Genomic DNA, 55,346 nt, shown 5'->3' on the forward strand with positions numbered 1-55,346 from the left:
TCTCCGGCTGCGAGGACTGCCTGCAGCTTGGCTCTGGCTTTGAACAGCTGTGACTTGACGGTGCCGACGGAGCATCCGAGGAGATCCGCGATCTCGCCCTCCGGAAGGTCTTCGTAGTAGTAGAGGACGACGCAAGCGCGTTGCCGCTCCGGGAGTCTTGCGACGGCGGCCCACAGATCCCGTCCGCGCTCCCGATGGTCGTCCTCCCATCCCCGCGTCTGCTCGTGCACACGGTGGCGGAGCACGGATCCGGCGCGGGTCTCGATCCCCTTGCGCCTGATCTTCGACCTGCAACCGTTGACGACGGCCGTTCGGAGGTAGGCCTCGCTCTTGTCCAGATCCTTGATTCGGCGCCACCCGCTGAAGGTCTTCAGGAGGGCCTCCATGACGACCTCTTCGGCCGTCGCGGAGTCTCCGAGGATCACGTACGCGAGCCGGCACATCGGCGCGTAGTGCCGGCGGAAGAGAGCGGACACCTCGTGGTCTCGCTCCGCGTCGGCTAGATGCGCCACACCGCCCCCACCCTCCATCACAGATGGTTCCGGTCTCATCCTCATCACACAGGAGACGCAACACCCCCCTGCCTGGTTGCCCGGGGCGGCGTCTATTCTGCGCGGTGAACGCCGGCCGAGACAGGAGATGTGATGGATTTCTCCATCCCCGAGGAGTACGCGGAGCTCCAGCGCAACATGACGGGCTTCATCGACAGGGAGCTCCGGCCACTGGAAGAGGCGGAGCTTGACCCGGAAGAAGACGACGTTCCCGTCGAGCTGCGAGATCGGATCCGGCGACGCTCTGCCGAGCTGGGCTTCTACGCCGCCGACTTCCCCGAGGACCTCGGAGGAAGCGGGCTTCCCCAGCTGGGCATGGTCCTGTTGCGTGAGGCCGCAGCGCGTTCCGGCTGCCGGCTCGCGGGGTTCACCACCTACGGGCCCGAGGGGCCGACGGGTCTTTTGCTGAACGCGACCGACGAACAGAAAAAGCAGTACCTGGTTCCTCTGATCAGCGCGGAAAGCTCGATGTGCTTCGCGCTGACGGAGCCGGACGCGGGCTCTGATGCTCAGAACCTGAAGACGACGGCGACCCAGGACGGCGACTCATGGGTGCTGAACGGGACGAAGCACTTCATCACGAACGGCAAGCAGGCAGATTTCGCGCTGGTGTTCGCCGCCAACGACCGAACGAAGAAGGCGCAGGGCGGCATCACCGCCTTCATCGTCGAACGCGGCACCCCAGGCTTCACGGTCGGGCGCGCCCAGCGCGGGATGGTGGAGGGCGAGGGTCAGTTCGAGCTGATCTTCGACAACTGCAGGGTCTCCGAGGAACAGATCCTGGGCGGGCCGCAGAACCTAGGGATGGGCTTCTATTCCGCGATGCAGTTCCTCGCGATGGGGCGACTGTCGATCGGCGCGATCTGCAATGGTGTGGCGGACTACGCGCTGTCGCTGGGCATCGAACACGCCAAGAACCGCATCGCCTTCGATCGTCCGATCGGGAAGAACCAGTACGTCCAGGGACACATCGTCGACTCCCTGGTCGAGATCAAGGCATCGAGGCTGATGACGTACGAGTGCGCGTGGAAGTACGACCACGGCGACCCGGTGATCCAGGAGTCTTCCATCGTCAAGCTGTACGCGTCGGAGATGGTGAACCGAGTAGCGGACCGGATGATCCAGGTCCACGGCGGCATGGGTTGGATGCGCGAGCTTCCGCTCGAACGGATCTACCGCTTGGTCAGGATCTTCACCCTCGTCGAGGGAACGTCGGAGATCCAGAAGTACATCATCGCTAAGACCGTCGGCCTCTAGGAGCGCGCCAGCGCCTTCACAACGCGCACGAGGCGGCCCATGTTGATCGTCCAGCCCACACCCCACGGGTGCGGCGTGATCAAGCGCTCGTCATCAGGGTTCCAGAGCGCGGTCTTAAGGCGGTCAAAGGTGGGCGGTCGGAAGTCATACGGCACGATGCCCGCGACCATGCCGTTCCAGGTCCGGTCTTCCTCGGGCTTGTTCATCTCCTCGCGAATCGCGCCGAGTAACAGCCCCAATGTGGCGAGCTTCATGAGCCTGCGCAGCTTCGTCACGGTTCCTCCTAGCTAGCTTTCGTCTTGCGCCGGACGAGTAGCATCCAGGGCCTCGGCGATGCGGGCGATCGTTTCCTCGGACCTGCTGCTCGCTACCCAGTTCGGGCCAATGGCGACCGAGCCCAGCAGCCTGCCGACCGCCACCCAGTCGTCGCGATCTTCCGCGTTCGCGAACATCGTGATGACGAGCGGTTCCCCATCTACCGTGCAGAGGCCGCGCTCGGTCACGAGCGACTCATGCTCGGCGTCCGAGAACTCTGTCGTCGTCTCGAGACCCTCGCAGACGATCTCCGCCTCGGCCATCGCATCGACCACGGCCGCGGCGTCGTCGTAGGTCGCCGCGTCGCTATCGCATCCTGCGAGCAACAAAACCGCACAGCACAGCGACGCGAGCATCTTCATGGGCACAGGGTACAGAGACGACGCCGCTAAGCGGATGTGAGCGCACGCGAAGGAGGGGCAGGCGGATCGCCTGCCCCTCCTCGAGAACCGTGTTGCTATCTAGAGCTTCCGGAGGACGAAATCCGATGTGGTCGTCGCGCCGGACGAGACGGACACGCTTTGCGACTTGCTGCGGTAGCCCGTAGCCGATGCCGTGCAGGTGTAGGTGGCGGGCGGAACGTTCGTGATCGAGTAGGTGCCGTCCGTTGCCGTGGTGGCGCTACCACCCGTGCCGCAGTCGACCTTCGCTCCCGAGATACCCGAGCCCTTGAACGCGGAGACCTTCCCGGCGATCGCGCCGGGGTCGGTCGAGGGGGCAGGCTCGGTGGTGCCTCCGCCGCCGCCGATCGCAGCCGCCAGGTTCAGAGCGGGGTAGGACGCACATTCCTTGCGACCGCCGGTGGACAAGCCACTGACGCCGGTGGTCTTCAGCTTGCTGCGGGTCTGCTGCGCGTCGAGGCCGAGCTCGGACATGACCAGGGCCGCGGCTCCCGCAACGTGCGGAGTCGCCATCGAGGTCCCGCTGATGACGCCGTAGCTGTTCTCGGGGAACGTGGACCAGACGTCCTCGCCCGGAGCGGCGATCTCCACATCGGAGTTGCAGGTCGAGAAGTCCGAGATCACGCCCCCCTGGTTGAAGGAAGCCACAGACATGACCTCGGGATAGATCGCGGGGTAGTTCGCCGTCGAGTCGTAGCCGTTACCGGCAGCCGCGATGACCAGCAGCCCGGCCGCGTCCGCTTGCTTGACCGCGCGCTCTAGCGCGCTGCTGCCTGATTCGCCACCCAGGCTCATGCTGATGATCTTGGCCCCGACCTTCACAGACCAGTCGATACAGGCGGCGACATCGGCAAAGAAGCCGAGGCCGGCGCCGTTAAGCGCCTTGCAGATGGCCAGCTGCGCGTCGGGAGCGGTTCCTGCCACGCCGACCGAATTGTTGCCGGTGTTGGCGGCCACGGTCCCTGCTACGTGCGTGCCGTGGAGGTTGTCGTCGGTGCAGGTGCCGTCTGTGATGACACCGATCGCGGCCAGAGCCGAGGCGCAGTCCTGAACCTTGTTGAACAACTCGAGGTGGGCCCGGTCGATCCCGGTGTCGACGATCGACACCTTCGTCCCGCCGGTGGAGGGGAACGATCCGGCGCCGAACGCCGCGTCCCACGCTTCCGGTCCGTCGATGTCCCAGTCCGCCACGCCTTTCACGAAACTGCCCGTGACGCTCTGCCCGGTGTTGTGGAAGCCCCACTGGTCCTCGAACAAGACGTCCGAAGGAACCGACGTCTGCTGGGCCTTGTAGTTCAGCTCCGCGAACGCGACCAGCGGGTGGGCCTGGTAGCGCGCCACCCAGTCCTTCGGGTCCTGGTTCTCCGGTACGCGCACCACGTCGACGTCGATGAACTCGAGGCGGTTCGCGACCTCGCCACCCTGCTGGCGGTGAACGTCCGCACGAGCCTGCTCGGGCAAGGTCCGGTCCCAACCCACGAGGATGTGGTCGTCGTCGTAGTTACTGGCAGCATCGGCACTCGTCGTCACGGCCGGCGCGGCCGCCAGCAACGACATCAACATGACCAGCAACAACAGCACACCGACAGGCACAGAACGCGTTCTCGTCACTAGAACCCCCCTCAGAGCGATACAAACCGGCACCAACTGGATAGGGAGGGCTTCGCCAGCGAGCACCCGGCCCCTCCCCCCGACGACCGATTTAGTTCAGGAAATGATCCGTCTAGTTCAGGAAATGATTGGCAGCCGACGTCGGAGCCTCTTTCTACTAGGGTCCGGCGCCGGGACAACTCGATGCGCGAGGAGGCTGCCGTGGCGAACCTGCCGGCCGGTGTGGAGATCACGTGGCTCGGTCATTCGACCTTCCTGGTCGTGACGCCTGCAGGCAAGAGGCTGCTGATCGACCCTTGGGTGATGAACAATCCCGCCTGCCCGGACGAGCTCAAGGATCCCGGGCCGCTCGACGCCATCCTCATCACCCATGGCCACTTCGATCACATCGACGACGCGGTCGAGCTCGGGCGGTCTTCTGCCGCTGAGATGGTGTCCATAGCCGAGACCTCGTGGTGGCTGAGCTCGAAGGGCCTCGAGAACCTCGTCGAGTTCAACAAAGGGGGCACGGTCGAGGTCGCAGGGTGCAGGATCCACATGACGCACGCGGTGCACTCGTGCGGCATCAAAGACGGCGACCGCATCGTGTACGGCGGTGAGGCGGCCGGATACGTGCTGGAGTTAGAGGACGGCTTCAAGCTGTATCACGCGGGCGACACCGCTGTCTTCTCCGACATGGCGCTGATCGGGCAACTTCTCGAGCCGGATATCGCGCTGCTCCCCATCGGTGACCACTACACGATGGGTCCCACTTCGGCCGCGCAAGCGATCCGCCTCCTGGGCGTGAAGACGGTCATCCCGATGCACTTCGGAACCTTCCCGATACTCACCGGCAGGCCGGACCAGCTGCGAGAGCATGCCTCGGACGTCAAAGGCCTCGAGGTGGTCGATCTGGAGCCCGGAGGGACGCTTTCCGGCTAGCCGAAGAGCGAGGGCAGCAACTGGGCCCTCCCGGCGACGTACAACAGCCCCATAACGAGGCTGGCGATGCCGGATATGAGAGCCAGAGTCAGGTAGATGGCAGGAGCCCGTCTGCCGCGCGCGAAGCCAACAGCGGTGGCGGCCGCGACCGCTGAGTTCGACACCAGTAGGCCTGAGATGAATACGAAGAGCAGGAGCAGCCCCGCAACCGGGCCACCGACGCCGGCTGCGGTGAAGAGCAGCAGGACCTGGGTCGGGGTTTCGGCTCCGATCCCGTGGATCATCCCGATCGCCGCGGCCGTCCCGAAGCCGTACTCGAGGAAGGGATCGTCGGGCAGCAGCGCCACGTGCCGGTGCCGGCGGGCGGTGTCGACCTTCGCGTTCCCCCGACCGCGCCCGTCTACATACGCAGGAGACACCGTGACGTGATCGTGATGAGGATCGTCGTGCTCGTGCGAATGCTCGATCTCGACCTGTTCCCGCGAGGCGGATCCCTTGAGCCACCGCAACGTGCGACGGACGCCCTCGAAGAGCAACATCCAGGAACTGCGTAGCCTGAAGTCACGTCCATAACGGATCAGCGAATAGAACACGTAGAACGACAGGAGCAACAGGCTCACGCCGACCACGTGCTCCATCGCGCGGTCGACAGAGGGCGGCAATCGCTCGCCGATCAGGATGGCGATGCTCCCCAGTACCACAACCACTCCCGCGTGGCCCATCGCGTACGTCGTGGCGAGGAAGAGAGCGCGTGAGGTTTTGGACTGCGATCCGGTGATGTCGCTGATCGCCGCTAGATGATCGAGATCGATCCCATGTCGAAGCCCATAGAGAAAGGTCGCTGCAACGATCCCGACCTCTAGTCCCTGTGGTTCCACCAGCCCCCCTCGGCTAGCCAGCGAGCCTAGTCGACCAAGGGGCGGACGGCTTTGGGGCCGCGCTAGAGAGAGCTCAGCACGTTCCTAGCTCGATGCGACTCGATGATGGACCAGGACGGGTCGAGATCGAGCGCGGTCTTCAGGTAGCCACGTGCCTCGGCTTCGTGGCCAAGCTCTCTCGCGATCATCCCCGCGTGGTAGTGGTAGCCGGCGTCGTTGACGCTTCTTCGGATCGCCTCTCTGGCGTAGGGAGTGGCGTCGGAATACCGGCCGTTTGCGTACAGCGCCCATGCCAGCGCGTCGGATGCTGCCGCACTCGTCCTTTGCGAATACAGCTTGCGCGCGACTTGAAGCGCACGGTCCAGATGGATGCCGCGGTCTGACCAGAAAGTGGCGAAGTCCACGTCGGGGCGGACGTCGTGTTCCTCGTAGAGACGCAAGCGACGGTCTGCCTCTTTGAACGCGCTGGCCGCCGCAGCTTCATCTCCCGCTAACAGATAGAGCTCACCGAGGAAGTTGGAGTTCCCGGGCAGCGGATAGTCCTCGACCAGCGGCTCCATGATCACGATCGCACCTTTGATGTCGCCACGTGCCGCCGTCAGGTGCACGGTCGACTCGACCGCAGGATTGAAGTCCGGCGCCAGAGTCAGAGCTTGATCCAGATGACCTTCGGCCGTCTCGAATTGTTGGTTTCCGATGAAGAGCTCGCCGAGCTGCCAGTGAGCCCACGCTGCGTTTTCCTTGGAAGTGCCCGCGAAGCCCAGCGCCCGCTCCATCGCGTCGATGGCGCCGCGGGTGTCACCCACTGTCTGGGCTGCCGCCGAAAGACGTCCGAAAGAAGAGAGATCCGGTCTGAGGTCGATCGAGCGTTGGTACGACTCGAACGCTTTGTCCTCTTGGCCCAACTCTAGGTATCCATCGCCCACGATGCCGTGAGCCTGCGAGTTGAAACGGTTGATCGCCACCGCTCGTTGGCCCCACCGGACCTGCCCGTGGAAGTCGTGGCGGGAGCCCGCCAAGATCGCCCGAGCGATCGTCGCCGAGAAGTTTCCGTCCGGCTGAGCCTCGAAGGAAGCCTGGATGGCGGCTTCGGCCTCGTCGTAGAACGATGGTTCGGCCTCGACCCGCGCCTTCTGCAGGTAGCCGATGGCGAGAGAGGCCTGTTGCTCGGCTAGCTTGGGACCGCCCTCTTCGATCTGGTTCTGCAACGTGGCCAGGGTCTGGTCCAGGTCGGCGCTCTGGCCGGGGGCCAACAGGGTCTCCGCATCCACAGACTTCGTGGCTGCGCTCGGCTGCGATCCGCGTCCCGGAAGGAGGGTCCCTCCCAAGAACAGTGCCGCGGCCAGCGCGATCGCTGCAGCGGCCCCCCCTGCTTTCGTCACTAGTTCTCCTGATGTCTTAGTAGAGAGGGAGGCCCGGCCGTAGCCGGACCTCCCCGACAGAACGTCTTGGCTACTGCTGTGTGTCGTCGTGCGGTGCGGGGTCGGACCCACGGTGCGGAAGACCCACGTACGGGAAGATGTTCTCGAACGCCTTCTCGTTGGCGTTGACTGCGTCACCGAGGTCGTTGGGGTTGCCGATCAGCTCGCCCTCGAACACCTGCAGGGCGATGTCGACGACGTCGTCTGACAGGCGTCGACCGTTCGGGAAGCCGGCGTTGTCGCCGCCGATGACTCCCAGACGGGAGAAGTCGGCGCAGCTGCCTTCCTCACACGGAGGGGTCGAGAGGTTCAGGCGAAGCATCTCGCTCGGCTCGACGTTCTGAGGCTGAGTGAGTCCCTCGATGCCGGTCAAGAAGACCGCGATCAGGTCGTCACGCTGGATGTCGGGCTTGTTCGGGTCCGAGTCCGGCTCTTCGATGCCGTAGACGGCCTCGACGACCTTCGGAAGGATGGGCTCGTTGACCGCGCCCAGGAACTGCTCGTCCTTGGTGGGCCTCGAAGCGTTGAAGAAGTCCTTCAGCCCGGTCGGTACGACGACCTCGTTGACGAGGGGGTTACCCAGGCGAGAGACCTGAGCGAATCTGCCGCGGTACGAAACGGCGCCGGTCTCGCGGTCCGAGATCTTGGCGCTACGGCGAGAAGCCGTGCTCCAGACACCGATCACGGAGTTGTTGGCGGTGACGTTGCCGCCCTTGACGACCTCGGTCTTGGGGACCTGAAGCGCAAGCGTGTTCGTGTTGAAACCACGCAACGTGTCGTCCCCGACCTCGCTGAAGTCGCCACCGTAGAGGAGGTCGAAGACGCGGAGGTCGAGGAAGAACGGGTCGTCGGCCTGTCCGGCGTAGGTCTTTCCACCGTCGGAGGTCGCCCGGATCGCCTGGTTGCGAAGGTCCTCATAGCTAGGCATGGAAGCCTGGCCGACGTCGCTCGGAGCTGCGATCGCGTTGCGGACCAAGCTCGTTACCTGACGGCGACGACCGCCAAGGTCGATCTTCTTCAGGTTGTACCTCTGACGGAAGAGCAGGTTCGGGTCGGTAAGCGAGGTGACCGGACCGTCGTTGTAGAGGAACTGCGAGGTCGGCTGGTCCAGCTCGTTCCTGAACACCCAACGGTAGATGATCTCCGCCCGGGCGTCACCGTCATTGGAGATCTTGATGTCATAACGCGTCTTCTCCGCGAACGGATAGAAGATCGGACCACCCGCGGGCTCTTCGAACGGGATCCAGTTGCTGATCAGGGTCACCGTCTGAGGAGCATCCGGGCTCGTGAACGCGTAAACGTCCGTGTTGTCGATCTGAGGCTCGGACGCGGTGAAAGGCGCTTCACGGTGGCTCGACGCCTCACCAGAGGTGGGAGCGAGCGTAGACGCGGCAAGCCCAAGGCTGAGGAGCGCGGCGAGGCCGCCGATCATCAGTCTCTTGGGCGTTCTTACGAGAGCGGTTATGGGCATGAAGCGCCTCCTATAGGCAGAGCCGGGTCCTTTTTTGCCCGGTCGAGAAGTGTTCGGCCCTGTGGGTGCCGGCGGATTGGCCCTCGCTCAGACCTCCGCGAGCACGTCGGTCGCCGCTACGGCAGCAGCCCAGCCATCAACGGGGTCCTCCACCGCCAGGCGCAACACCCAGCCCTCTTCCGCGGCGCCTTCGTCCCAGCGGTACCAGTTCAAGCGCGACCCCGCATCTCGAAGCTCCTTGGTAGCGACGGGCCACTCGTATCCGCACAGGACCGCGGAGGTGTACCAAGCCGAGAAGCGGCCGAAGGCGGCACCGCGCCGCCGCCCATGGGCGCCTCCCGACGCTGCCGCCCACGCGATCTGCTGGAGAGCCTCCGCGCGCTCGAGGGGAGCCATCCGCATGGACGAGAAGGCGAGGCGCGAGGCCGCTCCGAGGGCGTCACCCTCGACGACCACAGCGCGTGCCGCTCCATTTGATTCGTTCGTCCACGGCGTTACCAGGTCCAGCAGCACGTTTACGACCTCCTCGTCCGGCACCTCGGCCGCGGGCTGCGGCTTCACCTCGGCCAACGGAGTACGAGGCTCCCACGGCTCCGCGACCTCCACGTGGTCGGCGCGATAGGCGGCGAGCGCATAGGTGGGCTCCCACGCCATCAGCTCCAGGGGCAGGTCGAGGATCTCGGGATGAGTCGCGTCGTCACCGGTCAAGACCTCGCCGCGCAGGACGCGCTCCTGCGCGACGTAAGCCGCCGCCTGCGCGCTCGTCAGGTGTGGCGCGAGCTCGCTCCACGTGTGCGTCGAGGCCGCGACCTCGGTGAGGGGGCCGAGCAGGAAGCGGCTGAGCTCGGACTCCAACACGCCGGCCGCGTATTCCCCCGGCGCCTCCAGCGCGATGCGATAGTCGATGTGACCGATGATGGGCCACAGCTGCTTGCCGCGCTCGATCGCGTCATCACAGCGGTCGGCGAGCTCCAGCATCTCGTCCCATGCCCTGCGTCCCGCGAGCCCGTCCACGGACCGCAACAAGCCGTTGAGATCCCCGGCCTCGATGAGGTCGAGGAGCTGCTCGTTCATCCTTCGACTGTCCGAATCAGCACCGGGAAGATGGCGTCGGCCCATCTCTGGTATCCGAGGGCGCTCGGGTGGAACTCGTCTTCGGAGAAGTGAGCGGCGGGTTCTTCAGCAAAGAAGTGGCCAGTCTCCTCCGCGAGCTCGACGACCGGGACACGCTGCGCGCGCGCGACTTCCTCTATGGCCGCGGCGACCTGTTTACCCCGTAGATAAGTCAGATACCGCAACGGCTGGAGCCACGCGGCCACGCGCATGTCCGGCGCGCCCGCGACGACGACCTCGGTCCCTAGCCTCGTCACCCCCTCCAGGATCTGCTTCATGTCGGCTTGGATGTCGGCGAGGTCCGTGAAGTGCGTCACGTCGTTCGCGCCGATGCCGATGAAGACGATGTCGGGTTCGACCGCGCCGAGTTGCGGGAGCTGGTCGTTCAACACGTCTTTAACGCGTGCACCGGATACCCCCAAGACCGTCAGCCTCACGCGTCGTCCCGTCGCCTCGGCTAGCCGCTCGGCGAGCAACGTCGGATAGGCATGTTCCGCGTCGCCCGCGCCGATGCCGGCCGAGGTGGAATCCCCCATCACCACGAAGTTGAGAGGAGCCCCACCTGCCGGGCCGAAGACGCCACGTAGCTCCAGCGGAGGGTCGGTCGGCAGGTACTCCCGTCGGAGGGCGAGCCAGACCTCGACGCCGAGCACGAGGGCGAGCACGAGCACGACGAGCCCGAAGACTCGCAAGACGCGGACGATCAACCGAGACGTTGCGCGAGCTGCTTCGCGGCGCGGTGCGCGATCCCGTATATCGAGATCATCGGGTTCACCCCTGAGGGCGTTGGGAACGTAGAAGCGTCCATCACGTAGAGATCTTTCACCTCATGGGATTCGTTGTGCGCGCCGACCGCGGATGTGGTGGGGTCGGCGCCCATCCGACAGGAGCCCATCTGGTGCATCGAGAAGAACATCAGTTGACCGTTCCGGTACCCGCGCCGGCGCGTCTCGTCGGCCCATCGCTCGTGAGCCTGAGGACCATTCGGCCGGTACTCGATCGGCACCTTGTGGAGCGTGAAGATCCTTCGCGCGCCCGCGGCCTCGAGCACCTTGCCTGCGGCGACCACGGCCTGCGCAATCCTCTGCTCGTCATCCGCCGTGATCTTGTAGTCGACACGGGGGACGCCATTCTTGTCGATCCTCACGCGCCCACTCCCGCGCTCTCGCGATGGGAACCCGACCGCGGAGGTGTTCCGGTACTCGGTCATCATCTGGCGATGCGCGGCTGCGCCCGTCCACGGGATCACCGTCGCCCAAGCTCCGGCGTGAGCGGGACCGGTCTCCAGCGTCGCGCCGTATCCGCCGGTCCAGGGACCGTTGAGCTCGTTCGAGTAACGCGCCTGCATCACTCCGCCCCACATCCCGACCTCGTCGTCGAAGATCCCCGCGACGGCGGTCGCTGGGTGCAACCTGAGGTTGTGCCCAACCTGGCCACCGAGTCCAGATCGCAGCAACAATGCCGGTGTCTCTATCGACCCGCCGGCCGCGACCACGCAGCGGGCATTGACCGTCAGGGTGTGACCACCGACCGTCGCTTCCACGCCGACGGCGCGCGCGTCGCGGATCCGAACGCGGCGCGCATCGGCCCCGACGACCATCCTGGTGCCGCGATCCGCCGCGTCTTGCAGGTAGGTCAGCAAGGACGACTGCTTCGCGCCGACACGGCATCCATACGTACAGAAACCGCAAGCCTCGTCCTGGGTGCAGCCGGCTACGTTGCGCGGCATCGTGTCGACGTGCCACCCCAGGCGCTTCAGGCCTTCCTCCATGATCGTGTCCCTAGGCCCCGAGGCGCTGGAGTCGACGTTGACGCGCAGCCGCGCGCTGACCTCGTCAAGGGACGCCTCCAGCTCGCCCGATGCGAAGGCGTCGATGCCCGACACCTCCGCCCACTCGCGGAGGACCGGAGCCGGTGTCTTCCACGAGGTCGCCCAGTTCACGACGGTGCCACCACCCAATGTCGACCCCGCGAAGAGCCGGATCCCCAGATCGGCGGTCGTGAGGGTGCCTCCATAGAGATAGAGGTCGCGAAAGCCTTCTCCTTCTATCTGGGTGAAATCCGACTCGTTGCGGTAGTCGCCCTTCTCCAGCACCACGACGTCCAGCCCCGCCTCAGCCAGCACGCCGGCAGCGCAGCCGCCGCCGGCGCCCGAGCCGACGATGACGACGTCACAGTCCAGAACCTCATCGCGCTCGACCTCGAGCGGAATGATCGTCTTCGGCACGTCTGGCGGCGGCCCCGCCGGCCCCGGATAACGGATCCGGTCCCATTCGGGGCCGGCGTGGCCGTACAGCGCGGCCATCGAGAGGGAGATCAGAACCGACGCCAGCTCTCGGAGCTGCGGCACCCGGCTGCCTTTCCACCTCCGCACCAGCTGCTCGGCGGCCGTCGGAGACAGCCACGATCCGGGCACCGGACGCCCCGTCAGAGCCAGAGCGCCCCCGCGGGTATCGAGGAAGCGCAACGTGGCCAGCAGTTGGTTTCGATCCGCCTCGGACGACACGTTCGACAGCGTCTCGTTCATCCTCGGCAATACCTCCGGGACGTAGCCGGTGCCGAGGATCCCGCGCGCCAGAGCGGCGAGAACGGGGTCTGCGTCCCGAACGTGCCCCGAGGCCATCAGCGGTGGATCAGCGGCGGCGCGGCGGCCTGCGGGAGCGGCGGTGCTGACGCTGCTTCGGGTTCTTGCGCCGGCGCTGTGCGCTGGGATCCGATGCCGGCTTCGGGCGCGCCTCTTGGGCCGCCTGGACCGCCCTCACGACCTCCTGCGTCACATTCTCGTCTGTGACTCCGGCGCCGAGGAGCAACTGGAACAGGACCGCTCGCTCGAACTCCTCCAGCGAGTCCGCGATCTTGTGGCGCGGCCCCCGGGGCGAATCCCACTCCGCGATGATGCATTCGGAGTGAGGAACTCCCACCCTGAGGGGGGTCGTCCCGATCTTTCCTTCCCAGATGACGTCGCCCTGCTCCACGTTGTAGTTCCTCTTCTTCGAGTTCTCCGCGTCCCGGCCGCATCCTTAAATTACAGGAGCGGGCACCCTACCCCTGTGCGCCTCCGCCTCCTGTTAGTCCTGTCGCTGCTTGCGCTGACCGCGTGCTCGCCCTCGGGCGATGCCGGTACGGTGCCCGCGATGGGCTCCGAGGTGATAGCGATCGAGGGCGCGACCGCGCTCCTGGGTGCCGAGCTGACGCCGACGAAGAACGTCACGATCGTCGTCGAAGGCGGGACCATCACCCAGATCGGCAGCAACGGCCGGACAGACGTCCCGCCGGGCGCCCACCTTGTCGATGCGACCGGCGTCACGGTCCTCCCGGGATTCATCGACGCGCACGTGCACATCGGCTTCTACCCCCCCGAGCAGGTGCTGGGGAACGGCGTCACGACCGTCCGCGATCTGGCGTGGCCGCCGGAGCGGATCTTCCCGATGGTCGAAGCCTCGAGGCAGCCGGACTACAACGGCCCCAGCATCCACGCGGCGGGCCCGATGATCACCGTCCCCGGCGGCTATCCCCTCACCGCCGGGTGGGCGCCCGAGGGAACGGGTGTCGGAGTGACGACCGCGGACGAGGCGCGGCGGGCGGTCGACGACACGATCGAGCAGGGTGCGACAGTCGTGAAGGTCGCGCTGAACCCTCCGGCCGGACCGACGCTGCCGCGCGAACTGCTCGAAGCGGTTGTCGAGGCGGCTCACGCGCACGGGTCGAAGGTCACCGCGCACATATACGGGCTGGACGAGCTGCAGAAGGCGGTGGATGCCGGGGTCGACGAGCTTGCTCACATGCTGATGAGTCGCGAGAAGATCCCGGACCCCCTCCTATCGCGGATGGTGAACGAAGACGTGGCGATCGTCCCGACCTTGTCCGTCCGCTACGGCCGTGACAAGCGCATCGCCACGGACAACCTCCGGCGCTTCGTGGAGGCCGGCGGGCGCGTCGTCTACGGCACCGATCTGGGCAACGCCGGGCCGCGGCCTGGGATAGATCCAAGGGAGGTGAAGGCGATGGCGAAGGCGGGGATGACCCCCCTCGACATCATCCGCTCGGCAACGGTCGGCTCCGCGGCGTGGCTGGGCTTGGATGATGTCGGAGCGCTCGTCGTGGGGATGAACGCCGACATCGTGGGACTGCGCGGCGATCCGACCACAGACGTCGGTGCGCTGACGGATGTTGCCTTCGTCGTCCGCCGAACGACGGTGGTGGACTCCCGTTAAGGAGTTGTGACCTCGACGATCTCCAGTTGGAGGTCGCGGTCGTGGACGTTCGCCGTAACGGTCTGGCCGGCCCGGCCCCCCAGAAGCGCCTGTCCCAGAGGCGACTCCGGACTCAGCACATCGTGGTCACCGCCCTTCATCGCGCGCTGGGCCAACAGGTAGGTCTCGGGATCTTCTCCCTCGTGCCGGAAGGTAACGAGCTTGCCCGGCGCGACGATGCCGTCGTCGACGACCTCGACGATCCGGGCGTGCTCGAGCTGTTGCGTGAGCTTCTGGATGTTCGCCTCGTTCTTGCCCTGCTCCTCGCGCGCGGCGTGGTACTCCGCGTTCTCGCTGAGGTCTCCGTGCGCGCGGGCCGTGGCGATCTGCTCGATGATGCTCGGTCGGCGATCCTCGGACCGCTTCAGCTCCTCCGCGAGCTTGTCGTATTCGGCGCGCGTCATCTCGATCTTCTGCTCCTCTGGCATCCACCGATACTATTCGCCACCATGTCCGGACGACTGCGCGACCAGAGCTGCATCGTGACGGGCGCCGGCGCCGGCATCGGTCGTGCGGTGGCCCTTGCGTTCGCGGCAGAGGGCGCTCGGGTTGTCGTCAACGACCTCGATCACGACGCCGCGGACACGGTGGTGAAGGAGATAGACACCCAAGGCGGGGACGCGGTCGCGAGCTACGACGCGATCGGCAGCGTCGAAGCCGCCGAAGCTGTCGTAGACAAGGCTTTCAAATCGTTCGGGACGCTCGACGTTCTCGTCAACAACGCGGGCATCTTGCGCGACCGCATGCTCCACAACATGTCGGAACAGGAGTTCGACCAAGTGATCCACGTTCACCTGAAGGGGACGTGGGCCTGCGGGAGAGCGGCGGTCCAGAGATGGCGGCCGCTCGCGAAACAAGAGTCCGAGGCCGGCACGACCAAGCACAGGAAGATCATCAACGTGACGTCCGCATCGGGGCTGATCGGAGCGGCCGGACAGTCCAACTACGCGGCCGCCAAGATGGGCATCGTCGGCCTCACGAAGACGTGGGCTAAGGAGCTCGGGCGGCTGTCGATCAACGTCAACGCGATCGCGCCCGCCGCGCTCACGGCTATGACGGAGCCGCTGGTTCAGGATCCCGAGGCCGCGAAGCAGCGCTACGCCCGCTTCGCGCTGGGCCGCTACGGATCACCGGAAGAGATCGCACCCGGTTTCGTCTACCTCGCCTCGGCCGAGTCCAACTACGTCACCGGGCAGGTGCTGTGTATCGACGGCGGACTCGTCATCTAGCTCGGGAGGATTGAACATGGCGCGCGCATGGCCGTTCGAGGACGTGGAAGAGCACGGGCCGATCAGGACCCCGGGACAGTTCGTCGAGTACCGCGGCGCGGGCACGGAGGCGGTGATCATCCGCATCGGGCTTCACGACGCACAGCTCGTCCTGGTCGATGGGAAGGGCGCGTGGCAGCGGTGGGTCTACCACTCGGTGGAAGAAGCAACCGAGGTGGCCGAAAGGCTCCGTGTCCCCGTGCACGTCGGCGAATACCCCGAGGAGATGAGGGTGCGGATCAACGCGTACCGGAGGCCCGCCCGCGACTACGACAGAGCCGCCTATCCCGAGCAGGGAGCGGTCGGCCCGGTCATGTCCTATCCGGAGAACCGTCCTCGTCGGCTCGACGCTCTGCGGAGAGAGCGCTCGGAGCAGCATCAGGGCGACCAGTAGAAGAGGCCGCACGACTCCGTCTCGACCTCACCACCTTGCTCGCGTAGATCCCGCGCCCGACCGTGCCGGCGAGGCCGGCGCGACCGAGGAACCAGCTCCCCAGGAGAGCCCGGAAAGTTCCCTTCAGCACCGCCCGCGTCGGAGGAAGGATCATCGCCAAGCCGACGACGTCCGTGATGAAACCGGGCGTCAGCATGAGCGCGCCGCCAAAGAGGATCATCGCTCCGTCGGTCAATTCACGTGTGGGCATCTGTCCTGCGGCCATGGACGCGCGCAGCCGTCTCCAGGTCGCGGAACCCTCACGCTTTAGCAGCCACGCACCCACGATCGACATGAAGATCAGGAGCAGGATCGTGGGGGCGGTCCCGATCACCTCGCCGACCTGGATCAAGACATAGATCTCGACAAGCGGCACGAGCAGAAGAGCGAGGAAGAGCGGTGCCAGCATCTGGTATCCATACCCCGTGTTGTCTACGAGCACACTGAAGGAACTCTCCCTCAGCAGCGCGCTCGGCGCCGTTGACGAAGGCGCGGCCTTCGTCGATCTGCGGCCCGTCCGCAACTATCTAGACGTGCATATCCCCCGGTCGCTGTCGTTGCAGTACGAGAACGGGCCGGGCTTCCAATCGCGCGCGCGGGATTGCATCCCGCTCGACATCCCCCTCGTCCTCTTGCACGACGAGGCCGCCGACATGATCTGGGCGGCAGCGTGTTTGCGGGGCAGAGGCTTCGCAGTCCTGGGCACCGTGCAGGACGGCCTGAACGCGTGGGCGAACGTGCACGGCACCCCGGCGTCCACCGAGATCTATCGCGGGCCGCAGCCGCGCAGGGCGCGCGTGCTCGATGTGACAGATCCCGGAACGACCGGGGCCACCGACGCGACCACGATCCCGATCGAGCAGCTATGGGGCCGCGCGCCAGAGCTCAAAGACGAGCGCAGAGTGGTGGTGGCGTTCGGATACGGGGTGCGCGCTGCGCTCGCGGTGGGGATCCTCGAGCGCACGGGGATCGACGACGTGATCGCGTGGGACACCAGGGGGACCTTCTAGCCTTCGTCCATGCCTTTCGCTATCAGGAAGCCCCGGGCGCGCTCGGTCAGCGGGTAACGGTTCACCAGGTCCCAGAACCGATCCGAGTGGTCCGCGACGACGAGATGGGCAAGCTCGTGCACGATCACGTAGTCGCACACCCAACGTGGGTAGGAAGCGAGCTCGACCGACAGCCGGATGGTCCCGTCGTCCGGACAGCAAGACCCCCAGCGCGACCTCTGGTTCGAAACCCACTCGACGGAGCGCGGCCTAACGCCGCCGAGGTAGCGGTCGGCTAGGTGCGCGGCCCGCTCCTCGAGATCGTCCGCGGAGTTGAGGCGGTCACGCCGCTTGCGCTCCGACATCCGGGCCGTCATCCGCTCCACCCACCGCTGCTCTTCTGCGCGGGAGAGGCGGTCTGGGACCGAGACGATCAAGGCGTCGCCGACGATCTGCGCCGAGATCGTCTTGCGCCGCCGGGAGCTGCGGCGGACCTCCACCCGGTGGAACTCGCATTCAGCGCCGGGGGCGTCCAGCGGCAGTCGGTTCATGACCATGGGGTGAATCCTATGGGTGCCCCCCGCCGACCCACGGCTTTGTCCCTCAGAGACAACCCGAAGGACATAGTTCTGCATCCCTAGAGGCTGCCAAAGGGGCACCGAAGGCGGCATTATCTACATCAAGCACAAGAGAACACCACTGAGCCCCCTCCGCGATCCGCCCATCCCCCCCGCGGAGGGGGCTCTTCCACGTCATCGTTCGGATGCCTCCACAGCGCCGGTGTGGAGGAGCTCGCCGACGGCTCTTCCCGCGACGTGCCCCCACCCTCCCGCGCCCGGCCGCGGCGCGAGCTGGCCCACCTTCAACACCCGACCCAGAGTCAGCTGCTCGAGCGCAGCGAGACCCCGATAAGACTGTTGCTCCGCCATGCCGATGGCGCGGCCCAGGCGCGGCCCCCATAGATCCCAACCCCCCTCGCAGGACGCCGGTGCATCGCGCAAAAAGGCGAACGCCAGCGCCTGGGCGGTATCGGAGGAGACGATCGCGCTGTGTCCCTGCAAGCCCTCGGGAGCCACTACACGATTCTCCGCCTCCTCCCAGTGCGCCCGGTCGGCGGTCACGATCAAGTCGTTCGGTATGGCAAGGGCGAGCGCGCGGGTCCCGTAGACGACGCTTTCGCGCGCCAGCTCGTGAAGGAACGGAGATCCCGGCTCCAGCTGACGCACGGCCTCCGAGCGCGGATCGGGAAGCGGCGCGCCGGTACGTGCGATGGCTGATGCCGCGTCGAGAAGCAGGCCGCCCGTCAGCGTCTCCTCTTCCAGGCGGTCGGGCAACGATGCGATCGACGCGCCGCCGTGCGGCGACGCAAAAGTGACCAGGTGCTCGACCCGCGGCAAGTCCTGTCTTTGCTCCTTGGCTGCCGTCGTCAGGAAGCGGCGCGCGACGAGGCCGCCCATCGAGTGAGCGAGCAGGTCGACCTCGGCGCCGGGGTGCCGCTTGGCTACGCGCACGAGCAGCTCGCGCAGTCGCTCTGCGGCGACCGCGATGTCCCCGTAGGTATCTGTCCGCGCGTAGGGCGAATGAAGGTCATGCGCGTCGGATCCGGCGTAAGAGAAGCGGTAGACGCGCCGGTACCCAAGCTCTTCCGGCCCGTGCTGGTACATGTCGGCGTGGATCCCGTCGTCGGTGCTGCTGGAGATACCGGCGAGCGCGACCGCGACGTTGTCGTTCGGCGGGATGGCGGGCTCGCCCGCGAGCGGCGCGATCTCCCTGCACCCCACCGCGTGGGTGCCTGCATGCCTCCACGCCGCGGGAACGCCGTCCGACATCAACGCGTCGGGCTCCCACACCAGAGGCGCGAGGTGAAGCGCAGCCGTCACGTCCGCCTGGACCAATAGGAGCTCGGGATCGACGTAGCTCCCCTCGAGCTTCACGCCGAGATGGAGCCCGGGCTCACCGCCGGGGTGCGCGCTGCCGCTGCGGCCGATCCAGGTCCCCTCCGAGACCTCCTGTCCTGCGTACACCGATATCTCTGTCAGCGCGGAGTAGGTCGTCTCGTAGCCGCCGGGATGCGCGATCGTGACCGCGAGACGACCCGCGACCGCGCCGGCGAAAGTCACGGTTCCCCGGCCGGCGGCCCGCACGCGCGTCCCCGCCGGAACGTCGTAGTCGATCCCGCGGTGCCCGGGAGCCCACCGGTTCTCGGGCTCGTCGAAACGCACCGTCACCGCCGCGTCCACCGGCGGCGACAGGGGAACGGCAGCGGCTGCCGGACGGATCGGCACGAGCACCGCCAGGAGCACGAACGCGGCGAACGGACGCTCCCTGTTGTTCATCGGCCCGAGGATGCCGCCTCGACGCCCGTGCGGCTGTGGCCGAAGCCACAGATGCAGCCGAACTACGTCAGATAGAGCCTGAGATAGAAGATCGTGAAGTAGACGACGAACGCAGCCGCCGCCACGTACATCATCGGACGAACCTCAGCAGGTCTCCCGCGGGACAGCTTGATGAAGACGTATGCGATGAAGCCCGCACCGATCCCATTCGTGATCGAGTAGGTGAAAGGCATCAAGACGATCGTCAGGAAAGCGGGGATAGCGAGCTCCAGGTCATCCCACGGGATCTCGCGCACGTGCGTGATCATCAAGAAACCAACCAGGACGAGGGCCGGAGCCGCGGCCTCCAGCGGGATGATCGCCGCCAGGGGCGAGAACAGGATCGATAGCAAGAAGAGCAGGCCGACGACCACAGCGGTGAGCCCTGTGCGGCCGCCCTCGGCGATCCCCGAAGCGCTCTCGATGTAGGTGGTGTTCGAAGAGGCGGAGAACGCGCCACCGATGGCCGCGGCAGCGGAGTCCACCATCAGGACGCGGTCGATGTCCGGCAGCCGGCCCTCCTTGTCCAAGAGCTCGGCTTCCCGGCCGAGTCCGACCGCGGTGCCCATCGTGTCGAAGAAGTCGGACAGCATCAGGGTGAAGACGGCGAGGATCGCCGCGAGCGCCCCCATCTGCGCGAAGAAGCCGAAGGAGAAGTCGCCTAGAAGGGCAAAGTTCTCGCCGGTCGGCATGTCCACGGGCGACGCGAGGTTCGCCTTCCCGGCGAAGCCCTGCCCTTCCAGGAACACCTCGTTGACCAGCACCGCCAGCGCGGTCGAAGCGAGGATCCCGATCAACAACGAGCCGCGCACGCGCCTCGTGTACAGAAAGACGATCAAGAGAAGCCCGACAACGAAGATGAGGACGGGCCACCCGCGCAGCTCGCCGCCCGTCCCCAGCTGCAGCGGCGGGACCGGAAGCGTGGTCGCGGTCACGAAGCCGGCGTCGACCAGCCCGATGATCGTGATGAAGAGGCCGATCCCGACGGCGATCGCCTGCTTGAGCGGCATGGGCACCGCATCCATGACGGCCTGCCTGAACTTCGTGAGAACCAGGACCAAGATGATCAGCCCCTCGACGACGACCACCCCCATCGCCTCCGGCCAGGTGAGCTGGTTCCCGCCGACCAGTTGGAACGCGACCACTGCGTTCAACCCGAGTCCGGCGGCGATGGCGAACGGATAGTTCGCGAACACGCCCATGGCAAGGGTGGTGATACCGGCTGCCAGAGCCGTCACGGTGAGAACCGCCTCCGGCGGCAGCGTGTAGCCCGTCCGGTCGGGGATCGACAGGATCAGAGGGTTCAAGAACAGGATGTATGCCATCGTCATGAAGGTGGTGACGCCGCCGATCACCTCCCTGCGGACCGACGACCCGCGTTCGGTGATCCTGAAGTAGCCGTCGAGCCCGTTCCCCCGCGTGGAGACAGCCTTCGACACTTGTTCCCCCCTTATCTCTCGTCGACGCCGATCTGCAGCCGGTAGATATATCGCGTCACGCCATCGCGGCGGCGGTCAGCGCTCCCACGACCGTGAATTGCAGCAGCGCGGCCGCATCCAAGAACCTGAAGATGCGACGCCTCGGCGCGAGGAAGTCGATCGAGAGAACCCCCTGGGAGCCCCGTTGAGCCAGCACCACGAACAGCGCGCGGGCGCCGCCGAAAGAAGCCCCTACCGCCGCCCCCGCCAGCGCGTGGGCGCTCAGGACCGCGGCCGCCATCGCCACGGCGTACGAGCCGAAGTAGATGCGCGTGCTCCAGCCGAGACCCAGGTCGAAGCCGTTGAGGAAGGCGGCCATCGGACGCGGCAAGACATGACCCCACGAGCGCGGCGTCTGCCGCTCGAGGCCGAGCTTGCGCCCCTCGTGGATCCAGTCGACCACGATCAGCACCGCGGCGATCGAAGCGAGAGCCGCGAACGCCCATGCGAGCGCCCGCCGATCCAGCCCGATGACGGCCCCCACCGCGCCGAGGACGAACCCCGTCATCGCGCCGCCGAGCGTCCCGCCCGCGACATGCGCGAGCTCGACACGTCGCGCCTTTCTTTGGTCTGAACGCACCATCGGACCGATGGTGTCGACCATCGAGAACCCTCAGGGGGACCAGTTCGAGGCGATCCCGGCGGCGGCTGCGAGCAGCGCCGCGGAGACGATCCAGACGTCCACCTCAGGAGGCCCCCGCGCTCGTAGAGATCAAGCCGAGTGCCTGGTCGAGGAGCACGATCACGGCGCCGCCGCCCAGCCCGGTCAGCGCAGCAGGCAGCCAGGCGGAGGCCGAGCCGGCCGCGCCCGAGAACGGTGTCGCCAAAGCAAGCCCGACCAGAACGATGTTGCGCACCACCGACACCCACGACACCCTCTCGCGGGCCGCTCCTCCGAAGCAACCACAATCGGCCTCCACGCCGCGCAACACCGATCGGAGCAAGAGCAGCGTGAAGGCCGCGAACATCGCGGCCATCGCGATCCCGACGAACGGCTGCAGCGGAGCGATCCACTGGAGCGCCGCGAACATCAGCTCCAGCGTCGGCACCAGCGTTATCAGCAGTGACACGAGCGCGGGCGGGATGACGCGATAGCTCTCCAGCGCCGCCCGGAAACGCTGAGGCCGGCGAAGCTTCGCCCAGGCCGCGCTGACGAGCACCACGGTCAACAGCGTCGAAGCGAACACCGACAGGTTCGTCATCGCCTCATCATGCAAGACGAGGCCCGACTCCAGGGCCGGCCTTTTGTCCGGGCCTTTAGTCTCGGGACATGGCGAAAGTGACGTTGATCCCAGGAGACGGGATCGGTCCCGAGGTCTCCGATGCGACGCGGAAGGTCGTGGACGCGCTCGACGCTGGGATCGAGTGGGAGGTGCACGAGGCTGGCGCCCCCGCGATCGAGTCGCACGGGACGCCTCTTCCGGACCATGTGATCGAGTCGATCAAGCGGAACAAGGTCGCGATCAAAGGCCCGGTGACGACCCCGGTGGGCACCGGGTTCCGCTCGATTAACGTTGCACTCCGTCAAGAGCTCGATCTATACGCCTCGGTGAGACCGTGCCGGCTATACGCGGGTGTGCCGTCGCGTTTCGAAGCCGTCGACATCGTCGTGGTGCGGGAGAACACGGAAGACCTATACGAAGGTATCGAGTTCGAAAACGGCTCGAAAGAGCTGACGAAGCTGCGGGGATACCTCAGCTACGTGCACGGGTTCCCGATCGCGCGCGACGCAGGGGTGTCGGTAAAGCCGATCTCGATCACAGCCACGCGAAACATCGTGTGCTTCGCCTTTGATTACGCAAAGGAGCATCGCAGGCGGAAGGTGACGCTGGGGCACAAAGCGAACATCATGCAGTTCTCGGACGGACTGTGGCTGGAAACGGCGGAGCAGCTGGCGACGGAGAACCGCGACGTCGGGTTCGAGGCGATCCAGGTGGACGAGCTTGCGATGTGGCTCGCGTGGCACCCGCAAGAGCTGGACGTGATCGTGCTCTCGAACCTCTACGGCGACATCATCTCCGACCTCTGCGCCGGCCTCGTCGGCGGCCTGGGCGTGGCTCCGGGAATGAACCTGGGGCACGAGTACGCCGTCTTCGAGCCGACGCACGGCTCCGCGCCCGACATCGCGGGCCAGCAGATGGCGAACCCGGTAGCGATGACGCTGTCGGCGGTGCTGATGCTTCGTCATCTGGGTCAGGCGGACGACGCCGACCGTCTGGAGCGTGCGGTGGCGCGGGTGCTGGCGGAGGGCAAGCACCGGACCGCCGATCTGCGCCCCGTGGGTCCTCCCGCGAAGACCGACGAGGTGGCAGAGGCGATAGTCGCTCAGATCCACGCGGGGTGATCGTGCGGCGGGACCCGGCTCCAGGTCTCGCTCGCGCGCAGGCGTTCGAAGACGCGTTGCACGAGGGCCTGGCGTCGCGCAAAGAGGAGTTCCGTTGGGGCACGGCGCTGTTCTGCCCCGAGGTGTCCTCGATCTACGACGTCAACTTCCTTCGGGTGGATCGCCCGGACGACGACCTGACGGTGGAGGCGCTGGTCGATGAAGCCGACCGCGTCATGGCCCCGCATGCGTTCAAGCACCGCAAGCTCGTGGTGCCGGACGCCGAGGTCGGGACGAAGCTGGCAGACGACCTGCGCTCGCGCGGGTGGCGGGTCGACCGGCTCCTCTACATGACCCACGAGCGCGAACCGCAACGAGTGGCACGAGCCGACGTGGACGAGGTGGTGCAGGGCGTGTATGTCGCCGCCCGGGACGAGTTCAACCGCCGCGAGCCCTACTTCGGCAACGACGAGACCGTGTTGCGCGACATGAGAAAGGTCGCCCGGATGACATACGCCGCCACGGACAAGAGACCGTTCGCGGCCTACGTCGGCGACACGATCGCCTCGATGTGCGAGCTGTATTCAGACGGCCTCACCGCGCAGATCGAAGACGTGGCAACGCTGGAGGAACACCGCGGAAAGGGTCTAGCAACGGCGGTTGTTTTGCGGGCCCTGCACGAGGCGCAGGCGTGGGGCCACGAGACGATCTTCCTCGTCGCCGACGACGAAGACTGGCCGAAGCACCTCTACGAGAAGCTCGGCTTCCACGGCGTCGGGATCAGCTACCACTTCCTCCTTAAGCCGGAGCAGTAGCCGCTGCTGGACTCCCACCCCGTGTGCGGTGCGGCTACCGCGGGTCCCAACGGGTCTTGGGAGCGATCGGCCCCAGGAGGATCCGGTCTTTGTAGCGCTGGATCGTCTCGATCAAGTGCGCGACGACATCGTCGCTCAGGAGGTGAGGCCGTAGCCCCAGCTCCAACAGCTTGGTGTGAGCCGCGTTGTAGTAGTGCTCCTCGGCCTCGACACGAGGGTCGGGGACCTTCTCGACCGTCACGTTGATGCCGAGGTCGCAGCCGACCCTCTGTACGCGCTCCGCTAGATCGCGCACCGACCACTGCTCGGTGAACTGGTTGAAGACGCGGTATTCGGCCGCCTCCGCAGGGTTCTCGACCGCCAGGCGGACACATTGGATCGTGTCGATGATGTTCAAGAAGCCCCGCGTCTGACCGCCGCGCCCGTAAACGCTCAGCGGATAACCGACGACGGCCTGCACACAGAAGCGGTTGAGGGCGGTCCCGAGGACCTCGTCGTAGTCGAAGCGGGTGCAGAGTCGCTCGTCAAGATCCGTCTCCTCGGTGCGGATGCCGTAGACGACGCCTTGGTTGAGGTCGGTCGAGCGGAGGCCCCACACGCGACAGCCGAAGTGGATGTTGTGCGAGTCGTGCACCTTCGACAGGTGGTACATCGAGCCCGGCAGCTTCGGGAAGGGCAGCGTGTCGCTTCGGCCCTTGTGCTCGATCTCGATGAACCCTTCCTCGATGTCGATGTCGGGCGTGCCGTACTCCCCCATCGTGCCGAGCTTCACCAGGTGGGCGTCCGGCGCCAGGTCCCGCATCGCGAAGAGGACGTTCAAGGTCCCTTCCACGTTGTTGCGCTGGGTCGCCACGGCGTGCTTGCGGTCGATCATCGAATAGGGCGCGCTCGGCTGCTCGCCGTAGTGCACGATCGAGTCCGGCCGGACCTCGCGCATCACGAAATCGACGAAGGAGGGATCGGCGAGGTCACCGATGAAGGATGCGATCGACCTGCCGGATACCTCGCGCCAAGCGGTCAGCCGCTCCTGCAGCGACTGGATCGGAGTCAGGGAATCCGCGCCTAACTCCGTCGCCATTCCGCGGCGAAGGAAGTTATCGACGACCGCGACCTCGTGCCCGAGCGAGGAGAGGTGCATCGCGGTCGGCCACCCGAGGTAGCCGTCACCGCCGAGGATGAGGATCTTCACGGCCACGACGATAACGTCCGGCCCCGGCCGCGCTGGGGCATGTCACGATCGCGCGATGCCAGACGAGCCAACGGAGTGGAGCGACGAGGACGAGCTGGATACGCGCAAGCCACTGTTTCTGCGGCTCGTCGCCGCGGTCGTGATCGTCGGCCTGGTGATCTTCATCGCAGACCTCTTCTTCAGCTTGGTCCTCGACTGGATCTGACGGCCCCCCATTGGTTACCGCCCAGCGGGAGCGAGCCACGGTGAACCATTACTCTGTCGGCGTGGATCGAGAAGTCGAACGCACGCTGGAGGCTCTTCTCGACGAGCGCCGTACCTTCGTCCCTCCCCCGTCCTTCACCGAACAGGCGCTTCTGAAGGACGCCGCCGTCTACGCGGAGGCAGAACGCGACCCGGACAGCTGGTGGGCCACCCAGGCGGAAGCGCTGGACTGGTCCACGCCGTGGGACCAAGTGCTCGAGTGGAAGCCGCCGCATCACCGGTGGTTCCTGGGCGGCCGACTGAACGCTGCACACAACTGCCTCGACCGTCACCTCGCAACGAACGCCGACCGCGTCGCGTACCACTGGATCGGCGAGTCCGGAGAGAAACGCTCGATCACCTACCGCGAGCTGCACGAAGAGGTGTGTCGCCTCGCGAACGTGCTGAAAGACCTCGGCGTCCGAAAAGGAGACCGCGTCGCGATCTACCTGCCGATGATCCCCGAGCTTCCCGCCGCGATGCTCGCCTGCGCCCGCGTAGGCGCGGCGCACTCCGTGGTGTTCGGAGGCTTCTCGGCGGAATCCCTACGGGACCGGATCAACGACGCCGAGGCAAAGGTGCTGATCACGGCCGACGGCGGGTACCGCCGCGGCGAGATCGTCCCACTGAAGGTGAACGCCGACGAAGCTCTCGCCTCGACGCCATCGATCGAGAAGGTGATAGTCGTGCAGCGGACGCGCGAAGACGTTTCGATGCACGAGGGGCGTGACCTTGTCTACTCGGAACTGGTAGCTGAAACCTCGCCGGAGTGTCCGGCAGAGCCGCTCGACGCCGAGCACATGCTCTACATCCTCTACACGTCGGGGACGACCGGGAAACCCAAGGGCATCGTCCACACCACCGGCGGCTACCTCACCGGCGTCTCCTCGACCCACCGCTACATCTTCGACGTAAAGCCGGAAACGGACGTGTACTGGTGCGCGGCGGACATCGGATGGGTGACCGGACACTCGTACATCGTCTACGGCCCCCTCGCGAACGGAACCACGTCGATCCTCTACGAAGGTGCCCCCGACTTCCCCGACAAGGACAGGTGGTGGTCGATCGTCGAGGAGTACGGGGTGACGATCCTCTACACAGCACCGACCGCGATCCGGACTTTCATGAAGTGGGGGCCGGACTACCCCCGCAAACACGACCTGTCGTCGCTGCGGCTGCTGGGGTCGGTAGGCGAGCCGATCAACCCCGAGGCATGGATCTGGTACCAGGAGTTCATCGGGGGTGGCCTTACGCCCATCGTCGACACCTGGTGGCAGACCGAGACGGGCGCGATCGCGATCTCTCCGCTTCCCGGGGTCACCACGCTGAAGCCGGGCTCCGCGACGAGGCCGTACCCGGGCGTCCAGGCCGACGTGGTCGACGAGAGCGGAGAACCGGTCGGCCCCGGGGGCGGCGGTTATCTCGTGTTGAGGCGGCCGCTCCCCTCGATGTTCCGCACCATTTACGGCGACGATCAGCGCTACCGCGATACCTACTTCTCCAAGTTCGGAGAGGAGGTGTACTTCCCCGGAGACGGCGCGAAGCTCGACGAAGACGGCTACTTCTGGCTGCTCGGGCGCGTCGATGACGTCATGAACGTCGCGGGGCACCGGATCTCGACCTACGAGGTCGAGTCCGCGCTGGTCGATCATCCCGCCGTTGCCGAGGCGGCGGTCGTGGGACGGCGCCACCCGCAGGAGGGCGAGGCGATCGCCGCCTTCGTCACGCCGAAGGCGGGCCGCGAGGGCGACGAGGCGTTCGCGCGGGAGCTGCGTGAGCACGTCGCGAAGGTCATCGGCAAGATCGCACGCCCCCACTCGATCGTGTTCACCGACGATCTCCCGAAGACGCGGTCCGGAAAGATCATGCGCCGGCTACTGCGCGACGTAGCCGAGGGCCGCGAGCTCGGAGACGTGACGACGTTGCAGAACGCGCCGATCCTCGACGAGATCCGCAGCAAAGCGGACTCCCTCGGGTCCGGCGAGGGCTAACCCTTAGCCTCCTCGCGCCCGCTTTGTAGGGTGAGCCCCGGCGGGAACGACAGGACACTCGAGACGTAGGGCCGGAGGCCCGGAAGGAGGCTCGATGGCGGTCGCAGGCGACGCGCTGCACGATCATCGGCACCACGAACTGGACGAACATCACGAACAAGGACAGGCACCGCTGGGAAGGCGGCTACTGGCGGAGTTCGTCGGGACGCTTCTGTTCGTCGCGGTGGGAACCGGGGCCGCAACGGTCCTGGCGCTCGGTCCCCTGCGAGAGTTCCTCGCGGTGGAGGAATCAGCCGGTGGGGCCGGCTCTCTCGGCCCGCAATCGCAGCTGATCCAGTCGCTGACGGCGTCGACCTTCGGCGACCTGCTCGGGGTCGCCTTCGCCTTCGCCTTCGCGCTCACCTTCCTGGTCTACGCGTTGGGCGGCGTATCCGGAGCGCACTTCAACCCGGCCGTGACCTTCGCCCTCGCGGTCGCGCGCCGCTTCAGGTGGACCGAGCTGCCGCTCTACTGGATCGCGCAGGTGCTCGGCGGCATAGCCGGTGCCTTCGTGGTCGCCGGCATCTATGGGCAGGACGGCGCCGCTCTCGGCGCGACCGACATCCTGTTCGGCGCAACGACCGTGTCGAACGACGTAACGCAGTGGCAGGCGCTGCTGTCCGAGGCCTTCATCGCCTTCATCCTGATGACCGCGATCATGGCGGTCGCCGTGGACCACCGCGCGCCGAAGGGCTGGTCCGGGTTGGTGATCGGGCTCGGCCTGGCGAGCGGCATCATGGTGACGGGAGCCGCGACCGGGGGCTCGGCGAACTTCGCCCGCAGCCTCGGCCCGTTCGTCGCCTCGCTCGTGTACGAGGTCAACAGGATCCCGTGGAGCGACCTGATCGTGTACTCGGCGGGGCCCTTGATCGGGGCCGCGGCGGCCGCATTGGTGTACGAATCGGTAACCGGCCTCGAGCGGTCGGCACCTGCGCCCGAGCCGGGGGCCGCGACCCACGACGAGGACCTGCACGATCATGCCGACACCGGCGCGGCTTCTGGGGTCGGCAGCACCGGTGCAGGGACGGCGGCGGGCGGCGTGGGGGGCACCACGGCGACGCAAAGCTCTGTCACGCCCGGTCTTGCACCTACGGGCGACGACCCGGCCCCCCCGACGGGAGGCCCGAAGATCTAACCCTTAGGCGTCTTGCTCGGGGACTCCCTCGGATACCTCGTCGGAGTCCTCGAGCTCGGCGACGCCGCCTCCCAACGGGTCGCCCTCTCCTCCGTGCAGCGGCTCCGCCCCCTCGCCCGGAAGCAGGTCCTCCCTGCCCTCTTCCCTCTCCTGCTCGGTCATCGTGACTGCTGTTCCATCTGGACCAGGAGAGCCTTGCTGAACGCCTCCAGATCGTCGGGCTTGCGTGACGTGATGATGTTGCCGTCCTCCACAACCTCTTGATCCACCCACCGAGCGCCGGCGTTGATGAGGTCGGTCTTGATCGAGGGCCATGAGGTCACGGTGCGGCCTCTGACGACATCGGCTTCCGCCAGCATCCAGCCGCCGTGGCATACCGCGGCGACCGGCTTCTCGTCTCCCGCGATGCCCCGGGTGAGCTCCACCATCTTCTCGTTGATGCGGATCTTGTCGGGCGAGTAGCCGCCGGGGATCACCAGCGCGTCGAAGTCCTCGTGCGAGACCTCGTCGACCGCCTTCTCGATCGTCACCCTCTCGTCGCCCTTCTTGCCCGACACGACCTTCCCGGCTTCCAGGCCGACGACGACCGGCTCGTGCCCCGCCTCTTTCACCCGCTCGTACGGGACCCGGAACTCGGAATCTTCGAACATCTCGTCCATGACGAAAGCGACCTTCATCGAAGTGTTACCTCCCGCGCTAGACACACCTCGGCCTGTGATTACCTACCCGCATGCCCTCAGGGACAACCGTTCAGTTCCCGGTCGAGCTGCCGACGGTCAAGCGCGGGGATCACTGGATCGCCCGCGCCGGGGACAAGGAGCTGAAGCTCACGAACCTGAACAAGGTCTTCTGGCCCGAGAACGGCTACACGAAGGGCGACCTGCTCACCTACTACTTCAACATCTCCCCCACCATGCTTCCGCACATCAAGGCGCGGCCTCTGACCTTGAAGCGGATGCCGGACGGCGTCGTCGGCGCGTACTTCTACGAGAAGAACGCGCCGAGCTACCGGCCGAAGTGGATGACGACCATCCCCGTCTACTCGGAGGGCGAGAACAAGATCATCAACTTCCTGTCGGCATGCGACGTCGCCGAGATGCTGTGGGTGGTGAACCTGGGCTGCATCGAGTTCCACCCACTGCACTCGCGGGGGCCCGAGCAGAAGCGGCCGGACTACGCGTTCTTCGACCTCGACCCGTTCCAGCCCGCGGGATACGACGAGGTGAAACACGTGGCGGCGCTGGTGAAGCTTCTCCTCGACAAGCTGGGTCTGCGCTCATACCCGAAGACGTCGGGAGCGACCGGCATGCAGATCATGGTGCCCCTCGACGGCACCCACAACTACGACGAGGTGCGCGGCTTCGTGGGCACCATCAGCGACATGATCCACGCGGCCGATCCCGACACGACGACCCTGGAGTGGGAGGTTCGCAAGCGCACGGGCAAGGTCTTCCTCGACGTGAACATGAACCGCGAGGGCGCCAACATCGCCGCCGCCTACTCGGTTCGGCCGGAATGGGGCGCCACGTGCTCGGCCCCCTTCCGGTGGGACGAGTTAGCCGATATCCAGCCCTCGCTCTTCACGATCGAAACGATGTTCGACCGTGTCGCCGACGTCGGAGACCCTTTCCTAGAGGTGGCGGAGGGGCCGGGCCAGTCGCTGACGGATGCCATCGCCGAGATCGGGGCGACGCCCCGAAAGGCACGAGAGATAAAGACCCGCTAGGCCTCCGACGCGCACAGACGCGGCTAGCTTTGGCCTATGGGGTTGTTCGTCGGGACGTCTGGCTGGGCTTATCCCGAGTGGAAGCCGCAGTTCTATCCGCAGGACCTTCCCCAGAAGCGGTTCCTGGAGCACTACGCAACCAAGCTCACCGCGTGCGAGATCAACGCGACGTATCACCGGCGCCAGGAGGAGTCCACGCTCACGAAGTGGGCAGAGGCGGTGCCCGACGGATTCCGCTTCGCAGTGAAAGGGCACCGCGCCATCTCGCCGCGGATGCAGGACGGAACGCTCCTAGACGAATTCACCGCATCGATGCGGACGCTCGGCCCCCATCTCTCCGCCCTCTTCTTCCAGTTCCCGTTGAAGCGCGACGGCAACGAAGAGAGCTTCGAGAGGTTCCTGGAGAAGCTCGGCGGTGCGCCGCCCGCGGCCTTCGACCTCAAGCACCCGTCCTGGCATACGCCCGATATCGAAAACAAGGTGGCGGATGCCGGCGGAACCCTGTGTCTCTCGGACCGCGAGGGCAAGGCGCCCGACGCGCTGCCTGCCGGCCCCATCGCCTACGCCCGTCTGCGAGGAGGCACCTACGCGGCCACCGAGCGCGCGAAGTGGAAGTCGTTGCTGGACGAGGAAGCGGCGCGCCGCGACGTGTACGTGTTCGTGAAGCACGACGAGGGTCCCGGGGACGAGTACACCGGCGTCGGCCTCGCCCAGTGGCTGCTGCATTAACCTCCGGGTAGATGGCCGAGGTGCGGGATTACGCGAAGAAGCGGTCGTTCGACCAGACGCCCGAGCCCGAGCCCGAGGTGGCCGGAGACGTCGATCCCACTACGGCGCGGCCTGGCGAGACCTTCGTGATCCACCAGCATCACGCGACGCGCCTCCACTTCGACCTGCGCCTGGAGATGATGAACGGGAAGACACCGGTACTCGTCTCCTGGGCCGTCCCGAAGAACCTCCCGATCAAGCCCGGGCGCCCCAACCTGGCGGTGCACGTGGAGGACCATCCCTTCGACTACGGCTCCTTCTCCGGGACCATCCCGGCCGGCAACTACGGCGCTGGAGAAGTCCGCATCTTCGACAACGGCACCTACGAGATGCTGGAGCAGGCCCCCGGCAAGGTGACGTTCCGGCTGAGAGGGCGCCGGATGCAGGGCGTGTGGCACCTCTTCCGCCCGAAGGCGTCGAACGACAAGGACTGGCTGGTGCGCCTGCGCGAGTGGGAAGCCCCGCCCCCGGACCCGATCCCGAGCTTGAAGCCGATGATGGCGACGCTGGTGCCGGAGCCTTTCGACGACGACGGGTGGATCTTCGAGCCGAAGTGGGACGGCGTGAGGACGCTCGCCATATGTCAGCGGGACTCGACCGCGTTGCTGTCTCGGAACCAGAACGACGTGACCGCCACCTATCCCGAGTTCGCGAAGCTGCACGACCGGCTCGTGTGCAACGACGCGATAGTCGACGGCGAGATCGTGGCGATGGACGCAGGCAGGCCATCGTTCGAACGGCTGCAGAGCCGGATCAACCTGCAGAACGAGAGAGACATCAGCCGCATGGCCGCGCAGATCCCCGCGACCTTCATCGCGTTCGACCTCCTTTACATGGACGGGCGCTCTCTGATCCAGGAGCCGCTCGAGGTGCGCAAGGAGCTGCTGGCCGAGCTCGTGGTCGTATCCGATCTGATCCAGGTCTCCCCCTACACCGACGGCGTCGGCGTCGCGCTGTTCGAGACGGCGCGGCGGATGAACCTCGAGGGGATCGTCGGCAAGAAGCTCGGCTGCCCCTACAAGCCCGGCAAGCGGGTGCGCGAGTGGGTGAAGGTGAAGACGATCCATCACGCCGACGTGGTGGTCGGAGGCTGGACCCCAGGCGAGGGGTCCCGCTCCTCGAGCTTCGGCGCTCTGCTCGTTGGCGCCTACGAAGACGGCGAGCTCCGGTTCGTCGGCTCGGTCGGCACGGGGTTCGACGAGAGGCTCTTGGCCCAGCTGCTTCCGGAGCTGGAGGAGCGCCGGATCGACGACTGCCCCTTCGTCGACGACCCGCGCAAGGCAAAGGGCAGCCGCTTCGGAAAGGTCGTGCGGAACCCACGCTGGATCGAGCCGACGCTCGTCGCGCGGGTGGAGTTCCGCGAGCTCACCTCCGCCGGAAGGCTGCGGGCGCCGTCGTTCAAGGGGTTGAGAGAGGACAAGCCCCCCGCCGACTGCCTGTTCGAGGATCTGGCGCCGGCCCGCGGCTAGATGGCGAAGGGCGACCTTCCGAAGAAGCTGATCGGGAGCATCTACTCGTGGGCGGCCGACACCGTCTACGAGCCGCTGGTGGTGAACGGCGCGTTCCGCATCTTCGGCGGTCGTCTGAACGACCTCGTGCGAGCGCAGGGGTCGGCCGCCGCGGGATCCGCGGCGGGTCGCCCGATCCTCGACCTGCCTGTCGGAACCGCGGCGTTCACGCTGCCCGTAGCGGCCGCCAGCGCCGGGATCGTCGTCGGCGCAGATATCGCGGAAGGGATGGTGCGCCACGCGAAGGTGGCGGCTGCCGAGCACGGCGCGACGAACCTCGTGGTGGTGCAGGCGGACGCACACCGGCTGCCCTTCCGCACCGGCGCGTTCGGCTCGGTCCTGTGCACGAACGGGCTCCAGGTGATGCCGGGGCGGGCGGCGACGCTTGCGGAGCTGCGCCGCGTGCTGTCCGATGACGGAACGCTCTACGTGTCGCTCCTGAACATGCCGCTGCTGTCCGCGCCCACCGCTCCGACCTTGTTCATGTCGCGGCCAGAGCTGAAGAGGTCGCTCGAGGCGGCCGGATTCCGCGTTACGAGGCTCGAGCGCGAGCGCCTCGCCACGCTGCTGGAGGCCGAACCGGCGTCACGGCAATGACTGGTCGGGCTCGAGCATCCCGGCAAAGAGGTCGCCCGCCGACTCCAGCCTCGTGAGCGTCGCGTCCGCGCCGAGAGGCAGAGCTTCCACCGACCGCTCCGCGGCGACGACGCCGACCTCCTCCCACGACAGCGGGGTGGACGCGGCCGGCCACGGCAGCGCGCGCAGCGAGTAGGCCGCGACCGTCGACTTGTTGCGGTCGTTCTGCGACCAGTCGACGAAGACCTTCCCGCCGCGCTGCGCGCGCTGCGGCAACGCGGTCACCGTCTCCGGCCGCCGGTCCGCCAGAGCGCGGGCCGTGTAGCGCGCGAACGATTTGGTCTGCGCGTAGTCGTGCCCCCGCGCCAGCGGCACCAGGACGTGCAGACCGAGTCCTCCGGAGGTCTTGGCGAACGACGGCAGACCGACCTCCGCCAGAGCGTCGCGTAGCTCCAGCGCGACGTCGCAGCACTCCACCACGGTGGCGGGTGCGCCGGGGTCGAGATCGAACACGAGCGCGTTCGGCTCCCCCGGCGACTGCGCTCGAGATAACAGCGGATGCAGCTCGACCGAGCCCAGGTTCACCGCCCACAGCAGCCCCGCGAGATCGTCGACGACGCAGTAGTTGCGGGTCACCGCTCCGACTGCGTCGTTCGAGACGCGGTGCGTCTGCAGCCACGGAGGCGGGTGAGGGCAGTTGGTCTGGAACCAGTTCGGCCCCTCGACGCCTTCGGGATAGCGCCCGAGCGTCAAGGGCCGGTAGCGGATGTGGCCGAGGAGAACCGGTGCGACACGAAGGTAGTAACGGATGAGGTCCCTCTTGGTGTGGCCCGTGCGCGGCCAGTAGACCTTGTCGAGGCTGGACAGCCGCAGCTCCCGGCCCCCTAACTCGAGCTCAAGCGACGATCCCGCGTCGTCCAGAGCCGCCACAAGCTCCTTCACCCAGAGGCCAAGAAACGCTCGAGCTCGAAGCGGCTGCCCACCTCCAGCTGGTCGAACGTGCACGAGGAGGCGCCGCGGTCGTCTCGGAAGTGACGGAAGCGCGTGGGATGGCGGAACCTCTGGCCGTCCCAGTGGTCGAAGCCGACCTCGGCAACGAGCTCTGGCGCCACCGCAAGCCAGTCTTGGGGCAGCTCCGGCGTCCATTGAGCGGCGGCGCCACCGAGCCGCCCGATCGGGCTGTGCCCGAGCCCGAACCCCTCCTCCCACGGATGGCCGCTCAAGGACACGACCCGCGGCATGAGCTCGGCGTACAGCTCCCGTCTGCGCGCCTCGGTGAAGGAGGCGGTGACGCCGACGTGCCGGAGCCGCCCATCGGGGCCGTAGAGGCCGAGCAACAGAGACGCCACCAGTCGATCCTCGGCGAAGACCCTGAACCCGCCGACGACGCAGTCCGCCGTGCGATCCGGCTTCACCTTCACCATCGTCCGGCGCCCCGGCTGGTACGGAAGCTCTCGATGTTTCGCCATCACCCCGTCCACCCCCGTGCCGGTCGACGCATCCAGCCATCGTTGTGCCACCTCCGGATCGTCTGTCGCAGCGGTCACCACGAGATGATCCGGCGCGTCGGTCAAGTTCTCCTCGAGCTGCCGGCGTCGTCGCTCGAACGGGACCTCGCGCACGTCTTGTTCCGTCGCGATCAGGTCGAAAGCGATGAAGCACGCAGGCGTCTCTCGTCTCAGACGCTCCACGCGAGACGCCGCGGGATGCAGCCGCGACATCAGCGCGGCGAAATCGAACCCGTTCTCGCCGAAGATCACGATCTCGCCGTCGAGGACGATGCGCCGGGCCGGGAGCTTGATGAGAGCCTCCACCAACTCGGGGAAGTAGCGAGCCAGGGGCCGCTGGTTGCGGCTCCGCAGATCGACCGAGTCGCCGTCGCGGAACGCGATGCAGCGGAAGCCATCCCACTTCGGCTCGTAGATGAAGCCGTCTTCGACCGGCAGCTCGCGCGTCAGGCGCGCCAGCATCGGCGGCAACGGTGGAACGACCGGCAGGCCCATCCCACCAGTGTGCCGCCCCGTGTCCAGTGCTCCTGCTAGGGCATGCGCACCCTTACGCCCGAGTCGAGCAGGAAGTTGCGCACCCGGTCCCACCCGTCGTAGGTCTCGCCGGTCGCCACCACCTCGGTGAGGCCGGAGTTGGCGATCAGCTTGGCGCAGGTGAAGCAGGGCACGCCGGTGATGTAGATCGTCGCCCCCTCCCGCTCCTCCGGAGACGAGTACAGGATCGCGTTCGCCTCGGCGTGGATGGCGATGCAGGAGTCATAGCCCCACCCGCTGACGTTCTCCGTCGACGCCCTCGGACACGCGCCGTCGCTGCAGTGTGGGTGACCTGACGGCGGGCCGTTGTAGCCGGTAGAACGGATCCGGCGGTTCTTGACGATCACGGAACCGTGCTGCCTCCGCACACAGTTCGACCTCGTTGCGGTCTCGCGTGCGAGGTTCAAGAAGTACTGGTCCCAGTCGCTGATGCGCTGGACCTCCTTGATGCGGTGAGCGATGCTCACGAAGCGTCTCCCCCTTGTCTTCGGACGCGCTGCGTCGACGACGGTGCAGGGGAAGTGGATGCGATTCTCCCCCGGCGCCGGGCGAGACGCAACCTCATTGCAACAATGATGGTGTATCAACGGCGCGCCATGGACCTAGCGCGCGAGACGCTGACCGACCTCATCCGTTCGTCGTGGCTCATCGAGGCCGGGCGCAGCGATCTCTTCCGGCGCTGGGCCGAGCACTCGCCGGAGTGGAGCGACCGCGCAGAACTGGCCGCGTCACGAGCGGAGTTGCTCGAGGACGCGCTCGGCGAGATCGAGCGTGAGCCGGACCGGGCGGTGCTCGAGGGGCACGCGTCGTGGCTGCGGGCGATCGTCGGAGAGGCACCGGACGAGGTCCCGCTGGGCGACCTGTTCGCCGCCCGCCTCGGGGACTGGGTCGAGGCTCATACGGAAGGCTTCATCGGGGACAGGGCGGAGCGCATGAAGGAGCTCGGCAACCGAGAGCGGTCCGTGCTGAGGTTCCCGGACAACCTTCCGCCTCCCCCGCCGTTCGAGCCGGTAGAGACGATCGAGGTCGAGGCGCCGGGGCCGGTCAGGTTCCGGTTCGCGATCCTGGGCGACCTCCACTGCGGGTCATCCGCGGGCGACCGCATGGCCGCCGCCGCCGTGTCCGATATCAACGCTTCGGGAGCCGAGCTGGTGATCCAGCTTGGGGACCTCACCGACCACGGCAACAGGGCCGAGTTCGAGGTCGCCACGGAGACCCTCGCGAAGCTGGAGGCGCCCTGCATGACGATGATGGGCAACCACGACGTCTTGGGGATCGAGGACCAGGCGCTGTCCGGCCGCGACCTGTACGGAAACGCGTTTGGTCGCGAAGCCGACGGTGCGATGCTCGAGCACGAGGGCTTCCGATTCGCGGTGATGGACTCTGCGACGCACGCGCAATCGCCGTTCGCTCCCTTCAACTTCGTGACCGGCACCTTCGTGGAGGGACCCGGCGGCGCCTTGGTCCACGGCTCGTTCACGGTCCCCCAGCACGAGATCCTGGCCGACGTCGCCGCGCCCGGCACTCCGCCAGCGTTCGTGTTCCTTCACCATCCGCCACAGCCCTTCGTAGGGTTCCCGCCGATCCTGTTCGGCCTGCGAGAGGCCGATTCGGGACGGCTTCACGCGACCGTTGACTCGGGCAATGTGTGGGGGGTGTTCGCAGGCCACACCCATCGCAACGCGCGGACGCGTAACTACGACACGGTCCCGGCCCAGGAGGTGGCGATCGCTCGCGACTACCCCTTCGGGTTCGCGCTCGTCGACGTGTCGGACGACGGCTACGCCTTCCGCTTCGTCCAGCTGTCGGACGAGGCGCTGCTGAAAGAGGCATACCGGTCGGCCAGCCACATCCACCGTCGCTACGGGGTGGGCCGACCCGAGGAGAGAAGCTTCGTCTGGACGAAGCCGGGCCCGCGCGACTAGCGGAAGTCCGCCGCCTTCCTGCCGACGGAGCTGTCCATCACCTTCGCGAGCACGCGCCGGTAGAGGCCCGGCGTGAGAACGCGCGGCAGCTGGAAGAGGTAGTAGAAGCGCGGGACGACCCGTTGCGGCTTCCTGTTCTCGATCGCGTCCAGGATCGCTTCCGAGACCTGCGCGTCGGTGCCCAGGAGGTACTTCATGAACCGGTCCTCGACCATGTTCTTCTGTGGGAAGCCCTCGGTGGGAACGAAACCTGGCTCCACCGAGCTCAGGTACACGCCGCGGCGGGCGAGATCTGGTTGAAGAGCTTCGGTCCAGCCGACCAGGGCGAACTTGGACGCGGCGTAGGTGGCGTTGCCGGGAACGGCGATCCGCCCGGCCATCGACGCGACGTTGACGACGTGCGACGGTGCCGAGGCCTCGAGCAGAGGCAACAGCTCGGCGGTGCAGTAGACCGCGCCGAAGAAGTTGGTGGCGAACACCCGCTCGACCTCGTCGACGGACTCCGGCCCGTCGACGCGCTCGTTGCCGGAGAAGCCGGCGTTGTTGATCAAGACGTCGAGCCGGCCGTAGGTATCGCCGACGTGCCGGGCGAGGTTCTTCACGTGGTCCCGCTGCGAGACGTCCGTGACCACGTAGGAATGACCCGCCGGCTCCCCACCGATCTCGGCCACGAGCGTCTGGAGCCGGTCCTCCCGCCGGGCGGCGACGCACACCCGGGCGCCCGCGGCGGCCAGGTCCAGCGCCACGCGCCGGCCGATCCCGCTGGATGCGCCCGTCACCACGCAGACGCGCTGCGTCACGACGAAGTGCGACTTGCTGCGATCAACATCGGACGAAACAGACAAAGCCCCTCCTTTGGTGACTACGCTGAGTGTTCGCAAGAATCCGGAGTGTTTAGGCGATCCCGACCCAGGGTAATCACCTGGAGCACCTCTCGAACTTCCAGAACCGCCACAACTGTCAAGGAGGCACAGTGGGAGAGATCGTCGGTTTCATCATCGTCGGTTTGGTGGTGGGGATCCTGGCTCGCCTGCTCATGCCCGGGCGCGACCCGATCGGCATCCTCGGCACGATCGTCGTCGGCATCGTCGGCGCCGTCATCGGTGGCTACCTGTTCTCCGTCGTCTTCGAGCTCAACGACAGCGGCGGCGTCGCCTGGATCGGCTCGATCATCGTGGCCATGGCGCTTCTGTACCTCTACCGGAAGATGACCTACGGGAGAACGCACCACACGACCCTCTAAGCGTCACCCAACGGGAGAACGGCCGGACCCGCGACCGCCCGCTCTCCTAGCTAAGCGACTCGGCCCCCCTCCACCCGGGGGCCGTTTCGCGTCCGGGGTCTGATCAACCGCTGCAGCCGCGAGGCCTGCTGTGACCTCATCTGCGCCGCGGCGCGTACCGGTGGATCGCCGGGCGGAGCGAAGAAATCGTTGAACCTGCGGCCTAGCACCGGATCTCCCTTTATGCGCAGCCTTCCAAGCAAGACGGCCTCATCGCCCGTCACGAGCCCCGCGCTCATCTCGACCCAGTCGGAGGCCGCCAGCTCGTAGACGACGTCGGGGCTACGGTCGCCGTGGCCGACAAGGATGCGGCAGGTCTGGTCGCGCACGACAACCGTGAAGGTGCCTCCCCCGGGCCCGGTCAGGTCGAACCGATAGACCGCATCCACACCCTCCGCCGCACCGGGGAGGAACGCGAAGTGCAGCATCATCAGGGATAGCCCGGGCGCCATCCGGCGCGAGGTCCTGCCGAGCGCCTTCACGAACCCCATGCTGAGACGCTGGCGCATGTCCGACGCGATCAGGCCCCCGCCCGGCGGCGGCCACTGCGCCTCGATCGGGGGTGCGAAGACCTCGACCTCCGGTACGGGGATGCCGATCGCGCGCATCTTCTTCTCCAGCTGGATGCCGCCGAAGGCGAACAGGTCCCCGAGCGAGTAGCCGAAGGCGCTCGTATAGGTGACGTCGCCGCCGGGCGGTTGGTAGAGGGCCGTGCCGAGCTGCAGCGACTCGCGGATGCCTTCGTGGATCGGCTCCAGAAGCGCCGGATCCTCATCCAGGAGGTCTCGGATGACGCGCGCGCCGAAGGCGACGTGACGGGACTCGTCGCGGGCAACAGCCGTGAAGCCCGCCCTGAAGCCAGGCAGGATCTGATTGTCGCGGGCCCAGGCGAGGATGAACTTCTGCCCCGTCAGCGCCAGCACCCCCTCGATGACGATGTGATACACCGCCACCGACTTGGCGAAGTGGGCCAGGTCGCCGGGGCGTTCTCTGAGCGTCCGGGTCACGTCTTCCAGATAGATGTCGAACAACGGCGCAAAGCCAGGTCCCACCCACTGACGCGACGAGCGCAGCCGCCGCGACAGGTCTCCGTCGCCGGCGGCCACCACCTCTTGGAACCAGCGGTCGAAGAAGACGGCGTGACGGGTCTCGTCGACGCACTGCGTGGTCAGGAAGATCTTCTGCTCGAGCTTGGGCGCGGCCGCCACATACGGCGTCAGAGTCGCTGCCACCCTTTGCTCCGCGACGTAGAACGCCGCGAGCGTCCACAGCAGACGTTCCTTCGTGGCGTCGGGTAGGGCCAGCCAGTGGGCGCGGTCTTCCGAGAAGTCGAGGTCGGAGACGGCCCAGTTCAGACGCTCCCATCTCAGGTAGAGGTCGCGGTAACTCGGCATCTTCCGCGTGATGCTGCGGTTCAGCCGGTCAAGGATCGAATCGGGATCGAGGTCCGCGAGCTTGCGCAGGTCCTTGGTGTCCTCTCTCTGCGCCACAGCACCCTCCCTCCGTCCTGGAGCGAGCCTACGACGGCGGGCGACGCGACTCTCGAGCGCGCTAGCTGGACGCCCGCGGCGCCCGCCCGGATCGGCTTCGACCGGAGGCGAGAGCCGCCGCGACGATGGTGGACGGGCCCTGCGCGAGCGCCGATCAGCCTAGGGCCGGTCCGTCTCCCTCCGCGCTGCGAGCCTGCAGCTCGAACGCGTTGCCGAGGTAGTGATGGCGGCCCCGCATCCGGGCGATCGCGGAAGCTGCCAGATACGCCGGTACGAACGCGGGACCCCACCTCTCGTACTGACGCACGTGAACCAACTCGTGTTGCATCGTCTCTTCGTCGAGCTCGTCTACCGACAGCACGACATGGCCGAACGTGATCGCCCGGTAACGCCACCCCAGCCGCCGGGGCCAGCCAGCCCCCTCGGCCAGGATCACGCCGTTCCGGACGTAACGACGTCGGAACAACGCAGACAACGTGAGCCCGACCAGCGACCACGGCGCCGCCCACAGGTAACGCAGGAGCCGCCCCATCCCGTCGCCGGTTCTAGAGCGGGACGTTGGACAACACGAGGATCCGTTCCTCGGTCATCTCCTCCATCGCGTACCGAAGTCCCTCCCGTCCGACGCCGGAGTCCTTGCTGCCCCCATAAGGCATCTGATCGGCCCGGAAGGCGGAGATGTCGTTCGCTATCACGCCGCCGACGACGATGTCGCGGTGGGCGATCATCAGCCGCCCCAGGTCGCGCGTGAAGACGCCGGCCTGCAGCCCATAGCGCGTCTCGTTGACGCGTGCGATCGCGTCCTCGTAGTCGGAGTAGGTCTCGATGGTGACTACGGGGCCGAAGATCTCCTCCTGGCGGACCTTCATGTTTTCCGTGGTGCGGGCCAGGACCGTGGGCAGGTAGAACGGGTCCTCCCGCTTGCCTCCGGTGAGCACCTCCGCGCCCCCTTGAACGGCCTCGTCCACCCACGCCGAGACGCGCTCGAGCGAGTCGTGGTCGATCAACGGTCCGACGTCGACCTCGGGATCCATCGGGTCCCCCGTCTTCAATCGGGCGACCTCTTCGACCAACCTCGTGGTGAAGGCGTCCGAGACGTCCTCGTGAACGAGCACCCGTTGCACCGAGATGCACGACTGCCCCGCCTGGTAGTAGCCGCCGAAGGCGATCCGCTGCGCCGCCTCATCGGTATCCGCATCGGAGTGCACGATCACGCCGGCGTTGCCGCCGAGCTCGAGCGTGACCGCCTTCTTCGGATCCGCCCGGCGCAGCTCCCAGCCCACCTGCGACGACCCGGTGAACGAGATCTTCGCGAAGCGCTCGTCCTTCGCGAGCTCGCCCGCCTCGCTTCCTCCGATCGGGAGCACCGACAACATCTGGGGTGGGAGGTCCGTCTCCAGGAACAGCTCCGCGAGGAGAAAGGTCCCGAGCGGAGTTTTCGTCGCCGGCTTCACCACCACCGGAGCTCCGACCGCGAGCGCCGGCGCCATCTTGTGGGCCACGAGGTTGACGGGGAAGTTGAAGGGTGTGATCGCGAGAACCGGCCCCAGCGGGAAGCGTCGGATGATGCCGAGCCTGGAGCCAAGTGCCTCCTCGGTGTCCAGCCGCATCAGGTCGCCGCTCCACCGGCGGCATTCCTCCGACGCCCAGCGGAACGTGGATACCGCCCGAGCGGCTTCGACCCTTGCCCACTTCAACGGTTTCCCACCCTCGCGCGCGATCAGCTCAGCGACCTCCTCCGATCGCTCCTTCAACCGCGCGGAGATGTGATCCAACGCGGCCGCGCGCGCGTGGATGGGGAGCTTGCGCGTCTCGTCGAAAACAGCCGTCGCCGCCGCGACCGCGTCCTCTACATCCGCGTCGCTCGGTTGCGCCAGCGTTGCGACCAGCTCTCCGTCGTAGGGGCTCTTCACCTCGAACGAGACCTGAGCGGTCCTCCACTCGCCGCCGACGAGGAACCTCTTCGTGTCGGTCACGTCCCGCTCCTCATGCTCGCTCGACCCCGAAAGATGCTTCTCCCTTCCCATTTTGCAGCTCCGGCTCCGGCGGCGACAATAGGCGCCATGGTCACAGGGGGTTCGTTCTCATGTTGATGGCGCTGTGCCACTCCGCCGAGACCGGCTGGCAGAACGTCGACGACGTCACGACGCTCTCGGATCTGCGAGGTGCCGGAGACAACCTCCTGTGGGCCGAGGCAGATGTCCGGACGTTGAACGGCAGCGACATCGAGCTGATCGCGGATGAATTCGACCTGCACCCGTTGGCGGTGGAAGACGCTAGGCACACGCGTCAACGACCCAAGATCGACCGCTACGAGAACCATCTCTTCATCGTCGTCCACGAGCTAGCCGAGGTCGATGGCCAGCTAGAGGCGACGCAGATCGGCTGCTTCCTCGGCAAGGGTTTCGTCTTGACGCTCCACGCGGGTGCAGAACGGACGATCGAGCTCGCCAAGGAGCGCTGGGAGCGTGAAGCGCCCGACCAGCACCCCTCGTTCTTGCTCCACACCCTGCTCGACGTCGTCGTCGACGACTATCAGGCGATCACCGACGGTATCGAGGACGAGGTCGAGAGACTCGAGGAGGTCGCGCTCGCCACGCCGGCGGCCGACATCCAGCGCGACCTGTATTCGGTGAAACAGAAGATCTCGCGCCTCCGTCGGTACGCGATCCCGGAGAGCAGGCTTCTCGAGCGAACGATCGCGGATCGCAACGGCACCACGATCTCTACCGCGACCGAGCACCTGTTCCGCGACGTGCACGACCATCTTCTACGGATCACGGACCAGGTTCGTAACGCGGATGACCTGACCGACGCTGTTCTCGACCTGACGCGGAACGCGCAGGCGGCGATCTTGAACGAGACGGGGCGCAAGCTCAGCGCGTGGGCGGCGATCTTCGCGCTCCTCACGACTATCGCGGGGGTCTACGGCATGAACTTCGAATTGATCCCCAACGAGTCGTCGATCGAAGGCTTCTACTTCGCGATCGCGCTGATGGCGGTCTCGGGCATCGGGCTGTATCTCTACTTCCGGCATCGCAAGTGGCTGTAAGACCGCCTGCTAAGCTCTGATCCATGGCCGACGGGAAGCAGAAGAAAGTCACGCAGTCGATCACGCTCGACGTGTATCTGACCGCGCCCGACGGCCGCGTCCGCAAGTCGTACGCCGGCGAGCTGAGAAGACTCCACCGGCTCGGGTTCCGCGAGACCGACCGCCGCATCGCCAACCGCGAGGATCACGTCAAGGTCACGTTGGAGCGTGAGATCGACCGGTATCCCGGCGTTCCGCTCCCAGCAGTTCCTCCCTATCTCGGCTAGGAGGAATCATGTCGAAGCTCTGGAAGCTCTCGCTCGTTCTCGTCGCGCTCTCGATGTTGCTGGCCGCGTGTGGCACCGAAGAAGAGGACACCGCCGCACAGGAACAGTCGGTGACGGTGGAAGCGTTCGACAACTACTACGAACAGACGACCATCGCGCTGGAGCCGGGGGCTGAGGCGACGATCACCCTCGCGAACGGCGGCGGCGTCGCTCATTCGATCGACATCCCAGATCTGGACTTCGAGCTCGAGGCGCAGAGCGGCGAGAGCCCTACGAGCACCTTCACCGTTCCGAACGAGCCCGGCACCCTCGACTTCTACTGCAAGTTCCACCCCGATGAGATGACCGGCGCGGTGACCATCGGAGGCGTCGATCAACCGGTCGAGGAAGACGTGGACACGGAAGAGGACGCGGATGCCGAGGTGGACGTGGAGACCGAAGAGGACGGCGGCGCCACCACGGACGACGAAGCGGACTACTAGAGCTTCGTAACTCGCCTCATGCCGGCCTCGTCACTGAGGCGGCAACCACAGGTCGCTGCGTTCACCCACGAACGGGTTCGAGCGCCGTTCAGCGCCCACGGTCGTCGCGGGTCCGTGCCCCGGGTACACCGGCACCTCATCCTCGAACGAGAACAGCTTCTCCTTGATCACGCCCAGGAGCTGGCGCGTGTCACCACCGGGAAGGTCGCTTCTCCCGATCGAGCCGGCGAAGAGCGTGTCACCCGAGAAGAGGACATCGTCGCTCGCGAGGGTGATCGATCCAGGAGAATGGCCGGGCGTGTGGATCACCTCCAACGCCACGGCACCTGCGACGACCAGATCGCCCTCCAGCGCCGGCGTGTCTATCTCCGGCGGTGGGCCAAGGTCGAGCCCGAGGAACATGCGCCCGGATTCCTGGTACCAGTCGAGCAGTGGCTTGTCTGCATCGTGCATGTAGAACGGTGCGCCGGTCAGTTGTCGCAACGATTCTGCGGCCAACAGGTGATCGAAGTGCGCGTGCGTCGCGACGATCGCCGTCACGTTCAGGTGATGCGAGCGCAGTGAGCGCGCAAGGACCTCCGCATCACCGCCCGGATCGATGACGATCGCGCGTCGGCTCTCGGGATCCCCCACGACGTAGCAGTTACAGGCGAGCGGCCCTACCTCGAAGTGGTCGAAGATCTTCAACTAGATCGCCTCTCGGCCAACCACCAGCCGGCGAAGCCTGCACCCGCAGCCCACAGAAGGCCGGCTCCGAACACGATGAGCGGGCGAGGCGCGATCACGCCGAACCCACGTTCCGACGCGATACGTGCACCCACGCGCGCCTCCCCAAGCCAGCCCAGAGTCGCTACCGTCGACCCGAACACCAGTGCTGCCACGGCGAGGACCGTCGCGGCGCTCGACGGATCCCGGACGTTGCCCCGTGCCCAGAACCCCGCCCCCGCGCATGTCACCAGTGGGATCAACAGCAACAACCAGGCCGCGCCCACACCGTCGCTGAAGACGGATACCTCACGCAGAGGCCCGCGCAACCTTCCCGCCACGGTCAGTGCGGCGCCGGTCTCGATGGGCGCTCCCAGAGACAAGGCCAGGACCGCGAGAACCAGGTTCGGCGCAAACGCGACGATGTAGATCAGGGCGGCGACCAGGTCGCCGGCGCCGAGAGCATCGGGACCGCCTCCCGTCAGCAGCACGACGATCACCCACAGGAGGCCCGCGGCCGCGGCCGCCACCGATCCCAGACCCAGCATGACGATGCCGGTCCTGATCCCCTCGAACAACCACGCGCGCCTGGCGGCGAGCGACGTCAGCGCGCGACCGAGCCGGCGCGCCAGCGGCTCGCGCTGGGCGGCGAACGTGGCCGCCGCGGCCAGCGCCACCCACAAGAACGAGAACAAGAACGAGCCGAAAGCCCCGGCGAAGATCGGCTGCGACTCGAACCGGAAGCGGAAGATGAGCGCGGCGACCGCGGCCAGCGCGGCGAAGATCAGGCCGACGACAAGGCCGCGGCGCGCGGGAGCAGCCGGAGCCGCGGTCCTGCAGGACCAGCGCACCAACAGGTAGACCAGGGCGAGCGCGCCGAGCGGCAGGACGGTGAAGGTGAGGCCGCCTACGTGGATCGGGGCGCGCAGAAGGGCCAAACTCAAGATCACGATGCTGGTCAGCACGTCGATCGGGTCGGCCCCGGCGCCGAGACGCGGGAACTGCAGCTTGAGAGCGATCAAGAAGACCGCGCCGAGAGCCAGCAGGCTCAGGAAGGCGAGTCCCGCCGCCTGGGCGTAAGGCACGAGGTGCCCCGGCTCGACCCCCGGCACCAAAGGCTGCGGCTCGGTCGCGGGACCAACCTCGTCCGCCTCGAGCCCGATCTCTGTGGTGGGATCGTGGTCCGGCATCGGCGAATCCTATGCAGCAGGCCGAGCCGTTAGCCGTCCTAGCGACGGGGGTAACCCAGCTCGATCCGACTGGAAAGGGACGATGAGCATCTTCAAGAAGAACCTTGGCAACCAAAACGCCGGAACCGCCGGTGACTTGGCCGAGCCAGCTCCTGTCACGCCGCCGCCGGACAGAGACGATGGTCATACCTCGTTGCTGACGGTCGCCGCGACCTACAGCTGGCGCTTCGTAGTCGTCGTCGCTGCCGCCGCGCTCTTCGTCCTGCTACTGGTAAAGCTCCGCCTCGTGGTGATCCCGGTGATCGCCGCGCTGTTCATCACCGCGCTGCTCGGCCCCCTCGCACAACGGCTGAAGAACAAGGGATGGCGTCCGCTGCTCGCCACCTGGACGGTCATGTTGGGCACCATCCTTTTCCTCGCCGGATTGATCGCAGTGATCGCTCCTTCGGTGGCGAACGAGTTGGACGACGTAGGCAAGAGCGCGCGTCAGGGATTCGATGACGTCCTCGACTACCTCGCCCGGAGCCCCCTCAAGGTGTCGAAGGCGGACATCCAGAGGTACCTCGATCAAGCGGGCGAACAGATCGCCGCGAACCGAGAGAAGATCACGGCCGGAGTTCTGTCCGGCGCGGCCAAAGCCGTCGAGTTCGTGACCGAGTTCTTCCTGACGCTCGTTCTCGTCTTCTTCTTCGTCAAAGACGGGCCCCAGATGTTCCGCTGGTTCGAGAGACAGTTCCCCCCGCGTAACCGCCGTCACGTGCGCGCCATCGGCGAGCGGTCGTGGGCCGCGATCGGCGGCTATCTCCGCGGCACCGCGGTGATCGCTTTGGTCGACGCGGTGTTGATCGGTCTGACGCTGTTGCTGGTCGGCGTACCCCTCGTGATCCCCCTCGCCGTCCTCACCTTCTTTGCGGCGTTCTTCCCGCTCATCGGTGCGGTCGCCGCCGGGATCGTGGCGGCGCTGGTTGCGCTGGTAACGGGCGGGCCGCTGGATGCAGCGATCGTGGGCGTCGCGATCCTGGTCATCCAACAGGTGGAGGGAGACGTCCTGCAACCGATCGTCATGGGTAAGGCCGTCAGCCTCCACCCGGTTGCGATCCTGCTCGCTCTGACGGCGGGAGCCGTGGTTGCGGGCGTGATCGGAGCGTTCCTTGCGGTGCCCGTCACGGCCGTAGCGGCGTCGATCGGCAACTACGTGAAGACCGTGAACGACGATGGAGGAGGGGCGGCAGAGACGTCTGTCTAGCGCTCCGACACGCTGATGGTGCCTCTCATGCCTGCCTCGTCGTGCTCCGCGATGTGGCACTCGTAGACGAATTCGCCGGCCGAGCTGAAGGTCCAGGCGATGGTCTTGGTCTCTCCCGGCGCGACCTCGCCGGTTGCGTTCTCGGCAACCGCTCCGTGCTCGTGTCCCTGTTGGTGTGCCTCCATCGCGGCCGCGTCCCCCAGCACGAGCTCGTGGGGCACCTTCGCCTCGTTCACGAACTCGAAGGCCACCGTCTCACCGGCTTCGACCTCGATCTCGTGGGGCTCGAAGCGAAGCTGGTCGGTGCCTCGTACCTCGATCGTTCGATCCGCATCGGCGACGTCCGCGGGCTCTCCGAACGTGAACCCTGTCTCTGTTGAAGGATCCCCAGAAGCGTCGTGGCCGTTGTGTCCCCGCGGCGCGTCGCCGCCACAAGCCCCCGCGATGAGCGAGAGCGCGCATCCCAGCCCGATGACCAACATCCTCGGGTTCACCACGACCGACCTCCGCCGCTCATAACCATCGCAGCGACGGTACCAGCGAGGGTCGCGTACCGAGGTCGGTAATGATTGCGCCATGACGGCGTCGCTGGGGATGGGCTTCAGTGTCGGCCACTGGACCGACGACGCGGGCCGCACCGGCTGCACCGTGATCCTGCCGCCGCCCGGGAACGTGACCTCGTGCGACATCCGCGGCTCGTCCCCCAGCTCGCGGGAGATCGAGCTGCTGCACCCAGACCGCAAGCTCACGGAGGTCCACGCGCTGCTCCTGACCGGCGGTAGCGCCTTCGGGCTCGCCGCAGCCGACGGAGTCGTCGAATGGCTCGCGGAGCGAGGGATCGGCTACCAGACCGCCGTCACGCCTGTTCCTATCGTGCCTGCCGCGGTCATATTCGACCTCAGGAGCGGTGATCCGGCGGCGCGTCCCGGACCCGACGGCGGCCGCGCCGCGTGTGACGCCGCGGCCGTCGACGCTGAGACGGGGCGGATCGGCGCAGGCGCGGGGGCGACGGTCGGGAAGTGGGCCGGCTTCGAGCACCGCGCCGAGGGCGGGGTCGGCATAGGGCGCGCGGAGTCGGCCGGCCTCGCCGTAGCGGCCCTAGCCGTGGTGAACGCGGTCGGAGACGTGCTCGACGAGGACGGGGCGGTACTGGCCGGGACCACGGCTCCGGATCCCACCTACACCGCGCCCGCCCGACGGTCGGCGGAGATGCCTATGAACACGGTGCTGGCGGTGGTCGCGATGGAGGCGACCCTCGACAAGAGAGACGTCCGCTTCCTCGCGTCGCGGGGGTCCGACGGCATCACGATCGCGGTTCGGCCCGCGCACACCCGCTACGACGGCGACGTGGTGTTCGCGGTTGCCGCACCCAAAGGCGACCCGGCGACCCCCTACGAGCTCGACGTGCTCGGCCATCTGGCCACGTCGGCCGTGGCCCAAGCCGTGCGTGATGCGGTCAGGAGGCCTCCAGCACGACCTTCCCGAACTGCTGCTGAGCTTTCAGGTAACTGAGCGCCTCCTCCGCCTCCGCCAGCGGGAAAACCCGATCCACCATCGGCCGGAGCTTCGTCCCCGCCACCATCCGAAGCATCTCCGCGACATCCGAGTCCGACCCCATGGTCGAGCCGATGATCCGGAGCTGGTTCCAGAAGAGCCGCCGAACGTCTATCTCCGCCGTGGCACCCGCCGTAGCCCCGGCGACGACCACTCGGCCGCCCTTGACGAGCGCCCTCAGCGACGTATCCAACGCCCCCGCGGAGTCCACCACGAGGTCGACCCCTCGCTTGGCGGTCAAGCGCCTGACGGCTCGCCCGGGGTCCTCGGTCTTGTAGTTGACTCCCGCGTCGGCGCCAAGCTCCACAGCGCGCTGCAGCTTGTCGTCGGACGAGGAGGTGACGTAGAGCTTTCCAGCCACCGGCCGCGCGAGCTGGAACAGCGATCCGGCCAGGCCACCGCCGATGCCGGTGATCAGCACCCACTCGCCGGGTTTCAGCGCGCCCTGGGTGAACAACATCCGGTAGGCGGTGATGAAGGTGACCCCGAGCGCCGCGGCCTCGACGAAAGAGAGGTGATCCGGGTACGGAAAGACGTTGCGCGCGGGAACCTTGACGAGCTCCGCCAGCGTCCCGTCGACGTGCTCGCCGAGCATCCGGAATGACACGCACTCGGACTGTTCACCCGCGCGACACCTCTCGCAGGCTCCGCAGGACAGGGCCGGGTTGATCAACACCCTCATCCCCGGCCGGATCCCGCCGGCGGCACTGCCGACCGCGGCGACCTCTCCGGCCCCGTCAGCACCCAGGACGAAAGGGAACCGGAGGTCGATCCCCAGTGAGCCCGACAGCGTCCAGAGATCGAGGTGGTTCAGCGCGGCCGCACGCAACCGAACGACGACCTCGTCCGGACCCGGCTCCGGGTCGGGGAGATCCTGTAGCCGGACCGCGTCGGGCCCGCCGTAGCCGTCGATCGCGATCGCCTTCATCGGGCGGAGCCTTACATGGTGCGGCTGGTACACCGGGGACCTGCCGCAAGTAGGGTGCCCCGATGCCAGCGACCGCCGCGGGGACGGTGCGCGACCGGAGGTCTTTGATCTGCCTGCTCGGCGCAGACTTCATCTCGCAGACCGGCAACAAGATGCTCCATCTAGCGATCCCGTGGTTCGTGCTGCAGACGACCGGCAGCGTCGCCAAGACGGGGCTGACCGGTTTCTTCTCGCTGCTGCCCGTCGTCCTCGCTGGTTTCTTCGGGGGGCCGCTCATCGATCGGATCGGCCTCAAGCGCACGAGCATCCTGTCGGACCTGGCGAGCGCGGCCGCGGTCGCGGCCATCCCGTTGCTGCACGCCACCATCGGGTTGGAGTTCTCGCTGTTGCTCGCGCTCGTGTTCCTCGGAGCCTTGCTCGACTCACCCGGAACGACGGCAAGGATGTCGCTCCTGCCCCACGTGGCCGACCGGGCTCAGACGACGATCGACCGCGCCGCGTCGCTGCACGACGCTATGAGCAGAGCTTCGTCTCTGGCCGGTCCTCCTATCGCCGGCCTTCTTATCGCCGCGGTCGGCGCACAGAACGTGCTGTGGGTCGATGCCGCGACCTTCTTGGTCTCGGCGGTCTTGGTCTCGACCGGGGTCCGCCGCGACCGGGCTGCCGGCGAGAAGGAAGGGGGTGCCCCTTACCTCCACAGCCTGCGTGAGGGAGTGACCTTCGTGTTGCGCGACCGGCTGTTGCTCGTCGTCATCCTGACCGTGACCGTGACCAACATCCTCGATGCCATCATCAGCTTCGTCCTGCTGCCCGCTTACTTCGAGCGCATCGTGGACAGCGCCGTCGGGTTCGGGCTCACCGTCGGCGCCTTCGGCGCCGGAGCGCTGGCCGGAGCCTTGCTGTACGGAGCGATGGGACACCGGTTCTCTCGCCGCTGGGTCTTCATCGGTGCCTTCCTCATCGTCAGCGTCCGCGCCTTCCCGTACCTAACCGTGCCGGGGGTGGGGGCGCTCCTGGGATGGATGCTCGTGAGCGGCCTGGGATCGGGCCCGCTGAACCCCATCCTGGCCGCGGCCGAGTTCGCCCGAACGCCGGCACACATGCGAGGGCGCGTGGTGGGCGCGATCATGGCGATCGCGTGGGGTGCGATGCCTCTCGGGGCGCTGGCCGGCGGGTATCTGGTGGAGGCGATCGGCATCCTCCCGTCGCTCGCGGCGGTCGGCTCGATCTACGTAGCGGCAGCGCTGAGCCTCATCTTCAACCCCGGTGTTCGCGAGCTCGACCGGATTCCTGACACACCCTCCCAGTAACGTCCTCGTCGGTCGCCGCGACTCTCGGGATCGCAGGAAGGATGGGTGCATGCCACCAGCGAAACCGGCGCAGAAGCGCGCGCCGAAACCGAAGGCGACTTGCCGCACGTGCGGTAAGCGCATCACGATCCCAGAGGGGTGGACGGCCGGGTCGGCCTCCCGCCGCCACTACTGGGCCAAGCACCGCGAGGTGATGCAGTCCGAACGCGGCTCCAGGTCATGACGGCTCTGCGCGATGGCGGTCACGAGCCGGACCTGGGTGACCTCGTGGTGGTGCTGTTGGCCAGCACGCTCGCGGGTTTGCGCGACCGTTTGGCGGCGGACGGGTTCGATTCGGCGTCCGAGCTGGTCGCGGACCTGGTCGACGTGACCGACGACTACCTCACCCGTATACCCGCGTGAGTGGCGCGGCGCTCAGTCGGAGGCGATCACTTCGAGGGAGGGCCTGGAGTCATCCGGGCCCTCCTCCGCGAAGTCCACGACGCGATCGAGGTCGCCGCGCAGTCGGTCCAGACGCCGGGTCGCGTCCCCGTACTTCGCGTACGCATTGCCTAGATGCTTCCCGAGTGTGTCGTAGTCGTCGACGAAACGCGTCATGCCCTGGTGAAGCCGTCCGCACTGATCGAGGATGCGTTCCGCGCTCTCCTCGATCTTCAGGCACTTCAGGCCGAACAAGATGGTCTGGAGATAGCTGTACATCGTCAGCGGCGACATCGGAACGACACGGCACTCGATCGCCGTCTCGAAGAGCGGTCGCTTCCGGTGGGCCAGCCGCAAGACCTCCGCGTAGATGCCTTCAGCAGGCACGTACATCACCGCGAAGTCGAGCGTGTCCTCGGCCGGCACGATATAGCGGCTGGAGATGTCCTTGATGTGCTTCTCGACGTCGGCCGCGAACGCCCGTTCCGCCAGCGCTCGGCCGGCGGCGTCGCCCGCGTCGCACATCGCCTGGTAGTTCGTGAGCGGGAACTTCGAATCGATACAGATCTTCCGACCACCCGCTTTGACGATCGCGTCCACGACCAGCCCGCTGGAGAACCTGTGCTGACACGCGAACGCCTGGGGCGGCAGAACCTGGCGTAGCAGCTCCTCCAGCAGCGCCTCGCCTAGGCCGCCACGCGCCTTCGGCGCCTTCAACAGATCCTGCAAAGAGGCGAACTGCCGGGCCTGCTCGGCCACGCTCTCGGTGGCCCGCTGAACGTCGCCCAAGGTGCCGAAGATGTCCTGCGCCAGGTGCTGACTTGCGACCTGGGTGCTGGTCATCCTGGAGTCGATCCCCTCCAGGCGCTGCGCCAACAGAGAGGTGTCCTCACTGACGCGGCGAGAGAGGTGTTCGACCTGCTCTGCGACCGAGGCAACCTCCGCCGTCAGCGACTCCGTCCGTTGCAGCCGGGGATCCACGCCCGCTCCGGCGCGACGAACCGCAGCCAGCGCGAAAAGAGCGCCGGCGATCAGACCGAGCATGGCAACAACGACCGTGTCCACGACGTTGTTCAAGGTAGCGGGGCCCTGTGACAGGTTTCCGCATTTCGGTCGGCGGCCGTAGTGGCCGAACTACCTAGGACATGGACATATCCTCAGTAGCAGTGTCGTCATCTCCCTCGCGGCGCCTGGTTGCGCTGCTCCCTCTCGTTGCGCTCGTGCTCGCCGTGCCGGGCGGGCAGTGGTCGCACGCCCAGACCACCTCCAGCTGCCGCGACCCCGAGGAGGAGACGCCGGAGGACTACGGCCCCACTGATATCTCCGCGGTCAGCGGGAACCAGCAGATGTCGGTCGCGGTGAACGAGGACGCGACCGTGACCGTGCTGAAGTGGCCGACGCCGTCGTACTACGACCAGATCAAGTACCGCACGACCGACCGGGCGGAGCCGCGTCTCGGCGCCCTTCCCAACGAGGGGTCGTTAATCGGCCTCGGCTACAAGAAGGGGTTGCGTCCCTGGCGCTTCGACTGGCTCCGTTCGTGGCCGTCGACACAGCGGTTCGCCGACGACGACGGTGACGAGGTGATCACCTCGTTCCGGAATAGGACGCAGGGCCTGCAGGTCGTCGTAAGAGACGTCGTGGCACACGACCAGGATGCGTTCGTGAGATCCGTGAACGTCCGCCGGACCGCGGAGTCGCCCGTCACGAGGGCGCGCGTCATCGCGTTCGCGAACTTCAACCCCGTTTTCTCCAAGACCCCCCGTTCGCCCACGCAGGACTGGTGCACGGAGGAGGACAACGACTCGGGCGGCACCTACCTCGAGGGGCCGGACGCCATCGTCCACACCCGTGTCGGCGCCGATGAGTCCACGGGACAGCCATCGGGAGCTTCGTTGGTGCTGGCGTTCGACCGCGAGTCATCCGGACATGCCGTCGGCGCGGACACTTACGCATCCGGCTCCGGGGAAGGCAGCGCTTACGACGATGCGCGCGACGCACGCCTCTCTGACTCGGAGATCGCGACGGGGCAGGCCGATGCCGCGCTTGCGGATGACATCTCTCTCGCGAGCAAACGCTCGGGCAGCTCCACGATCTACATCGCGGCGGGCTTCTCGCAAGAGGAGGCCATCTCGAACCTGGATCAGGCTCGCAGCCGTTCGGTACGTGAGATCCGTCGCGCCAAAGCGACCTGGTGGAGGCGGTGGCTGAGCGGGGCGAAGGTGCCGCGCGACGCACCTCGAAGCGTCCTGCGGTTGGCGAAGCGAAGCTTGATCTCGCTCCGGCAGGCGGCTGACCCGCGGGGGCTCATAGTCGCGTCGATCGCGACGCAGGCACCGCAGGGGCTGGATTGGATCCGCAACGGCGCCTACATCAACGAGATGCTGCACGTCGCGGGTCACCCCGAGATGGTCGCGAGGCATAACGTCCGATATGCAGAGCTGCAGGCCACGAGCGTTCGAAAGCCGATCGGCGGCGAGGCCACGCCCCCCGGCAACTGGTCCCAGAACTACTACACCGACGGCGTCGTGGGGGGTCCGATCAGCTACGAGATCGACGAGACCGGCCTCGGCATCTGGACCCTGTGGGACCACTACGCGCATTCGAAAGATCGGGACTACCTGCTGTCGGTCTACGAGGCGATCCAGCGGGCGGCTCACTATCTGAGCGATAACCCTCCGCTGGGCTGTCGGGATCCCGCGACGGGGCTGCAGTGCACGGCGAACGAGGGAGACAACCCCCAGCCGACGCGGACTCTCGTCGGCGCGCAGGCGGTGTGGCTCGGGCTCGATTCCGCCGTCAAAGCCGCGCGGGCTCTCGGAACGGACACAGCGAAAACGAACGCTGAGAAGTGGGCCGCTCGACGCGATGAGCTGCGGGCCGCGATCGAGCAGAACTTCTTTGACAAGGAATGTTCTTGCTACACCCGCGACTACGAGGTCGGCGGGACGCTCTTGTGGCCGGTTGGCTTGGAGACCTACGGCAGCAAGCGATCGGATGCTCAGGCGGACATCAACTGGCGCCGGATGACAGCGGCATTCGCCGGCAAGGCGGAGCGCGGGTGGCGCGAGTCGCGGGGTCTGCTGGGAAACGCCTACGCGTGGCAGGGTGAGCCGCGCAAGCTGCGGCGGGTGAAGCGCGGTCTCAGGTGGGTGGCAGAGGTGCCTACGACCGACGAAACCGGAATCCTCGGAGAGGCGTGGATGCGCTACCCGAAGCCGACGAGCAAGATCGTCACGATGGTCTCGCAACCGCACGTGTGGAATCAGGCGATGTTCTACCTGGCCGCAGTCAAGGCATACGGCGGCGAGAGGTGGAGCCCCTAAACGCAGAAAGGGGCCGCGCGATGCGGCCCCCGTCTACCAGAACGATGCGCTAGCTCTTGAAGGCGTCCTTCACCTTCTCGCCCGCCTGCTTCAGGTCTCCCTTGGTCTGGTCGGCGCGGCCTTCGTTCTCCAGCCGCTCGTCGTCGGTGGCGTCACCTGCGCCTTCCTTGAACTTGCCCTTCAGCTCTTGTGCCTTGTTGCTGATCTTGTCCTCGGTGCTCACGCAATCACCTCCTTAGGCTCTGAGGTCCTCCTACCCAGCGGGCCGCGGTCCTAGTCGCGTCCGGTGGTCGTGAAGGTGTGAAAGGCGCGACCATCCCGCGGGATGGCCCGCACCCGGATCCGGTCGGGACCCGCCGTGACTTCCAGGAAGTGGTGCCTGGCGAGACACTTCTCGCTCTGTGGGATCGGGGGCCCGCAGGCGCGGATGGACGCTCCACCGCCGCCGCTCACGACGTAGCGGATGCCGCGCAGCGCGCGCGTGGCCTCGTAGTTGTGGTCGTGTCCGTTCAAGACCAGGTCGACCCCCTTGCGCCGGAACATCCGGGGAAGCCCGGGGCGGAATCCCGGGGTGGAGCCATGCTCGCCGGAGGAGAACACCGGGTGGTGGAAGGCCACGATCGTCCACCGGTCACCGTCCTCTGTGACCAGAGCGCGGCGTAACCACGACCATCTCAGGGAATTCGAATCCACCATGACGAACCGAACGCCCTTCTTCCGCACGACGTAGTTCCGGCCCCTGAAGCCAAAGCGCGGTTCGTTCAACTCCGGCCTTCCGTTGTCGGTTGCGATGTCGTGATTGCCGAGCGTCGAACGGAACCGGACGCCGGCCTCGAAGAGGCAGTCGTAAGGACGGAAGAACGCGGGTCCGAACCGGTCGGGGTGACCGTAGTCGTAGATGTTGTCCCCGGTGGTCACGACCAGATCGAAGGGGCGTCGCCGGCGCAGGCGACACATCCTGTCGGCGACGGCGTACTGCTCGGGCCAGCCGGTGCCGAAATCCCCGATGACGAGGAATCGCAGCGACTGCTCCTCGGCCGGCGGCGGGGTCACCGAGACAGACGGCGTCGGCACCGGGGT

61 protein-coding genes (2 of these 61 cut by a window edge) are annotated in these 55,346 nt (G+C 66.8%); 26 read left to right on the top strand and 35 right to left on the bottom strand.

Annotated features, from left to right (window positions below):
• On the bottom strand, window positions 1-557 hold the 5' portion of the coding sequence (locus M3N53_00895) for a SigE family RNA polymerase sigma factor (protein ID MDP9066889.1). Its footprint begins 13 nt before the window's first position; only the first 557 of its 570 coding nucleotides appear in the window; its start codon is at window positions 555-557; the stop codon falls past the left edge of the window.
• 87 nt (window positions 558-644) lie between these two features.
• On the opposite strand from M3N53_00895, the gene M3N53_00900 reads away from it, so the two are divergent.
• Complete coding sequence (locus tag M3N53_00900; GenBank protein ID MDP9066890.1) at window positions 645-1,808, top strand: acyl-CoA dehydrogenase family protein; 1,164 nt, start codon at window positions 645-647, stop codon at window positions 1,806-1,808.
• Here the strand turns inward: M3N53_00900 and M3N53_00905 are convergent.
• The 3 genes from M3N53_00905 to M3N53_00915 all read right to left on the bottom strand — a co-directional run bounded on the left by M3N53_00905 (window position 1,805) and on the right by M3N53_00915 (window position 4,135).
• Window positions 1,805-2,083 (bottom strand): DUF5808 domain-containing protein, encoded by a 279-nt coding sequence (locus M3N53_00905; protein ID MDP9066891.1) that lies wholly within the window; start codon window positions 2,081-2,083, stop codon window positions 1,805-1,807. The genes M3N53_00900 and M3N53_00905 overlap by 4 nt on opposite strands.
• Before the next feature lie 12 nt (window positions 2,084-2,095).
• Complete coding sequence (locus M3N53_00910; protein MDP9066892.1) at window positions 2,096-2,485, bottom strand: hypothetical protein; 390 nt, start codon at window positions 2,483-2,485, stop codon at window positions 2,096-2,098.
• A gap of 99 nt (window positions 2,486-2,584) precedes the next feature.
• On the bottom strand, window positions 2,585-4,135 hold the full coding sequence (locus M3N53_00915) for a S8 family serine peptidase (protein ID MDP9066893.1): 1,551 nt from the start codon (window positions 4,133-4,135) through the stop codon (window positions 2,585-2,587).
• Between the two features lie 201 nt (window positions 4,136-4,336).
• Between M3N53_00915 and M3N53_00920 the strand changes: the two genes are divergently transcribed.
• Window positions 4,337-5,056: a metal-dependent hydrolase gene (locus M3N53_00920; protein ID MDP9066894.1), complete on the top strand. Its 720-nt coding sequence runs from the start codon at window positions 4,337-4,339 to the stop codon at window positions 5,054-5,056.
• On the opposite strand, the gene M3N53_00925 is transcribed toward M3N53_00920, so the two are convergent.
• From M3N53_00925 to M3N53_00955, 7 genes are all read right to left on the bottom strand, one after another.
• Window positions 5,053-5,934: a hypothetical protein gene (locus M3N53_00925; GenBank protein ID MDP9066895.1), complete on the bottom strand. Its 882-nt coding sequence runs from the start codon at window positions 5,932-5,934 to the stop codon at window positions 5,053-5,055. The genes M3N53_00920 and M3N53_00925 overlap by 4 nt on opposite strands.
• Before the next feature lie 62 nt (window positions 5,935-5,996).
• A complete protein-coding gene (locus M3N53_00930; protein MDP9066896.1) occupies window positions 5,997-7,316 on the bottom strand; it encodes a tetratricopeptide repeat protein in 1,320 nt (439 codons plus the stop codon).
• A gap of 70 nt (window positions 7,317-7,386) precedes the next feature.
• Complete coding sequence (locus M3N53_00935) at window positions 7,387-8,826, bottom strand: DUF4331 domain-containing protein (protein MDP9066897.1); 1,440 nt, start codon at window positions 8,824-8,826, stop codon at window positions 7,387-7,389.
• A gap of 87 nt (window positions 8,827-8,913) precedes the next feature.
• A complete protein-coding gene (locus M3N53_00940; protein ID MDP9066898.1) occupies window positions 8,914-9,900 on the bottom strand; it encodes a DUF6183 family protein in 987 nt (328 codons plus the stop codon).
• Window positions 9,897-10,631, bottom strand: a complete 735-nt coding sequence (locus M3N53_00945; protein MDP9066899.1) for an SGNH/GDSL hydrolase family protein — start codon at window positions 10,629-10,631, stop codon at window positions 9,897-9,899. Before M3N53_00945 ends, M3N53_00940 begins: the two co-directional genes overlap by 4 nt.
• An 11-nt stretch (window positions 10,632-10,642) precedes the next feature.
• On the bottom strand, window positions 10,643-12,562 hold the full coding sequence (locus M3N53_00950; protein ID MDP9066900.1) for a GMC family oxidoreductase: 1,920 nt from the start codon (window positions 12,560-12,562) through the stop codon (window positions 10,643-10,645).
• A gap of 10 nt (window positions 12,563-12,572) precedes the next feature.
• On the bottom strand, window positions 12,573-12,914 hold the full coding sequence (locus M3N53_00955; protein ID MDP9066901.1) for a hypothetical protein: 342 nt from the start codon (window positions 12,912-12,914) through the stop codon (window positions 12,573-12,575).
• Window positions 12,915-12,989: 75 nt separating this feature from the next.
• On the opposite strand from M3N53_00955, the gene M3N53_00960 reads away from it, so the two are divergent.
• Window positions 12,990-14,153, top strand: a complete 1,164-nt coding sequence (locus M3N53_00960) for an amidohydrolase family protein (GenBank protein ID MDP9066902.1) — start codon at window positions 12,990-12,992, stop codon at window positions 14,151-14,153.
• On the opposite strand, the gene M3N53_00965 is transcribed toward M3N53_00960, so the two are convergent.
• Window positions 14,150-14,620 carry a transcription elongation factor GreA gene (locus M3N53_00965; protein ID MDP9066903.1) on the bottom strand — a complete coding sequence of 157 codons (471 nt, stop codon included), beginning with the start codon at window positions 14,618-14,620 and terminating at the stop codon, window positions 14,150-14,152. The two genes, M3N53_00960 and M3N53_00965, sit on opposite strands and share 4 nt — an antisense overlap.
• A 21-nt stretch (window positions 14,621-14,641) precedes the next feature.
• Here M3N53_00965 and M3N53_00970 point away from each other — a divergent pair, with 21 nt between their 5' ends.
• Both M3N53_00970 and M3N53_00975 read left to right on the top strand, forming a co-directional pair.
• Entirely contained in the window at window positions 14,642-15,421 is a 780-nt protein-coding gene (locus tag M3N53_00970) for an SDR family oxidoreductase (GenBank protein MDP9066904.1), read from the top strand.
• A 16-nt stretch (window positions 15,422-15,437) separates the two neighbouring features.
• On the top strand, window positions 15,438-15,854 hold the full coding sequence (locus M3N53_00975) for a hypothetical protein (GenBank protein ID MDP9066905.1): 417 nt from the start codon (window positions 15,438-15,440) through the stop codon (window positions 15,852-15,854).
• On the opposite strand, the gene M3N53_00980 is transcribed toward M3N53_00975, so the two are convergent.
• Window positions 15,772-16,302 carry an FxsA family protein gene (locus M3N53_00980; GenBank protein ID MDP9066906.1) on the bottom strand — a complete coding sequence of 177 codons (531 nt, stop codon included), beginning with the start codon at window positions 16,300-16,302 and terminating at the stop codon, window positions 15,772-15,774. The two genes, M3N53_00975 and M3N53_00980, sit on opposite strands and share 83 nt — an antisense overlap.
• 16 nt (window positions 16,303-16,318) lie before the next feature.
• On the opposite strand from M3N53_00980, the gene M3N53_00985 reads away from it, so the two are divergent.
• Window positions 16,319-16,903: a hypothetical protein gene (locus M3N53_00985; GenBank protein ID MDP9066907.1), complete on the top strand. Its 585-nt coding sequence runs from the start codon at window positions 16,319-16,321 to the stop codon at window positions 16,901-16,903.
• On the opposite strand, the gene M3N53_00990 is transcribed toward M3N53_00985, so the two are convergent.
• The 5 genes from M3N53_00990 to M3N53_01010 form a co-directional block, all read right to left on the bottom strand.
• Window positions 16,900-17,433 carry a M48 family metallopeptidase gene (locus tag M3N53_00990; protein ID MDP9066908.1) on the bottom strand — a complete coding sequence of 178 codons (534 nt, stop codon included), beginning with the start codon at window positions 17,431-17,433 and terminating at the stop codon, window positions 16,900-16,902. The genes M3N53_00985 and M3N53_00990 overlap by 4 nt on opposite strands.
• Before the next feature lie 201 nt (window positions 17,434-17,634).
• Entirely contained in the window at window positions 17,635-19,218 is a 1,584-nt protein-coding gene (locus M3N53_00995) for a peptidoglycan DD-metalloendopeptidase family protein (GenBank protein MDP9066909.1), read from the bottom strand.
• Between the two features lie 62 nt (window positions 19,219-19,280).
• Entirely contained in the window at window positions 19,281-20,696 is a 1,416-nt protein-coding gene (locus M3N53_01000) for an NCS2 family permease (protein MDP9066910.1), read from the bottom strand.
• A 55-nt stretch (window positions 20,697-20,751) separates the two neighbouring features.
• Complete coding sequence (locus M3N53_01005; protein MDP9066911.1) at window positions 20,752-21,339, bottom strand: hypothetical protein; 588 nt, start codon at window positions 21,337-21,339, stop codon at window positions 20,752-20,754.
• An 82-nt stretch (window positions 21,340-21,421) separates the two neighbouring features.
• Window positions 21,422-21,937: a hypothetical protein gene (locus tag M3N53_01010; protein MDP9066912.1), complete on the bottom strand. Its 516-nt coding sequence runs from the start codon at window positions 21,935-21,937 to the stop codon at window positions 21,422-21,424.
• A 68-nt stretch (window positions 21,938-22,005) separates the two neighbouring features.
• Here M3N53_01010 and M3N53_01015 point away from each other — a divergent pair, with 68 nt between their 5' ends.
• Together M3N53_01015 and M3N53_01020 are read left to right on the top strand one after the other, a co-directional pair.
• Complete coding sequence (locus M3N53_01015; GenBank protein ID MDP9066913.1) at window positions 22,006-23,079, top strand: isocitrate/isopropylmalate dehydrogenase family protein; 1,074 nt, start codon at window positions 22,006-22,008, stop codon at window positions 23,077-23,079.
• Window positions 23,076-23,873, top strand: coding sequence for a GNAT family N-acetyltransferase (locus M3N53_01020; GenBank protein ID MDP9066914.1), 798 nt, complete (start codon window positions 23,076-23,078; stop codon window positions 23,871-23,873). Before M3N53_01015 ends, M3N53_01020 begins: the two co-directional genes overlap by 4 nt.
• A gap of 34 nt (window positions 23,874-23,907) precedes the next feature.
• On the opposite strand, the gene M3N53_01025 is transcribed toward M3N53_01020, so the two are convergent.
• Entirely contained in the window at window positions 23,908-25,062 is a 1,155-nt protein-coding gene (locus M3N53_01025) for an NAD-dependent epimerase/dehydratase family protein (protein MDP9066915.1), read from the bottom strand.
• A 55-nt stretch (window positions 25,063-25,117) separates the two neighbouring features.
• Between M3N53_01025 and M3N53_01030 the strand changes: the two genes are divergently transcribed.
• The 3 genes from M3N53_01030 to M3N53_01040 all read left to right on the top strand — a co-directional run bounded on the left by M3N53_01030 (window position 25,118) and on the right by M3N53_01040 (window position 28,470).
• Window positions 25,118-25,267, top strand: coding sequence for a hypothetical protein (locus tag M3N53_01030; protein ID MDP9066916.1), 150 nt, complete (start codon window positions 25,118-25,120; stop codon window positions 25,265-25,267).
• A 61-nt stretch (window positions 25,268-25,328) separates the two neighbouring features.
• A complete protein-coding gene (gene acs / locus M3N53_01035; protein ID MDP9066917.1) occupies window positions 25,329-27,296 on the top strand; it encodes an acetate--CoA ligase in 1,968 nt (655 codons plus the stop codon).
• Between the two features lie 94 nt (window positions 27,297-27,390).
• Window positions 27,391-28,470 (top strand): aquaporin, encoded by a 1,080-nt coding sequence (locus M3N53_01040; GenBank protein MDP9066918.1) that lies wholly within the window; start codon window positions 27,391-27,393, stop codon window positions 28,468-28,470.
• 3 nt (window positions 28,471-28,473) lie between these two features.
• On the opposite strand, the gene M3N53_01045 is transcribed toward M3N53_01040, so the two are convergent.
• Both M3N53_01045 and M3N53_01050 read right to left on the bottom strand, forming a co-directional pair.
• Window positions 28,474-28,632 carry a hypothetical protein gene (locus M3N53_01045; GenBank protein ID MDP9066919.1) on the bottom strand — a complete coding sequence of 53 codons (159 nt, stop codon included), beginning with the start codon at window positions 28,630-28,632 and terminating at the stop codon, window positions 28,474-28,476.
• Window positions 28,629-29,147, bottom strand: coding sequence for a type 1 glutamine amidotransferase (locus M3N53_01050; protein MDP9066920.1), 519 nt, complete (start codon window positions 29,145-29,147; stop codon window positions 28,629-28,631). The genes M3N53_01045 and M3N53_01050 overlap by 4 nt, the downstream gene beginning before the upstream one ends.
• 53 nt (window positions 29,148-29,200) lie before the next feature.
• Here M3N53_01050 and ligD (M3N53_01055) point away from each other — a divergent pair, with 53 nt between their 5' ends.
• Genes ligD (M3N53_01055) through M3N53_01070 form a run of 4 tightly spaced genes read left to right on the top strand, consistent with a single transcriptional unit; the run spans window position 29,201 to window position 33,069 of the window.
• Complete coding sequence (gene ligD / locus M3N53_01055) at window positions 29,201-30,196, top strand: non-homologous end-joining DNA ligase (GenBank protein MDP9066921.1); 996 nt, start codon at window positions 29,201-29,203, stop codon at window positions 30,194-30,196.
• A gap of 36 nt (window positions 30,197-30,232) precedes the next feature.
• Window positions 30,233-30,925 (top strand): DUF72 domain-containing protein, encoded by a 693-nt coding sequence (locus tag M3N53_01060; protein MDP9066922.1) that lies wholly within the window; start codon window positions 30,233-30,235, stop codon window positions 30,923-30,925.
• A gap of 11 nt (window positions 30,926-30,936) precedes the next feature.
• The gene (ligD, locus tag M3N53_01065) at window positions 30,937-32,433 is read left to right on the top strand and encodes a non-homologous end-joining DNA ligase (protein ID MDP9066923.1); all 1,497 of its coding nucleotides are present in this window, start codon (window positions 30,937-30,939) and stop codon (window positions 32,431-32,433) included.
• Complete coding sequence (locus tag M3N53_01070) at window positions 32,434-33,069, top strand: class I SAM-dependent methyltransferase (GenBank protein ID MDP9066924.1); 636 nt, start codon at window positions 32,434-32,436, stop codon at window positions 33,067-33,069.
• On the opposite strand, the gene ligD (M3N53_01075) is transcribed toward M3N53_01070, so the two are convergent.
• From ligD (M3N53_01075) to M3N53_01085, 3 genes are read right to left on the bottom strand one after another with little or no spacing between them, the layout of a single operon-like run.
• Entirely contained in the window at window positions 33,058-33,990 is a 933-nt protein-coding gene (ligD, locus tag M3N53_01075; GenBank protein MDP9066925.1) for a non-homologous end-joining DNA ligase, read from the bottom strand. The two genes, M3N53_01070 and ligD (M3N53_01075), sit on opposite strands and share 12 nt — an antisense overlap.
• Window positions 33,987-35,051 carry an ATP-dependent DNA ligase gene (locus tag M3N53_01080; GenBank protein ID MDP9066926.1) on the bottom strand — a complete coding sequence of 355 codons (1,065 nt, stop codon included), beginning with the start codon at window positions 35,049-35,051 and terminating at the stop codon, window positions 33,987-33,989. Before M3N53_01080 ends, ligD (M3N53_01075) begins: the two co-directional genes overlap by 4 nt.
• Before the next feature lie 35 nt (window positions 35,052-35,086).
• Complete coding sequence (locus tag M3N53_01085) at window positions 35,087-35,557, bottom strand: cytidine/deoxycytidylate deaminase family protein (protein MDP9066927.1); 471 nt, start codon at window positions 35,555-35,557, stop codon at window positions 35,087-35,089.
• Between the two features lie 105 nt (window positions 35,558-35,662).
• Between M3N53_01085 and M3N53_01090 the strand changes: the two genes are divergently transcribed.
• Window positions 35,663-37,015, top strand: coding sequence for a metallophosphoesterase (locus M3N53_01090; protein ID MDP9066928.1), 1,353 nt, complete (start codon window positions 35,663-35,665; stop codon window positions 37,013-37,015).
• Here the strand turns inward: M3N53_01090 and M3N53_01095 are convergent.
• Window positions 37,012-37,860, bottom strand: a complete 849-nt coding sequence (locus tag M3N53_01095; protein ID MDP9066929.1) for an SDR family oxidoreductase — start codon at window positions 37,858-37,860, stop codon at window positions 37,012-37,014. The genes M3N53_01090 and M3N53_01095 overlap by 4 nt on opposite strands.
• 128 nt (window positions 37,861-37,988) lie before the next feature.
• Here M3N53_01095 and M3N53_01100 point away from each other — a divergent pair, with 128 nt between their 5' ends.
• A complete protein-coding gene (locus tag M3N53_01100; GenBank protein ID MDP9066930.1) occupies window positions 37,989-38,258 on the top strand; it encodes a GlsB/YeaQ/YmgE family stress response membrane protein in 270 nt (89 codons plus the stop codon).
• Between the two features lie 50 nt (window positions 38,259-38,308).
• On the opposite strand, the gene M3N53_01105 is transcribed toward M3N53_01100, so the two are convergent.
• From M3N53_01105 to M3N53_01115, 3 genes are all read right to left on the bottom strand, one after another.
• Window positions 38,309-39,787: a ribonucleotide-diphosphate reductase subunit beta gene (locus M3N53_01105; protein MDP9066931.1), complete on the bottom strand. Its 1,479-nt coding sequence runs from the start codon at window positions 39,785-39,787 to the stop codon at window positions 38,309-38,311.
• A 154-nt stretch (window positions 39,788-39,941) separates the two neighbouring features.
• Window positions 39,942-40,319: a hypothetical protein gene (locus tag M3N53_01110; GenBank protein MDP9066932.1), complete on the bottom strand. Its 378-nt coding sequence runs from the start codon at window positions 40,317-40,319 to the stop codon at window positions 39,942-39,944.
• Window positions 40,320-40,332: 13 nt separating this feature from the next.
• Entirely contained in the window at window positions 40,333-41,763 is a 1,431-nt protein-coding gene (locus M3N53_01115; protein ID MDP9066933.1) for an aldehyde dehydrogenase family protein, read from the bottom strand.
• Window positions 41,764-41,873: 110 nt separating this feature from the next.
• Here M3N53_01115 and M3N53_01120 point away from each other — a divergent pair, with 110 nt between their 5' ends.
• The 3 genes from M3N53_01120 to M3N53_01130 are packed head-to-tail and all read left to right on the top strand — an operon-like array spanning window position 41,874 to window position 43,587.
• Window positions 41,874-42,839: a magnesium transporter CorA family protein gene (locus tag M3N53_01120; GenBank protein MDP9066934.1), complete on the top strand. Its 966-nt coding sequence runs from the start codon at window positions 41,874-41,876 to the stop codon at window positions 42,837-42,839.
• A 23-nt stretch (window positions 42,840-42,862) separates the two neighbouring features.
• Entirely contained in the window at window positions 42,863-43,105 is a 243-nt protein-coding gene (locus tag M3N53_01125; protein MDP9066935.1) for a hypothetical protein, read from the top strand.
• 8 nt (window positions 43,106-43,113) lie between these two features.
• A complete protein-coding gene (locus M3N53_01130; GenBank protein ID MDP9066936.1) occupies window positions 43,114-43,587 on the top strand; it encodes a cupredoxin domain-containing protein in 474 nt (157 codons plus the stop codon).
• A gap of 30 nt (window positions 43,588-43,617) precedes the next feature.
• Here the strand turns inward: M3N53_01130 and M3N53_01135 are convergent, their stop codons facing one another.
• Entirely contained in the window at window positions 43,618-44,274 is a 657-nt protein-coding gene (locus M3N53_01135) for an MBL fold metallo-hydrolase (GenBank protein MDP9066937.1), read from the bottom strand.
• Window positions 44,271-45,482, bottom strand: a complete 1,212-nt coding sequence (locus tag M3N53_01140) for a hypothetical protein (protein MDP9066938.1) — start codon at window positions 45,480-45,482, stop codon at window positions 44,271-44,273. Before M3N53_01140 ends, M3N53_01135 begins: the two co-directional genes overlap by 4 nt.
• Window positions 45,483-45,564: 82 nt before the next feature.
• Between M3N53_01140 and M3N53_01145 the strand changes: the two genes are divergently transcribed.
• Window positions 45,565-46,728, top strand: coding sequence for an AI-2E family transporter (locus M3N53_01145; protein MDP9066939.1), 1,164 nt, complete (start codon window positions 45,565-45,567; stop codon window positions 46,726-46,728).
• Here the strand turns inward: M3N53_01145 and M3N53_01150 are convergent.
• Window positions 46,725-47,222, bottom strand: a complete 498-nt coding sequence (locus M3N53_01150) for a plastocyanin/azurin family copper-binding protein (GenBank protein ID MDP9066940.1) — start codon at window positions 47,220-47,222, stop codon at window positions 46,725-46,727. The two genes, M3N53_01145 and M3N53_01150, sit on opposite strands and share 4 nt — an antisense overlap.
• 82 nt (window positions 47,223-47,304) lie before the next feature.
• On the opposite strand from M3N53_01150, the gene M3N53_01155 reads away from it, so the two are divergent.
• Entirely contained in the window at window positions 47,305-48,240 is a 936-nt protein-coding gene (locus M3N53_01155; protein MDP9066941.1) for a P1 family peptidase, read from the top strand.
• Here M3N53_01155 and M3N53_01160 read toward each other — a convergent pair.
• Window positions 48,185-49,210, bottom strand: a complete 1,026-nt coding sequence (locus M3N53_01160) for an alcohol dehydrogenase catalytic domain-containing protein (GenBank protein MDP9066942.1) — start codon at window positions 49,208-49,210, stop codon at window positions 48,185-48,187. The genes M3N53_01155 and M3N53_01160 overlap by 56 nt on opposite strands.
• A gap of 62 nt (window positions 49,211-49,272) precedes the next feature.
• Here M3N53_01160 and M3N53_01165 point away from each other — a divergent pair, with 62 nt between their 5' ends.
• From M3N53_01165 to M3N53_01175, 3 genes are read left to right on the top strand one after another with little or no spacing between them, the layout of a single operon-like run.
• Window positions 49,273-50,520, top strand: coding sequence for an MFS transporter (locus M3N53_01165; protein ID MDP9066943.1), 1,248 nt, complete (start codon window positions 49,273-49,275; stop codon window positions 50,518-50,520).
• Between the two features lie 49 nt (window positions 50,521-50,569).
• A complete protein-coding gene (locus M3N53_01170; protein MDP9066944.1) occupies window positions 50,570-50,743 on the top strand; it encodes a hypothetical protein in 174 nt (57 codons plus the stop codon).
• Window positions 50,740-50,922 carry a hypothetical protein gene (locus tag M3N53_01175; protein ID MDP9066945.1) on the top strand — a complete coding sequence of 61 codons (183 nt, stop codon included), beginning with the start codon at window positions 50,740-50,742 and terminating at the stop codon, window positions 50,920-50,922. The genes M3N53_01170 and M3N53_01175 overlap by 4 nt, the downstream gene beginning before the upstream one ends.
• Window positions 50,923-50,934: 12 nt before the next feature.
• Here M3N53_01175 and M3N53_01180 read toward each other — a convergent pair whose 3' ends face one another.
• Window positions 50,935-52,005 (bottom strand): DNA recombination protein RmuC, encoded by a 1,071-nt coding sequence (locus M3N53_01180; protein MDP9066946.1) that lies wholly within the window; start codon window positions 52,003-52,005, stop codon window positions 50,935-50,937.
• A 101-nt stretch (window positions 52,006-52,106) separates the two neighbouring features.
• Here M3N53_01180 and M3N53_01185 point away from each other — a divergent pair, with 101 nt between their 5' ends.
• Window positions 52,107-54,266 carry a hypothetical protein gene (locus tag M3N53_01185; GenBank protein ID MDP9066947.1) on the top strand — a complete coding sequence of 720 codons (2,160 nt, stop codon included), beginning with the start codon at window positions 52,107-52,109 and terminating at the stop codon, window positions 54,264-54,266.
• Window positions 54,267-54,315: 49 nt separating this feature from the next.
• On the opposite strand, the gene M3N53_01190 is transcribed toward M3N53_01185, so the two are convergent.
• Entirely contained in the window at window positions 54,316-54,489 is a 174-nt protein-coding gene (locus M3N53_01190; protein ID MDP9066948.1) for a CsbD family protein, read from the bottom strand.
• 50 nt (window positions 54,490-54,539) lie between these two features.
• Window positions 54,540-55,346, bottom strand: partial view of a metallophosphoesterase gene (locus M3N53_01195; GenBank protein ID MDP9066949.1) — the 3' portion only. Its footprint extends 129 nt past the window's final position; the window shows 807 of its 936 coding nt (coding positions 130-936); its start codon lies beyond the right edge, outside the window; its stop codon occupies window positions 54,540-54,542.

Source organism: Actinomycetota bacterium (assembly GCA_030776625.1).
Lineage (GTDB): Bacteria > Actinomycetota > CADDZG01 > CADDZG01 > WHSQ01 > MB1-2.

Bases quoted from the DNA above. Each gene is read 5' to 3' on its own strand.
- M3N53_00900 (MDP9066890.1), top strand. From the start codon at position 645: ATGGATTTCTCCATCCCCGAGGAGTACGCGGAGCTCCAGCGCAACATG.
- M3N53_00910 (MDP9066892.1), bottom strand. From the start codon at position 2,485: ATGAAGATGCTCGCGTCGCTGTGCTGTGCGGTTTTGTTGCTCGCAGGA.
- M3N53_00935 (MDP9066897.1), bottom strand. From the start codon at position 8,826: ATGCCCATAACCGCTCTCGTAAGAACGCCCAAGAGACTGATGATCGGC.
- M3N53_00940 (MDP9066898.1), bottom strand. From the start codon at position 9,900: ATGAACGAGCAGCTCCTCGACCTCATCGAGGCCGGGGATCTCAACGGC.
- M3N53_00950 (MDP9066900.1), bottom strand. From the start codon at position 12,562: ATGGCCTCGGGGCACGTTCGGGACGCAGACCCCGTTCTCGCCGCTCTG.
- M3N53_00965 (MDP9066903.1), bottom strand. From the start codon at position 14,620: ATGCCAGAGGAGCAGAAGATCGAGATGACGCGCGCCGAATACGACAAG.
- M3N53_00970 (MDP9066904.1), top strand. From the start codon at position 14,642: ATGTCCGGACGACTGCGCGACCAGAGCTGCATCGTGACGGGCGCCGGC.
- M3N53_00975 (MDP9066905.1), top strand. From the start codon at position 15,438: ATGGCGCGCGCATGGCCGTTCGAGGACGTGGAAGAGCACGGGCCGATC.
- M3N53_00980 (MDP9066906.1), bottom strand. From the start codon at position 16,302: ATGCTGGCACCGCTCTTCCTCGCTCTTCTGCTCGTGCCGCTTGTCGAG.
- M3N53_00990 (MDP9066908.1), bottom strand. From the start codon at position 17,433: ATGAACCGACTGCCGCTGGACGCCCCCGGCGCTGAATGCGAGTTCCAC.
- M3N53_00995 (MDP9066909.1), bottom strand. From the start codon at position 19,218: ATGAACAACAGGGAGCGTCCGTTCGCCGCGTTCGTGCTCCTGGCGGTG.
- M3N53_01005 (MDP9066911.1), bottom strand. From the start codon at position 21,339: ATGGTCGACACCATCGGTCCGATGGTGCGTTCAGACCAAAGAAAGGCG.
- M3N53_01010 (MDP9066912.1), bottom strand. From the start codon at position 21,937: ATGACGAACCTGTCGGTGTTCGCTTCGACGCTGTTGACCGTGGTGCTC.
- M3N53_01015 (MDP9066913.1), top strand. From the start codon at position 22,006: ATGGCGAAAGTGACGTTGATCCCAGGAGACGGGATCGGTCCCGAGGTC.
- M3N53_01030 (MDP9066916.1), top strand. From the start codon at position 25,118: ATGCCAGACGAGCCAACGGAGTGGAGCGACGAGGACGAGCTGGATACG.
- M3N53_01040 (MDP9066918.1), top strand. From the start codon at position 27,391: ATGGCGGTCGCAGGCGACGCGCTGCACGATCATCGGCACCACGAACTG.
- M3N53_01045 (MDP9066919.1), bottom strand. From the start codon at position 28,632: ATGACCGAGCAGGAGAGGGAAGAGGGCAGGGAGGACCTGCTTCCGGGC.
- M3N53_01050 (MDP9066920.1), bottom strand. From the start codon at position 29,147: ATGAAGGTCGCTTTCGTCATGGACGAGATGTTCGAAGATTCCGAGTTC.
- ligD (MDP9066921.1), top strand. From the start codon at position 29,201: ATGCCCTCAGGGACAACCGTTCAGTTCCCGGTCGAGCTGCCGACGGTC.
- M3N53_01060 (MDP9066922.1), top strand. From the start codon at position 30,233: ATGGGGTTGTTCGTCGGGACGTCTGGCTGGGCTTATCCCGAGTGGAAG.
- ligD (MDP9066923.1), top strand. From the start codon at position 30,937: ATGGCCGAGGTGCGGGATTACGCGAAGAAGCGGTCGTTCGACCAGACG.
- M3N53_01070 (MDP9066924.1), top strand. From the start codon at position 32,434: ATGGCGAAGGGCGACCTTCCGAAGAAGCTGATCGGGAGCATCTACTCG.
- M3N53_01080 (MDP9066926.1), bottom strand. From the start codon at position 35,051: ATGGGCCTGCCGGTCGTTCCACCGTTGCCGCCGATGCTGGCGCGCCTG.
- M3N53_01090 (MDP9066928.1), top strand. From the start codon at position 35,663: ATGATGGTGTATCAACGGCGCGCCATGGACCTAGCGCGCGAGACGCTG.
- M3N53_01110 (MDP9066932.1), bottom strand. From the start codon at position 40,319: ATGGGGCGGCTCCTGCGTTACCTGTGGGCGGCGCCGTGGTCGCTGGTC.
- M3N53_01120 (MDP9066934.1), top strand. From the start codon at position 41,874: ATGTTGATGGCGCTGTGCCACTCCGCCGAGACCGGCTGGCAGAACGTC.
- M3N53_01125 (MDP9066935.1), top strand. From the start codon at position 42,863: ATGGCCGACGGGAAGCAGAAGAAAGTCACGCAGTCGATCACGCTCGAC.
- M3N53_01130 (MDP9066936.1), top strand. From the start codon at position 43,114: ATGTCGAAGCTCTGGAAGCTCTCGCTCGTTCTCGTCGCGCTCTCGATG.
- M3N53_01140 (MDP9066938.1), bottom strand. From the start codon at position 45,482: ATGCCGGACCACGATCCCACCACAGAGATCGGGCTCGAGGCGGACGAG.
- M3N53_01145 (MDP9066939.1), top strand. From the start codon at position 45,565: ATGAGCATCTTCAAGAAGAACCTTGGCAACCAAAACGCCGGAACCGCC.
- M3N53_01155 (MDP9066941.1), top strand. From the start codon at position 47,305: ATGACGGCGTCGCTGGGGATGGGCTTCAGTGTCGGCCACTGGACCGAC.
- M3N53_01160 (MDP9066942.1), bottom strand. From the start codon at position 49,210: ATGAAGGCGATCGCGATCGACGGCTACGGCGGGCCCGACGCGGTCCGG.
- M3N53_01165 (MDP9066943.1), top strand. From the start codon at position 49,273: ATGCCAGCGACCGCCGCGGGGACGGTGCGCGACCGGAGGTCTTTGATC.
- M3N53_01170 (MDP9066944.1), top strand. From the start codon at position 50,570: ATGCCACCAGCGAAACCGGCGCAGAAGCGCGCGCCGAAACCGAAGGCG.
- M3N53_01175 (MDP9066945.1), top strand. From the start codon at position 50,740: ATGACGGCTCTGCGCGATGGCGGTCACGAGCCGGACCTGGGTGACCTC.